Below are 56,602 nucleotides of genomic sequence, written 5' to 3' on the forward strand. Positions count from 1 at the left end.
CTCGGCATCGTCAAGGCCTACGCCACGCGCGTCGGCTCCGGTCCGTTCCCGACCGAACTCGACGACGAGATCGGCCAGGGCATCCGCGAGCGCGGCAAGGAGTTCGGCACCGTCACCGGCCGGCCGCGTCGCTGCGGCTGGTTCGACGCGGTCGCGGCACGTCGCTCGATCTTCAACAACAGCGTGTCCGGCCTGTGCGTGACCAAGCTCGACGTGCTCGACGGCATGGACACGGTGCGCATCTGCACCGGCTACACCGTCAACGGCAAGCCGATCGAAACCCTGCCGATCGGCGCCGAAGGCTTCATCAACGTCGAGCCGGTCTACGAGGACCTGCCAGGCTGGTCGGAGACCACTTACGGCATCACCCGCTACGACGACCTGCCGCTCAACGCGCGGGCGTATCTCAAGCGCATGGAGGAAGTCTCCGGCGCCGAGGTCGCGATCGTGTCCACCGGACCCGATCGCGATCACACCATCGTGCTGCGCAACCCGTTTGGTTGACGCGGTTTCGACACCCCGGTCCTCGGTCACCGGTATGGGGCGCGCGCCGCTGGCGGCGGGCGCGATTACGGTGACCGAGGACCCATGACCACCATCGAGGCAACAACGAAGTGACAAAAGAAAAAGGCCACCGCGAGGATGGCCTTGAGCAACAGCAGCAATCTTTTCCGCGGCAGGCAAAACGATCGATATCGATCGGGCTGCTGCGTCATCGTCGCCAGCCGGGAACCCTGTTCGCCGGCGTGGTGACGCCCACAAAAAAGGCCGCCATTGGCGACCTTTTTCTTGCAACCCTGCGTGTACATCTGGTGCCGAAGAGAGGACTCGAACCTCCACGGTTTTACCCGCTAGTACCTGAAACTAGTGCGTCTACCAATTCCGCCACCTCGGCTCAGGGCGCGCAATGTAATCGGACCTTGGGGGTCTGTCAATGAAGAAATCAAAAAATAATGGCAGCCGTCGCGACCTGCCCGACGACAAGTCGCCCGCGCTGTCGAAGAAGGGCAAGACCGGCGGCTTCGGCTGGGGTCGCAAGTCGGCGCCGGAGCCACTCGACTGGAAGGCGAACGACGCCGAATTCGCCGCCGAGTCGTCCCGCTACGCGAATCCGTTGCCGAGCCGCAACCACATCCTGAAGACGCTGGTCGAGTCGCCCGAGCCGATGACGCTCGACGAACTGATCGCCCATTTCGGCCTGAAGAAGCTCAACGAGCAGGAAGCCTTCACCAAGCGTCTGGTGGCGATGGCCCGTGAAGGCCAGCTCACGGCCGCCGATCGTCGCGGCGCCTATCGCGCAGTGCTGACCGAAGACGGCCAGACCATCGAAGCGAAGCCGCGCTCGGGCATCACCGTCGACGGCAAGGTCATCGCCCATCGCGACGGCTACGGTTTCGTGCAGCCGGACAACGCGGCCGCCGGCGACAAGTCCGGCGACGTGTTCCTGTCGCCGCGCCAGATGAATTCCTTGATGAACGGCGACCGGGTGAGAGTCCGCGTGATCGGCACCGATGCCCGGGGCCGCCGCGAAGGCGCCCTGGTCGACGTGCTCGAACGCGGCACCACCCAGGTGGTCGGCCGCCTGCATGCCTCGAGCATCGGCGGCGGCGGCATCTTCACGGTGATCCCGAGCAACCCGAAGAACCCGGAAACCATCATCCCGGCCAGCGAGCTGGGCGGCGCCAAGCCGGGCCAGATGGTGGTCGCCGAACTGACTGCACCGCCCGGCGAGCGGACCATGCCGGTCGGCCGCATCGTCGAGATCCTCGGCGATCACATGGCGCCGGGCATGGAGATTGCCGCGGCGATCCGCGCCCACAAGCTGCCGTTCGAATGGCCGGAAGGGGTGGAGGCAGAAGCCGAAGCCTTCGGCCCGGTGGTGACCCCGGCGCACTGGGGCGAAGACCGCGAGGACCTGCGCGAACTCGGCCTGATGACCATCGACGGCGCCGACGCCCGCGACTTCGACGACGCCGTCTACGCCGAAGCCGTCAAGGGCTGGCGCGGCGGCGGCTGGAAGCTGTGGGTGGCGATTGCCGATGTCTCGGCCTATGTCACGCCGGGCAGCGCGCTGGATGCCGAAGCCACCGAGCGCGGCACCTCGGTGTACTTCCCGAACAACGTCATCCCGATGCTGCCGGAAGCGCTCTCGAACGGCCTGTGCTCGCTGAACCCGAACGTCGACAGGCTGTGCATGGTCTGCGAGATGCGGGTGTCGCCGGATGGCGAGGTGTCGAAGTCGAAGTTCTACAAGGCGGTGATGCGCTCCAAGGCGCGGCTGATCTACGACGATGTCGCCGCGATGCTGGAGAACCCGGACTGCGAGCAGGCGCAAGCGCGCCCGGAACTGCTCAAGCCGCTGAACACGCTGAAGGCGGTGTTCGAAGCGCTGTTCGCGGCCCGCGAGAAGCGCGGCGCGATCGACTTCGAAGGGACCGAAACCAAGATCGTGTTCGGCGAGGGCCGCAAGATCGAGAAGATCGTGCCGGTGCAGCGCAACGTCGCCCACCGCCTGATCGAGGAATGCATGATCGCGGCCAACGTGCAGGGCGCGCTGCTCGTCGACAAGCACAAGATGCCGGCGCTGTACCGCGTGCACCAGGTGCCGGACGGCGACAAGGTGGCGATCCTGCGCGAGTTCCTGGCCGGCCGCGGCCTGCGGCTCGGCGGCGGCGAGACGCCGGTGGCAATGGACTACGCGAGCCTCTTGGCCAGTGTGAAGGGCCGCGAGGACGCGTCGCTGATCCAGACGGTGATGCTGCGTTCGCTGATGCAGGCGCGCTACCAGCCGGCCAACGACGGTCACTTCGGCCTGGCGCTGACCCACTACGCGCACTTCACCAGCCCGATCCGCCGTTATCCGGATCTGCTGCTGCACCGGGCGATCAAGCACGCGATCGCCAAGCGCAAGCCGGCGACCTTCACCTACACGCTGCCGCAGATGGAAGCGCTGGGCGCGCACTGCTCGATGACCGAGCGAAGAGCCGACGACGCCACCCGCGACGTCAACACCTGGCTCAAGTGCGAGTTCATGCGCCACCGGGTTGGCGAGGACTTCGACGGCATCGTCGCCAGCGTCGCGCCGTTCGGCCTGTTCGTCGAACTGGTCGGCCTGTACATCGAAGGCATGCTGCATGTCTCGCAGCTGAAGGGCGATTTCTACGAGTTCGATGCCAAGCACCAGCGTCTGGTCGGCAGCCGCTCGAAACAGGTCTACGCGCTGGGCCAGAAGATCCGCGTCAAGGTCGTGCGGGTCAGCCTCGACGAACGCAAGATCGACCTGGAGATCGTCGACAAGGGCGGCGCCCGGCAGGACGACGGCGGCCGTGGCGGCCGCGATGGTGGCCGGGATGGCGGCCGCCAGCCGACCGCGATCAAGCCGGGCAGCCGGCGCGGCGCGCGGCGATGACGCCGTGCCGTGCCCGGTGGGCGGCGGCCGTCGCTGCCGGCCTGCTGTTGCTGGCCGGCTGCGCCAGCGATCCGGCGCCGCCGGCTGCGGCGGCCGACGCGCTGTCCGGCGGACCGCTGGCAATCGCCGACGCGATTCCGGAAGCACAGCAGGCGGCCGTGATCGCCGGCTTCGACGCTGCGCTGAAGGCGCGGCTGGCGGCGCTGCCGCTGTCTCCGGCCTATCGCCTGGTCAGCAGCGGCGGCAGCCAGCCGTCGCGGCTGATCCTCGAGCCGGATCGCGCCTTCGAGTTCGGCAGTGCCCAGCTGAAGCCGGCGCTAATGCTGCCGCTGGCCGACACCGTCGAGGCCGCCGGTCTCGGCGGTGCCTGGGTGGTCCATGTGATCGCCATCGCGGCGACCGCTGACGACGCCGATCTCGCCGAACGCCGCAGCGCCTCGGTACTGGCCTATCTCGCCAGCCAGGGTCTGCGCGGTGGCCGGCTGCGCGCGGAAACCCGCAGCGGCGGCGCAGCGAGCCTGGAAGTGCAGTTCGTGCCGATCATCCAGGGTCGCGAGGCCCGCGCCTGGATGCCGCCGGAGTCGGTCGCGGCGCGCCGCTGAGCGTCCGCGCGCCCGTCTGATGCCGCAGCCGCGTCCCGGATGGCCGATCGCCTGGATGCTGCTGTTCGCGGTCCTGGCGGCGGTCGCGTTACAGCAGGTCGAAGCGGCCTGGCTGGGTGCGTTCTGCGGCTACCTGTTCGGGCGATTGCGGCAGGTCGAGCAGAAGCTCCAGCTGCTGAACGCGAGGCTCGATGCTGCCCAGCGGATGGCTGCGGGCACGGATGCCGCGCCATCGGCCGCCGGTGCTGCTGTCGATGGCAGCGCGCCGGCGGTTGGTGCCGAACGCCCACCTGATCCCGAGCCCGAATCCAACCCCGATCCGTTGCCGTCGCCGCGGTCGGCCTCGATGCCGCTGGGCGATCCGGCGCCGGCCGCCGCGACGGCGCGGCGCCCGTCGCTGCTCGATGCCGGCCTCGAACGGCTGCTCGACTGGGCGCGCAGCGGCAATCCGCTGGCGCGGCTCGGCGTGCTGATCACCTTCATCGGCGCCGTCTACCTGATCCGGTATGCAGCCGAGGAAGGCTGGCTGCCGGCGGAGCTGCGGCTGGCCGGGCTGTCGGCGGCGGCGCTGGCGATGGTCGCCACCGGTTGGCGGCTGCGCGACCGGGTCAGCGCCTATGCGCTGACCTTGCAGGGCGGTGGCCTGGCCTTGCTGTACCTGACGGTGCTGGCCGCGCTGCGCCTGTATGCCGTGCTGCCGCCGACGCCGGCCTTCGCGCTGCTGGTGCTGGTGGCGGCGGCTTCGGCCGGGCTCGCGGTGCGCCAGAACGCGCTGCCGCTGGCGATCATCGGCTTCGCCGGCGGCTTTGCCGCGCCGCTGATGATCGGCGGCGACGGCAGCCATCTCCTGCTGTTCGGCTACTACACGGTGCTGAACCTCGGCGTGTTCGCGGTCGCCGCCGCACGCGGCTGGGGGCTGCTGAACCTGCTCGGCTTCACCTTCACGTTCGTGATCACCACGCTGTGGCGTGCCACCGCCTACCGGCTGGAATGGTTCGCCAGCGCGGAGTTCTTCCTGCTGCTGTTCTTCGCGATGTACATCGCCGTGACCGTGCTGTCGGCGCGCGGCGGCGAACGGCGCAGCGTGGTCTCCGGCAGCCTGCTGTTCGGCCTGCCGGCGATCGTGCTGTCGCTGCAGGCCAGTCTGGTCATCGACTACCCGCACGGTCTGGCGATCAGCGCCGCCGGCTTCGGCGTCTTCTACCTGCTGGTCGCGAGCGCACTGCTGCGCAGCGGCCGCGCGCACTGGCAGACCACCGCGCTGGCCTTCATGGCGATCGGCGTGGTGCTGCTGAGCCTGGCCGTGCCGCTGTACTGGGACGAGCAGGCGACCGCCGCCACCTGGGCGCTGGAAGGGGCCGGCGCGGTCTGGCTCGGCCTGCGCCAGCAGCGGCGCTGGACGCTCGGCTTCGGCCTGCTGATCCAGCTGCTGGCCGGCGCTGCGCAGCTGATCGCCATCGGTGACGGCAGCGCTGCGGCGCCCTCGGCGGGCCGCGCGCTGTTCGCCATCGGCGTGCCGGGCGCAGCACTGCTGGCGGTCGCCGGTTTCGCCAGCGGCACGTGGCTGTGGCGCGCCCGCGGCGAGACCCTGCTGCCGCGCGTGGCGGCCGTCTGGGCACTGGCCTGGTGGCTGTACGCCGGCACGGCGCAGCTCGATCAGCTGGCGCCGGCCTGGGCCACCGGCTTCGATCTGGCCTTCGGCGCGATCAGCGTCGCGCTGCTGGCGGTGGCAGGGCTGCGGCTCGGCTGGTTCTGGCTGCTGCAGCTGGGTGAAGTCACGGCCCTGCTGTTCGCGCTGGGTGGGTTGGCGGTCGCGCTCGAACATCGGCCGTCGTACCAGGGCGGGGCGCTCGGCTGGCTGCTGCTGCTCGTCGTCCATTACGCGGTGCTGTGGCGCTGGGAGCGCGGTGCGGCCCCGGGCGCGCCGCCGACCCCGACACCGTCGCCACAGTCCGCTTCGCATGTGTTGCCGGCGCTGCTGAAGGTCTGGCTCGGCGGCCTGGAACTGGCGTGGCATCTGCGCGACCAGCTGGGCGGCGACTGGCCCTGGCTGGCCGCCGGCATCGCGCCGGCCAGCGCGCTGGCCTTCGTCGCCCGCTTTCCGGACAGCGGCCCGATGGCGGGCCACCGGCCGCTGTATGCGCGCTGGCTGGCGGCACCGCTGGCGCTGTGGCTGCTGGGCTGGATCGTGGTCGCGGCGCTGTACGCCAACGGCAACGCCGCGCCGCTGCCGACCTGGCCGCTGCTGAATCCGCTCGATGTCACGGTGCTGGCGGTGGCTGGCGTGCTGGCCTACGCATGGCACCGCCGCGATTCCGCGCTGCAGCCGTGGCAGCTGGCGCCGGGCGGGCCGCCTGCCGCGCGGCATCTGCCCGCCGCGCTGGCGGCGATCGCCGCGTTCGTCTGGCTGAACGGCGCGCTGGTGCGCGGCCTGCATTACAGCTGCGGCACGCCGCTGAAGGGCGCGGCGCTGCTCGATTCCGCCCTGCTGCAGGCCAGTGTCTCGGTGGTCTGGAGCCTGATCGGCTGCGGCGTCATGTGGATCGCCGCGCGCCGGGGCCTGCGCGGCATCTGGCTGATCGGCGGCGGCTTGATGGCCGTGGTGGCGATCAAGCTGTTCGCGGTCGACACCGCCGGCACCGGCACCCTGGCGCGCATTGCGGCGTTCCTGCTGGTCGGCGCGATCCTGCTGGCGGCCGGCTATTTCGCGCCGCTGCCGGGCTCACGCGACGGCCGACAGTCGTAAACTGCGCGCCGCATTCAACCCGGTAGCGCATTCATGGCAGAGACCTACATCGGCGGCTTCCACGCCGTCATCGCGGCGATCGAGGATGGCGGCGTCAAGCCGCGCGAGATCCTGCTGGCCGAAACCCGCCGCGATGCGCGCGCCGAGAAGCTGATCGACCTCGCCGCCAAGCGCAACATCACGGTGCGCAAGGTGGCCCGCGACATCCTCGACATCCGGGCGCCGGGTCTGCGCCATCAGGGCGTGCTGGCAGCGATCGAGGCTTCCGACCTCGGCGGCGAGGAAATCATCGACCTGCCGGCGACACCGGAGCGGCTGATCCTGGCGCTCGACGGCGTCCAGGACCCGCACAACCTCGGCGCCTGCCTGCGCACTTCGGACGCGGTCGGCGTCGATGCGGTGGTGATCCCGAAGGATCGCGCCGTCGGCCTGACGCCGGCCGCCCGTTCGGCTGCCGCCGGCTCCGCCGAGCGGGTGCCGGTGGTGGCGGTGACCAACCTGGTCCGCAAGCTGGAGCAGCTCAAGCAGCTCGGCTACTGGGTCGTCGGCCTGGCGGGCGAGGGCGAGGAATCGCTGTTCGATGTCGACCTGACCGGCCCGCTGGTGCTGGTGATGGGCGGCGAAGCCGAGGGCCTGCGCCGCCTGACCCGCGAATGCTGCGACCGCGTGGTGCGCATTCCGATGAAGGGCGAGCGCATCGAAAGCCTGAACGTGTCGGTGGCGGCTGCGGTGTGTCTCTACGAGGCCTATCGCCAGCGCAGCCACAAGCCGGCCAAGGTCGCGCGCAAGAAGTGAGCTGACGTGAAACCCGGGCTCCGGTGGGCACTGCTGATCGCCGCGCTGCTGGCGCTGGTGATCGGCTGGCAGGCCCTGATGCCCGACGAGCCGGCGAACCCCGTGCCGCTGGCCGTATCCGAGCCGTCGCCGACGGTGCCGGCCCTGCCGTTGCCGGTGATGCCGCCGGCTGTCGGCATGGCGCCGCGCCAGACGGTGCAGAGCGCGGTGGTCGAATCTGGCGTCGCGGTCCGCCTGGTGCGCCGGCCGCGCATCGCGCTGCCAGCCGGCCGCTTTGCCGACGCCTACGCGAAGCTGCTGCCGGAAGCGGAGAGCGGCAACGCGCTGTCGCAGTACCGGCTCGGCAACCTGCTGTTCGAGTGCCGCGAAGTCCCGGCCAGCGCCGATGCGCTGGAAGCGGAGATCGAGGCCATCCACCAGACCCGCCGTCGCGGTCGCTGGGAAGTCGATTCGCCGAAGGCGGAAATCGCCACCCTGCGCCACCAGTTCGTGCAGTGCGACGGCATTCCCGCCGCTGCCCGCCAGGGCTTTCGCGACTGGCTGAAGAAATCCGCCGATGCCGGGGTGATCGAAGCGCAGATCAACCTGCCGATGCGCCTGCCGCCCGACGACTACTGCGAGTCGCTCGCCGAATGCACGCCGGCGCTGCGCGCCCGGCAGGAAGCGCTGCAGGCCGAGGCGATCGACTACACGAGCCGGGCCCGCGAAGCGGGTTCGGTGTCGGCGTTGTGGACGATGGCCGGCTGGTACGCCGGCGGCGAAGTGCTGCCGCAGAACGACATCGAGGCCTACGCCCATTTCCGTGCGCTGGACCAGATCCACGCCGTGGCGCGGCTGACGCCACGTTTCGATCAGCTGCTGACCGGCATGCGCAAGCGCCTGCGCCCGGTGGATGTCGATGCCGGCGAGGCGCGGGCCCGCGAGTTGCTGTCGAACCCGCGCTGCTGCGTGATCACGCCCTGACGCCGGATGCCTTCAGGCGGTGCGTTTGCGCCACTTCCGCCGAACCCGTAAACTCCGCGACCTTTCCGGGCTGGCCGCAGGTCCGCCGTCCCGGAAAACCTTGTCCCACCGCCCGTTGCACGTGAGTCGATTTGCGGGGGACTGCCAGGTCCGGCGACCGCCGGACCGCATCCACAAGGCTGTTTTCAGGAGTTCCGATGCGTCATTACGAAGTCGTGGTCATGGTCCACCCGGACCAGAGCGATCAGGTTCCGGCCATGATCGAGCGTTACAAGAGCATGGTCGAGTCCGATGGTGGTGCCGTGCACCGCATGGAAGACTGGGGCCGCCGCCAGCTGGCCTACCCGGTCGCCAAGCTGCACAAGGCGCACTACGTGCTGATGAACATCGAGTGCTCCGATGCCGTCCTGAAGGAGCTGGAAAGCGCGTTCCGCTTCAACGACGCCGTCATCCGCAAGCTGGTGATCCGCATGGACAAGGCGGAAACCGAGCAGTCGCCGCTGTTCAAGGCGCCGGAAGAAGACAAGAAGCCGGAATACAAGCGCAATGCCGAAGGCGAAGCCGCTGCCGCCGATGCCGCCGCCACCACGACTGAAGAGGGCGCGTAAGCCATGTCCCGTTTTTTCCGCAAGAAGAAGAGCTGCAAGTTCACCGCTGAAGGCACTGTCCGGATCGACTACAAGGATCTGGCCACGCTGAAGCAGTACGTGTCCGAAAACGGCAAGATCGTGCCGAGCCGCATCACCGGCACCAAGGCGCGCTACCAGCGCCAGCTGGGTTCGGCGATCAAGAACGCGCGCTACCTGGCGCTGCTGCCGTACACCGACGCCCACGAATAAGGAGAAGACCCATGGAACTGATCCTGCTCGAGAAGGTGAACAAGCTCGGTGACCTCGGCGATGTCGTCAAGGTCAAGTCCGGTTACGGCCGCAACTACCTGCTGCCGCAGGGCAAGGCGCTGACCGCGACCGCCGGCAACAAGGAAGTCTTCGAAGTTCGCAAGGCCGAACTGATGAAGAAGTACGCGGAATCGCTGAACGCCGCGAAGCTGCGCGCCGAAGCGCTGGCCGGCAAGCACGTCACCATCAAGGCGCTGGCCGCCGATGAAGGCAAGCTGTACGGCTCGGTCGGCCCGGCGGAAATCGCCCGCGCCACCGTCGGCACCAAGTTCGAGCTCGAAAAGAGCGAGATCGAGATGCCGGAAGGCGCGCTGCGCGTGACCGGCACTTATACGGTGGCCGTGCGCCTGCACTCGGAAGTCGAGTCGTCGATCATCGTCGTGATCGAGGAAGCGAAGGGCTGATTCCAGCCGCTTCCGTGTCGCGATCGGCCCGCCTCGTGCGGGCCGATTCGTTTGTGGCAGCCGGTGGTTTTGCACGGTTTGTCCACAGGATAATCAGGGCTTGTTCCGTCGCAGCCGCAATGCCGCGCGCGCAGGCTCCAAGGTCAGCCGAGAGATCATGATGGCCACTCCGTTCCCGAATCCGAACCCTGCCCAGGCGCCGCGGCTGGCCGCCAGCCCGAAGCACCCGCCGCATTCGATCGAGGCCGAGCAGTCGGTGCTCGGCGGCCTGCTGCTGAACAACCGGGCCTGGTACGAACTGGTCGACCAGGTGGCCGAGGAGGACTTCTACACCCAGGACCACCGGACGATCTTCAAGGCGATCGCCGAGCTGCTGAATGCCGGCCGGCCCTGCGATTTCGTCACGCTGTCGGAGCACCTGCGTCATCAGGGCAAGCTCGACGAAGCCGGCGGCATGAGCTACCTCGGCACCCTGGCGGCGGATACGCCGTCGGCGGCCAACATCAAGGCCTATGCCGAGATCGTCCGCGAGCGCTCGGTGCTGCGCAGCCTGATCGCGGTGGGGCAGGACATCGCCGAACTCGGCTACCAGCCGGACGGACGCCCGCCCGGCACCCTGATCGATGTCGCCGAGCAGGGCGTGTTCGCGATCCGCGCGCGCGGTTCCAAGGCCGCCAGCCAGGCCAAGGAAATGCCGGCGCTGATGGACGCCATCGAAGCCCGCCTGGAGATGCTGCGCACCAATCCGAACGGCCTGGCCGGTTGTCCGACCGGCTTCACCGATCTCGATGCGATGACCCAGGGCATGCACCCGGGCGATCTGATCATCGTCGGCGGCCGTCCGGGCATGGGCAAGACCAGCTTCGCGATGAACATCGCCGAGCACGTGGCGATCGAGCAGAAGCTGCCGACCGCCGTGTTCTCGATGGAAATGTCGGCCGAGCAGCTGGCGCTGCGCGTGCTGTCCTCGTTCGGCCGCATCGACCAGCAGGCGCTGCGCTCCGGCGACATGGAAGACGGCGACTGGAGCCGTCTGGTGTCGGCCAGCGGCCTGCTGCGCGAAGCGCCGCTGTTCATCGACGAGACCGGCTCGCTGTCGCCGCAGGAACTGGCCGGCCGCGCCCGCCGCATCGCCGCCAAGCATCCGAAGCTGGCGCTGATCGTGGTCGACTACATCCAGCTGATGCAGGTGCCGTCGAACCGCGAGAACCGCACCAACGAGATCTCGGAAATCTCCCGCTCGCTGAAGGCGCTGGCCAAGGAGCTGAAGGTGCCGATCATCGCGCTGTCGCAGCTGTCGCGTTCGCTGGAAGCGCGCCAGGACAAGCGGCCGATCATGTCCGACCTCAGAGAGTCCGGCTCCATCGAGCAGGATGCCGACATGGTGCTGTTCGTCTACCGCGACGATTACCACAACAAGGAATCGGCGCAGCAGGGCACCGCCGAGATCATCATCGCCAAGCAGCGTTCGGGCCCGACCGGCAAGATCAAGACCGCCTTCCTCGGCAAGTACACGCGCTTCGACAACCTGGCGCCCGAGTACATGTACAACGGCTGATCCGCGTTTTTTCGTCCGCACACTGCAATGGCCATTCCCCGCGTCACCGCGACGGTCGATCTGTCGGCGATCCGTCACAACCTGGGCCGCGTCCGCGCGCTCGCGCCACAGTCGAAGGTCATGGCGGCGATCAAGGCCGATGGCTATGGCCACGGCGCGGTGCCGGTCGCGCGGACGCTGGCCGAGGCCGGCGTCGACGCCTTCGCGGTCGCCTGTCTCGAGGAAGCCGTGACCTTGCGCGACGCCGGCATCGGCACCCGCATCGCGCTGCTGGAAGGCGTGCTGTCGCGCGAGGAAGCGCTGGAAGCCGCAGCGCTGGGACTGGAGATCGTCATCCATGATCGCTGGCAGCTCGAACTGCTGGCGGGGCTCGCCTTTGAAACGCCGCTGGCGGTCTGGTTCAAGCTCGACAGCGGCATGCACCGGCTCGGCTTTCCGCTGGCCGAGGCCGGCGCGCTGCTGAAAGCGGCGCTGGCCCAGCCGCAGTGGCGGCTGCAGGGCTGGATCACCCATCTGGCCTGTGCCGATGACCTCGACAGCCCGATGACCGCAGCCCAGATCGACGCCTTCAAGGCGACCATGGCCTATCTGCCGGGGGCTCGCTCGATCGCCAATTCCGCTGGCCTGATCGCCTGGCCGCAGGCGCGGGTCGACTGGGTGCGGCCGGGCCTGATGCTCTACGGCGCCAGCCCGCTGCCGGGCCGGACGGCGGCTGATCTGGATCTGAAGCCGGCGATGCAGGTGGCCAGCCGGCTGATCGCCGTGCACGAGATCGCCGCTGGCGAAACCGTCGGCTACGGCGCCACCTACCGCTGCCCGGAAACGATGCGGGTCGGCGTGGTCGCGGTCGGCTATGCCGACGGCGTACACCGCATCCTGCCGACCGGCGCGCCGGTGCTGATCCACGGTGTCCGGGTGCCGATGATCGGCCGGGTGTCGATGGACATGATTACCGTCGACCTGCGGGCGCTGCCGCAGGCGGCGGTCGGCGATCCGGTGATCCTCTGGGGCGATGGCCTGCCGGCCGAGGAAGTCGCGACCTGGGCTGGCACGCTGGCCTACGAGCTGTTCTGCGGCCTGACCAACCGGGTGCACTACCGCTACCTGTGATGCGGGCGCCGCACGCCTTCCGGGGCGCGCGGCACACCGGCCTCCTTCAGGCCTTGCGTGGCTTCTTCAGGCCCAGCTCGTAGATCTTCAGGCTGGCGTAGGCTGCCTTCAGCAGCGGCGAGGCCAGGCCCTTGGCCGTGCCACGGGCGATCAGGTCGCCCAGCACATGGTCGGCTTCGACCTTGCCGCCGTGCTCGAGGTCGCGAAGCATCGACGCCTTGGCCAGCGAGCCGGACTCGGTCAGGATCGCGCGGACGCCGTCGGCCACATTCTGGCGCGGCGCATGGCCGTGGGCGCCGGCGATGGCGATGCATTCGTCGAGCGTGTCGAGCATCAGCTGGCGGCCTTCGTCCGCCGCCACGATGTCGCCGACATTGGCACGCAGCAGGCAGGTCATGCCGGCGAGGCTGGCCAGCATCACCCACTTTTCCCACAGCGCCTGCTGGATGCCGTAGCTCGACTTGCCATCGAACTTGCAGCCGGCGAGCAGGGCATCGATCGCCTCGACCCGGGGCGTGCGGCGTTCGTCGGCCTCGCCGAAGCGCAGGGCGTGCAGCCGGCTCAGATGTTCGATCGCGCCATCGCTGCTCAGCTGGACGGCGATCGAGCAGAGGCCGCGCAACACCTTGTCGGCGCCGAAACGGGCGTCGAGCAGCTCGAAATGGCGCAAACCGTTGAGCAGCGGCAGCACGGCGGTGTCGGGGCCGATGGCCGGGGCGATCGCGGTGATCGCCGAATCCAGGTCGTAGGCCTTGCACGACAGGATCACCAGATCGAAGGTTTCGTGGACATGGCCGCTGATCAGCACCCGCGGCTTCAGGCGCAGATCGCCGACCGGGCTGCGGATCACCAGACCGTTGCCACGCAGTTGCGCGGCGCGGTGCTCGCGGACCAGGAACGTCACATCGCGGCCGGCTTCGAGCATGCGCCCGCCGAAATAACCGCCGGTGGCCCCGGCGCCCAGCATCAGCACTTTCATCGTGTGGATCAGTTGACCTGTGGTGGAGAAGGAGATGCCGCCTACCGTGGCATATCCATGATGACGATGTCTCGATGATATTCAGCAAGGCCTGTGCCGAATGGCGGCCGGCCGGCGTCGTGCCGTGAAACACCCATCCGGCCGCGACTGGCCTTGTGCAGGGCACGGGATTTCGCACGTCGAACCGGTCAGGAATCGGTCAGGAATCGGCTAGGAATCGAGAGGGGCAGCAGCCGAACGGCAGATGCAGATTGGTCGGTGAAATTGTATAAATATACATAAATCACTGTTTCGATGACCTCTCATGCTGCCCGTCCTGCCGGTTCCAATTGCTTCTTCATTATGCGAAATCAAAGGCTTGCCCCGTCTTCTGCAGGTTCTGCATGAACTACGGGGGCTGCCATGACCGCCCCGGCACCCACCTTGAGCGAAGTGCTGGCGCGGCCGGATGTCTGGCGTGGCAGCAGCTTCGCCCGGGTCACCGCCGAGCCCAGCGGCCATGCCGAGCTGGACCGCCGGCTCCCCGGCGGCGGCTGGCCGGTCGGCGCGCTGACCGAGCTGTTCCCGGAGGCCCAGGGCATCGGCGAGATGCAGCTGGTGCTGCCGTGGGTTGCCCGGCTGACCCAGGCCGGCGGCCGGGTGGCGATGGTCGATCCGCCGCACCTGCCGTTCGCCCCGGCGCTGGCCCAGGCCGGCGTGGTGCTGAGCCGGTTGCTGCTGGTGCGACCGCAATCCGAGGACGGTGGCCTGTGGGCGACCGAGCAGATCCTGCGCGCCGGCCCCTGCGGTGCGGTGCTGGCCTGGCCGGGGCGGCTCGGTCAGGTGGAGCTGAAGCGTTTCCAGCTGGCCGCCGAAGCCGGCAAGACCACGGCGCTGATGTTCCGCGAGCCAGCGGCGGCGGCCGAGTTTTCGCCAGCGGCGCTGCGCCTGAAGCTCGCGGCCCGGCCCGGTGGCCTGCAGATCGACATCTTCAAGTGCCGTGGCGGCACCCCGGTAGCGGTTGATCTACTGCTGCCGGCGCGGTCTGCGAACGGCTGATCGCGATGCTCTGGCTGTGTCTGCATCTGCCGCAGTTCGCGATCGAGGCGCTCGGCGAGAGCAGCCCGGAGCGCGTGGTCACCGCCCGTCGCGGCGCGCGCCGCTGGGTGATCGCCGGCGCTTCCGGGCGCATCGCGCCGGGTACCGATTGGGGCACCGTGCAAACGCTGCATCCGGACATCCGCGCCGTCGAGCGCAGGCCCAGAGCCGAGCGCGAAGCGATGGCGGCGCTGGCGGCCTGGGCCTATCGATACGGCTCGGAACTGGTCTGGGAGATCACCGAAAGTGACCTGGACTACGGCCTGCCGTGCGCGCTGCTGTGGGTCGACATCGGCGCGAGTCTCAAGCTGTTCGGCGGGCTCGATGCGCTGCTGGCGGACTTCGACGCCGGCTTCGCCGACAGCGGCCACAGCGGCCAGCGCGGCGTGGCCCCGACCTTGGAAGCGGCGGCGCTGCTGGCGCGGTCCGGGCTGAGCGAGCCGGTGCTCGACGCCGCCGCGCTGCCGGCCGCGCTTTCGGACCTGCCGCTGGCGGCGCTGCCGCTGGCACCGAAGGTGCAGGACGCTTTGAAAGCCGTCGGCCTGGACACGATCGGTGAACTGCTGGCCCTGCCGGCCGCGCCGCTGGCCAAGCGCCACGGGCCGGCGTTCACGCTGTATCTGGACCGGCTGCTGGGCCGCCGGCCTGACGTCCGGCCGCGCTACCGGCTGCCGCCGAAATACCAGCGCCGCTTCGACCTGCTCGGCGAGGTCGAGCACGCCGAAGGCCTGCTGTTCCCGCTGCAGCGGATGAGCCGCGAACTGGGCTATTTCCTGAAGGCTCGCGACACCGGCCTGCAGGCGTTCCGGCTGGTGCTGAGCCACGGCCGCGCCAGCGGCGGCAAGGCGCAGCCGGATACCGTGCTCGACCTGCGGCTGGCCAGCCCGGCGCGCGATGCCGAGCGCCTGCTGCGGGTGCTGCGCGAGCGGCTGGGCCGGCTGCCGCTGCCCGCGCCGGTGCACAGCCTGAAGCTGCAGGCCGATCAGTTCATCGAGCCGCCGACCGGCCAGGGCGATCTGTTCGACAGCCATGCCGGCGATGACGAGGCCTGGAGCACGCTTGTCGAAAAGCTGGTCGCCCGGCTCGGTGCCGATGCGGTGAGCGCGCTCGGCCTGGTGGCCGATCACCGTCCGGAACGCAGCTGGCGGCTGCGCGCCTGCGATGCGCCTGCACCGTCGCCGGCCGCGTTGCTCGGCCTGGCGGCGCTGCCGCCGCGACCGGTCTGGCTGATCGATCCACCGAAGCCGCTGGCTGCAGCACCGGCCAGGATAGCTGGCTTCGAACGGCTGGAAGGCGGCTGGTGGGACGGCGACGATGTGCAGCGCGACTACTACCGCAGCGAGGTGCAGGGCAGCAGCCTGTGGGTGTACCGCGATCGCCGCAGCGAAAGCTGGTTCCTGCACGGCGTCTGGGCCTGAAGCGGCGAGCCGTCCGATGCCTGAGGCGCGCAATCCGGTCGACGAAACGCCCCCGGCCGAACGCAGCCGGCAGCTGGCCCGGCTGCTTGCCCCGCTGCCATCGCTGCGGCAGCCGGAGCTGCCGCTGCTGCCGGCCGTCGACTACGCCGAGCTGCACTGCCTGTCGCACTACAGTTTTCTGCGCGGCGCTTCGTCGCCGGCCCAGCTGGTCGAGGCTGCGCAGGCGCAGGGCTACACGGCGCTGGCGATCACTGACGAATGCTCGATGGCCGGTGCCGTGCAGGCGCATGTAGCGGCGAAGGAACGCGGCTTCAAGCTGATCGTGGGCAGCGAGTTCCGGCTGGATGACGGCCTGCGGCTGGTGCTGCTGGCGCCGGATCACGCGGCCTATAGCCAGATCTGCCGGCTGATCACCACCGGCCGCCGCGCCGCCGACAAGGGCGACTACTTCCTGACCCGCGCCGACCTCGTCGATCTCGACCAGACCCTGGCGCTGTGGCTGCCGCCGGATGACGACACGCAGGCCGAAGGCGAGGGCGGTTTCGTCGCCGCAACCTTCGGCAACCGCGCCTGGATCGCCGTGGAACTGCACCGCAGCGGCGACGACCGCGCCCGGCTGCAGCGGCTGCAGAGCCTCGGCCGGCATCTGAACCTGCGCTGCACGGCGGCTGGCGATGTCCACATGCATGTTCGCGAAGCGCGCGCGCTGCAGGACACGATGACCGCGATCCGTCACGGCCTGGCGCTGGAAGACTGCGGCGCGCGGCTGTTTCCGAACGGCGAGCGCCATCTGCGGCCGATCGCCGAACTGCGCAGCCTGTATCCGGACGCGCTGCTGGCCGAAGCGGCGGCGATAGCCGCCCGCTGCACGTTCACGATGGCCGGGCTGAACTACGAGTATCCGCACGAGCTGGTGCCGGACGGCCACGACCGCAGCAGCTGGCTGCGCGTGCTGACCGAGCAGGGCCTCCGCGACCGCTGGCCGGATGGCGAGCCGCCGGCCGTGCGCCGGCAGATCGAGACCGAACTGGAGCTGATCATCGAGCTGCGCTACGAAGCCTTCTTCCTGACCGTGCACGACATCGTGCGCTGGGCGCGGTCGCGGAGCCCGGAAATCCTCTGCCAGGGCCGTGGCTCGGCGGCCAATTCGGCGGTCTGCTACGCGCTCGGCATCACCAGCGTGAACCCGGCCGAGCAGCGCCTGCTGTTCGGCCGCTTCCTGTCCCGCGAGCGCAACGAGCCGCCGGACATCGACGTCGACTTCGAGCATCAGCGGCGCGAGGAGGTGATGCAGTACATCTACGGCAAGTACGGCCGCGACCGGGCCGCGCTGGCTGCCACGGTGATCCGCTATCGGCGGAAATCCGCGATCCGCGATGTCGGCCGCGCGCTCGGCATCGGTGCCGACGAGATCGACCGCCTCGCCAGCTCGCTGGCCTGGTGGGACGAGCCGGACAGCCTGCCGATCCGGCTGCGCGAGCAGGGCTTCGATCCGGACACGCCCGTCGTCGCGCGCTGGCTGGCGCTGGTCAAGGCGCTGATCGGCACGCCGCGGCATCTGTCGCAGCACGTCGGCGGCTTCGTCATTTCCGAGCATCCACTGCACGCGCTGGTGCCGGTGGAGAACGCGGCGATGCCGGATCGCACGATCATCCAGTGGGAGAAGGACGATCTGGAGGCGCTGGGGCTGCTGAAGGTCGATTGCCTGGCGCTAGGCATGCTCAGCGCGATCCGGCGGATGTTCGATTTCATTCGTCTCGAGAAGGGCATCCAGCATTCGATCGCCAGCATTCCTCGCGATGACAAGGAAACCTTCGAGATGATCCAGGCCGGCGACACCGTCGGCGTGTTCCAGATCGAATCGCGGGCGCAGATGAGCATGCTGCCGAGGCTGAAACCCGCGAACTTCTACGACCTGGTCATCCAGATTGCCATCGTCCGCCCCGGGCCGATCCAGGGCGGCATGGTGCATCCGTACCTGAAGCGCCGGAACGCCCCGGAAACAGTCAGCTACCCGAGCGAAGCACTCAAGGAGGTGCTGCAGCGAACCCTCGGTGTGCCGCTGTTCCAGGAACAGGTGATCGAGATCGCCAATGTCGCCGCCGGCTTCACCCAGGGCGAGGCCGACCAGCTGCGTCGTGCAATGGCCGCCTGGGGCAAGGACGGCTCGCTGCTGCCGATGCGCCAGCGCCTGCTTGATGGCATGGAGCGCAACGGCTACCAACGGAGCTTCGCCGAACAGATCTTCGAGATGATCAAGGGCTTCGGCTCCTATGGCTTCCCGGAATCGCACTCGGCCAGCTTCGCGCTGCTCGCCTATGTCTCGTCATGGATCAAGTGCCACCACCCGGCGGCATTCTTCGCAGCACTCGTCAACAGTCAGCCGATGGGCTTCTATGCGCCGGCGCAGCTGATCCGCGAAGCGCGCCGGGCCGGTGTCGAGGTGCGGCCGGTGGATGTCGCCAACAGCGACTGGGAGTGCAGCCTGGTGCGCGGACGCGAGAGGCCGGCGATCCGGCTCGGGCTGCGGCTGATCGCCGGCTTCGATGCCGATGCCGCCAAGCGTCTGCTGGCTGCGCGCCGCGAGGCGCCGTTCGCCAGCATCGAGGATCTGGTGCGGCGCGCCGGGCTCGATGATCGCGCCCGCCGCCTGCTGGCTAGGGCCGATGCGCTGCGTCGGCTGGCGGGACACCGTCATGCCGCCCACTGGGACGTGCAGGGGTTCGACGACCTGCCGCCGCTGCTCGACGGCCACGCGGCAACGGAGCACGACATCGCCTTGCGGCCGCCGGCGGAAGCCGAGGACGTGCTGGCCGATTACCAGAGCACCTCGTTAAGCCTGCGCCGTCATCCGCTGGCACTGCTGCGGCCGAAGCTGGCGAAGCTGGGTGTCCGCACCTCGGCGGACATGGCAGCACTCAAACATGGGCAGGGCGTGCGGGTGGCCGGGCTGGTGCTGAATCGGCAGCGCCCGCAGACCGCCAAGGGCGTGCTGTTCATGACGTTGGAAGACGAAACCGGCTGTCACAACCTGATCGTCTGGAAACGCGCCTTCGACGCCCAGCGGGCCGTCGTGCTCGGCAGCCGGATACTGATCGTGGCCGGTGAGCTGCAGAAGGTGGATGGCGTGACCCACATCGTCGCCCGGCGATTTCGCGATGCCAGCGACTGGCTGACTGGCCTGCCGGTGCCCGCGCGCAACTTCCACTGACCGCCGACCAGAAGAAAGGCGCCAGCGGACGGCGCCGGTATATCGGTCTGGTGCCGACGAACGGCACTTTACAGCGGGAACCGGTGATTTGTATAAATATACATATCACGCACTCACCCGCACTTCGATGACGGATCTTACTGCACGGCAGGCCCAGGTACTCGACTTCATCCGCACGCACATCGCCGAAAACGGCGGTGCGCCGACCCGGGCGGAGATCGCCGCAGCCTTCGGCCTGCGTTCCGCGAACTCGGCGGAGCAGTACCTCCGTACCCTGGCCGAGAAGGGGCATCTGGAAGTGACCGGGCAGGCGCGCGGCATCCGGCTCGCTGCCCAGCACCGCGAACGCCGCGTTGAAATGCTCAAGGTGCCGGTCGTCGGCCGAGTCGCGGCCGGTCTGCCGATCCTCGCAGTCGAAAACCTCGACGATCACCGCGATCTCGCCGCCAACCTGTTCGAGCCGGCGCCGGATTTCCTGCTGCGCGTCAAGGGCCAGTCGATGCGCGATGCCGGCATCCTCGATGGCGACCTGCTGGCCGTGAAGCGCGCCAGCAATGCCATGAACGGCCAGATCGTCGTGGCCCGCATCGGCGATGAAGCCACGGTCAAGCGCTTCAAGCGCGACGGCCACATCGTCAGCCTGATTCCCGAAAACAGCGACCCGGCCTACCAGCCGATCGTCCTCGACCTGCGTCAGCAGGAACTGGTGATCGAAGGACTGGCCCTGGGCGTCATAGGAGTACGTCGATGAACCTGCAACAGCAACGTGAAGAAGCACGCCGCCGCCGGCTGATCAACCGCAGCGTTGTCCAGCATCGTCAGCGTTATTTCGACGAAGTCCGCCGGGGCATCGTCGTGCAGGCCGCCACGCCTGGACGAGAGCTGACAGGGCCGCTCGCGATTTCGTCGCAGTTCATCGCCGGCCCGGCGCTGCCCGACAATCCCGCGGTCACGCGGTTTCTGAAGGCGGGTATTGTCGCGACGATGCTCGGGCTGGTCGTGCAGTTTCGATCGCCGCTGCTCGACGCCGTGCTGTCCGCCATCCCTGGCGTCGCGGGCTGAGGTCATGGGCCGGCGCGCCACTTCGGCATCCGCTTGTGGCGCCGCTGCCCTTGCGCACCGGCCAGCGGCAAGCGTGATCGTGGCAGCGGGCAAGGATTACCGCTCGTGCTGGTCCGCGCTTCCAGGCAGTGTGCGACAACGACTCGAACCCATGCTGCTGGCTACCCCGCCGGTCGGCGAGCCGATGGGCGTACCAAGGGCAACGGCGCACGGATGATGGGCCCGAAAGCATTAGCGATTCGGGCCCGTCCCATCCGAGGGCGTCTACTGCGTCGCGATGGCCGCGCGCTTGCCGCGAAGCACGAACTTCTGAATCTTGCCGGTTGCCGTCTTCGGCAATTCCAGCACCACATGGAACGCGGTCGGCACCTTGAAGTGCGCCAGGTTCTGGCGGCAGAACGCTTTCAGTTCGCCATCAGCGAGGCTGGCGCCGTCGCGCAGCACCACGAAGGCTTCGGGCGATTCGCCCCATTTTTCATGCGGCATGCCGACCACCGCCACTTCGACGATGGCGGGGTGCCGCAGCAACGCCGCTTCCACCTCGATCGAGGAAATGTTCTCTCCCCCGGAAATGATCACGTCCTTGATGCGGTCGCGGATCTCGATGTAGCCGTCCGGATGCACCACAGCAGCATCGCCCGTGCGGAACCAGCCGCCCTTGAGAGCCTTCGCGCTGGCCTCCGGATCGTTGTAGTAGCCGCGCATCACGGTGTTGCCGCGCGCCACGATTTCGCCGAGCGTCGCGCCATCAGCTGGAACCGGCTGATCGTTGTCGTCGAAGACTGCGGTTTCACCCGAGGTGATCAGTTCGACGCCCTGACGAGCCTTGATCCTGGCGCGCTGTTCGGACGTCAGCTCGCTATGCGCAGGCAGTGGCTCGCAGATGGTGATGAAGGGCGACGTCTCGGTCAGTCCGTAGGCCTGGGTGATCGTCCATTTCAGCTCGCCTTCGACGCGTTCGATGGTCGCCGGAGCCGGCGGCGCGCCTGCGGTGATCACCTGCACGCCAGGACGTACGGCACGGCGCTGCGCCTCCGGCCCATTGGCAATGCCGATCAGCACTGTCGGGGCGGCACACAGCAGGGTCACGTGCTCGCGGTTGATGTGCTCATAGATCGCCAGCGGTTCGACCTTGCGCAGGCAGACATGGGTGCCGCCGACTGCCGTCACCGTCCACACGAATGTCCAGCCGTTGGCGTGGAACATCGGCAGCGTCCACAGGTAGCGATCCGATGGTGTCATGTGCAGGTGAACGAGCACGCCGACCGAGTTCATCCAAGCGTTGCGGTGCGTGATCATCACGCCCTTGGGACGCGACGTCGTGCCGCTCGTGTAGTTGACCGACAGCAGGTCGGTCTCTTCCACCGGATGGCGCTCGAAATCCGGGCTGGCATCAGCCAGCAGCTTTTCGTATTCCAGCCAGCCGGCACGTGTGCCTTCGAACGCGATGAAATGCGATACGCCGGGCAACTGGTTGCGAATACTGTCGATGGCTTCGAAGTAATCGGGGTGTGCGCAGACGACCTTCGCACCGCTGTGATTGATCAGGTAAACGAAATCATCGGCCGTCAGTCGATAATTGATCGGCACGATCACGGCACCATACTGCGGAGCCGCGTAGTACATCTCGAGGTTGCTGTGCGTGTTCGGCGAGATCAGAGCGACACGGTCGCCCTTGCCGACGCCAAGCGATTGCAGCGCGGAAGAGCCTCGATCGCAACGGCCAAGAAACTGCGCATAGGTGAACCGGTGCTCGCCGTCGACGACCGCTTCGCGATCGGCGTGCAGCTTCAGCGCGCGACGCGCGAAATCCAGCGGGCTCAATGGCGTTTCCACGGCGACTTCTCCTCGTTAGTGCTTGCCAGGAGGGCCGGCGACATCCGCATGCCGTGCCTGACGGAATCAAGCTTACCGGCCGTGGTGGCAATGGGTATCGGCTCTTCGTCGAATACAGCCCTGGAAGGGGTTCGCCCGCAGAAGGCGGGATCGGTGCAGCAACGCGGGGAAACGTATTCGCAACATGCGTTGTGGACGCAGTGTTGCGAGGCAGACGAACGCAGCTTCGCCACACCGCAACGAATGCAGCGGGCGTTGATTGAGAAATGGAGTCTGTACAACCTGCATCATCGGAAGCGCGTGTTCGATGATGGCGTCCCTACGGGGATTCGAACCCCGGTTCTCACCGTGAAAGGGTGGTGTCCTAGGCCTCTAGACGATAGGGACAACGAGGCGGTGAAACATGTACCACTTGGGAAGTGGTGGAGCCAGCCGGGATCGAACCGGCGACCTCTTGCATGCCATGCAAGCGCTCTCCCAGCTGAGCTATGGCCCCGTGCAGCGGAGGCGCAGTATAGGAGGGTGCTTCGCAGACCTCAAGCGCTTTTTTCAAAAAACTTCGAGGTACTGGAAATCGAAGGCTGCGGAACGTTCGGCGTCCCCGCAGCGCAAGCAGCCAGTGGTGGCGGTATTCGGCAAAACGGCAATCCATTAGACTGGAAGACCGTTTTCACCCCGCCGAACCGTGCGTGCAGCAAGGTCGGCCCATCCGACCACCAGACCCCTCACAGCGGAACTCTCATGGCTACTGTCAGCACCAACGAAATGAAGTCGGGCGTCAAGGTTCTCATTGACGGCGAACCGTACGCGATCCTCGACAACGAATACCGCAAGCCTGGCAAGGGTCAGGCCACGAACACGATCAAGATCCGCGCGCTCAAGACCGGCCGCGTGTTCGAGAAGACCCTGAAGTCCGGTGACACCTGGGAACTGGCGGACGTCGAACAGACGGAAATGCAGTACCTCTACAACGACGGCGAGTTCTGGACCTTCATGGATCCGGTCAGCTTCGAGCAGATCCAGGCCAATGACGCTGCGATGGCCGACGCCAAGCAGTGGCTGAAGGGCGAGGAAACCTGCACGGTGCTGCTCTGGAATGGCGTGCCGCTCAGCGTGGCCGCCCCGAACACCGTGATCCTCAAGATCACCGAAACCGATCCCGGCCTGCGTGGCGACACCTCGGGCGGCGGCGGCAAGCCGGCCAAGCTTGAAACCGGCGCCATGGTGCGCGTGCCGCTGTTCGTCCAGCAGGACGAACTGGTGAAGGTCGATACCCGTACCGGCGAATACCTCGCGCGCGCCGGCAAGTAAGCAGTTCACTAGGCAGACGAAGATCACGATGGCGAAGCCCAACGCAGCACCGACCGGTACCACGACCATGGACGACAATCGGAAAAAGGCACTGGAAGCCGCCCTTAGCCAGATCGAGAAACAGTTCGGCAAGGGCGCAGTGATGCGGATGGGCGCCGACGATCCGGCGCGCGATGTTGAGGTCGTGTCGACCGGTTCGCTGGCGCTGGATGTTGCACTCGGCATCGGCGGCTTGCCGAAGGGCCGCGTCATCGAAATCTATGGTCCCGAGTCGTCCGGTAAAACCACGCTGTGCCTGCAGGTGGTCGCGGAGATCCAGAAGCACGGCGGCACGGCAGCCTACATCGACGCCGAGAACGCTCTTGATCCCCAGTATGCGGAGCGCCTGGGCGTGCAGGTGTCGGACCTGCTGATCTCGCAGCCGGACACCGGTGAACAGGCGCTGGAAATCGCCGACATGCTGGTGCGCTCGAACAGCGTCGATTGCATCGTCGTCGACTCGGTGGCGGCGCTGGTGCCGAAGGCCGAAATCGAAGGCGAGATGGGCGACAGCCACGTCGGCCTGCAGGCACGCCTGATGTCGCAGGCGCTGCGCAAGCTCACGGCCAACATCAAGCGTTCCAACACGCTGGTGATCTTCATCAACCAGATCCGCATGAAGATCGGCGTGATGTACGGATCGCCGGAAACCACCACCGGCGGCAATGCGCTGAAGTTCTACGCCTCGGTGCGCCTCGACATCCGCCGCACCGGCGCGATCAAGAAGGGCGAGGAAGTGGTCGGCAACGAGACGCGCGTCAAGGTCGTCAAGAACAAGATGGCGCCGCCGTTCCGCGAGGCGCACTTCGAGATTCTCTACAACGAAGGCATCTCCAAGCTCGGCGAATTGATCGACCTCGGCGTCGAGCACGGTTTCGTCGAGAAATCCGGCGCCTGGTATGCCTACAAGGGCGACAAGATCGGCCAAGGCAAGGACAACTCGCGCAACTACCTGAAGGAGCACCCCGAAGTTGCCGATGCCATCGAATCATCGCTGCGGGCCAAGCTGATGCCGGCGCGGACGCGGACGCCGGCAGCGGAGTAAGCAGGCGCACGATGGAAAGGCAGCGGCGCGGGCGCAAGCCACCAGCGCCGCTGGCACCCGAAGGCGCGCGCGAGCGGGCATTGCGGGCGCTGGGGCGGCGCGAACACAGTGCTCGGGAGTTGACGCGCAAGTTGACCCACGACGGGCTTGACCCGCACAGCGCCACGGAAGTGGTTGAAGCGCTCAGCGAATCCGGCTGGCAGAGCGATGCCCGCTACGCCGGTCTGCTGGTGCGCTCCCGCATCGGCCAGGGTTACGGGCCGCTGCGGATTCGGGCGGAACTGTCATCCCGCGGTGTCGAGGAGTCGTTGATCCGCGCGGCGCTGGACGAAGCCGAACCGGACTGGCTGGCCATCGTTCGCCAGCTTCATGACCGACGCTATGGCCAGCCCGCAGCGAGCCCGAAAGAACGCGCCAGCCGCTACCGCTATCTGGCTGCGCGCGGATTCACCGGTGCCCAGGTGTCGTCGGCGTTGGGGCGCACAGCGGCAGATGACGACGCCTTCCCCGCAGACGACGACGTCGTCGATCCGGCAGTCGACGGCGACTGACCCGTCGGTTCGGCGATGCCTTCGTGTCAGCGGGGAGGCGCCGAGCGCAGATCGGCCATGTCGAGATCGAGCTGCGTCAGACGGATCGTCCGTACCGTCATGCCCTGACGGCGCAACGCGTCCTCGAATGCCCGGGCATCGCCGACGATGACCGCGCGCAGCGCGTCGGGAAGCAGCTGCTGGGCGTACTGGCGCAGCGTTGCCGAGGTGACGGCCTCGATGCCGGCCAGTTGTGCAGACAGCCCGTTCACCGCAGGCCCCTCGATCAACTGTGTCGCCACCGCTTCGGCCAGGCCGTCGGCGGTTTGCAAGGCGCGCAGGGTGCGGCCGGCCAGCGCCGCCTTGCGGGCCGCCAGTTCCGCTTCGGGCACGATTTCGGTACGCAGCCGCTGCAGCTCCTGCCGCATCACCGCCAGCACCTCGGCGGCGGCGGCGTTCTTCGTCTGCGCGCTTGCGTACAGGGCGCTCACGCCGCGATGCAGGTCGAGTTCGGCGCGGGCGCCGTAGCTCAGGCCGCGACGAATCCGGATTTCCTGGTTCAGCCGGGACGAATAGCCGCCGCCCAGCACGGCGGTCAGCAGCCGCGCGCGGTCGCGTGCCCGTGAATCGCCTGACGGCAGCGCGCTGCCGAGCATGACGGTGGCCTGTCCAGCGTCCGACTGGTCGATGACCAGCACCTCCCCGGCGTCTGCCGACGACGGCGCCAGCTGCGGTTCGGCAGTTGCCGCTGGAATCACCGGGCGGAGCGCCGCAGTCGGAATCGGTGTACCTGGCAACCAGTCGCCGAAGAGCTGTGCGGCCAGCGCGATGCCGGTATCCGGCGCGAGGTCGCCGGTCAGCACCAGCACACTGTTGTCGGGGCGGTAGTGACGTGCGTGCAGCGCCTTGACGCCGGCGACCGTGAAGCGCGACACGCTGGCCGCCGTGCCCGATACCGGGTGCCCGTAGGCGCCTGCGCCGTGCACGCGCCGTGCGGCAACCCAGGCCGCGACGTCCGCCGGATCGGTCATCCGCAGCCGCAGGTTGTCGACGGTCTGCACCCGCAGACGCGCGATGTCATCGGCGGCAAAGGCCGGATAGCGCAGCACCTCGGCCAGCAGCTCGAGCGCGGCAGCAAGTTTCGGCGCCGTCACGGTGATGCCGATCCGGCTGGCATCCCATCCCGCACCGGCGCGCAGCGTGCCGCCCAGCGCTTCGGCGGCGTCGGCCAATTGCGCCGCCGTGCGCGCCCCGCCGGGCGCGCGGCTGCCCAGGGTCAGTGCCGTGGCGGTGAAGTCCGCGAGACCGGCCTGTCCCGGTGGATCGATTTCGCTGCCAGAGGCCAGCAGCCAGTCGATCGCCACCAGCGAACGGCCGGGGTTGGGCACCACGATCACTCGCAGGCCGTTGGCGAACGTGGTTTCGACCGGCGCCGGTGGGGACCACGCCGGAGACGCCGCGATCGGCGGCAGCAGGCCGTCATCGGCGGTCGCCGCTGGCGCCTGCTGGCGCTGGCAGCCAGCGAGCAGCGCCAGTGCTGCGATCAGGCCCAGCATGGCTGGCCGGCGGTTCATCGGCGGTCCTTGTGCGGCACATCGGACCCGGCGGGGCGGTATTCCAGCGTCGTCCGATGCCCTTGCAGCAGCACCTCTCGGACCACCCGCTGCACGTCGGCAGCGGTCACCGCCAGCAGCGCCGGCAGTTCGTCGTTGGCATGGCCGGCGCGGCCGGTCAGCAGCCAGGCGTCGCCGAGCGCGGTGGCCCGGCCATCCACGGTTTCGCGCGACTTCAGCTGCTCGGTCAGCAGCAGGGTTCTGGCCTTGTCGATCTCGGCGGTGGCAATCGGCGCATCGGCCAGCTGGCGCAGCGCGGCCAGCGCCGCGCTTTCGAGCCGGGCCAGCGAACGGCCGCCGGCCACGACGGCGATCAGCGAGCACAGACCGCCATCGGCCAGGGCGTCGTAGCGGAAGCTCACCTCCTGGGCGAGCGGCTGACGCTCGACCAGCGTCTGGTACAGCCGTGACGAGCGCCCGCCCGACAGCAGCATTTCGGCGATGCGCAGCGCGGCCGCATCCGGGCTGGCGGCCGGCGGTGCCAGCCAGGAAATCGCCAGCGCCGGCAGCGGCACCTGCGGCAGCCGTACCGTGCTGCGGCGATCTTCGGTGCGCGGCGGCTCGACGACCGTGACCCTCGGGATCGCGGTCGCGGGACGCGGAATGGCGCCGAAGTGGCGATCGACCCAGCGATCGAGCTGGGCCGGATCGAAGTCGCCGCTGACCACCAGCGCGGCGTTGTCGGGCCGGTAATAGGTGGTGTGGAAGCTGCGCACATCGGCGAGTCCGGCGGCGTCGAGGTCTTCGATGCTGCCGATCGTCGGTCGCCGGTACGGATGCCGTTGCCAGGACAGCTGCTGCAGCAGGTGTTCAAGGCGGCCGTATGGCGGCGTCAGCACGGTCTGGCGGAATTCTTCCTGCACCACGGCGCGCTCGGACCGGAAGCTGTCGGCGTCGACCTCGCGATGCTGCAGCCGTTCGGCTTCGGCCCACAGCAGCCGTTCCAGGTGGCCGGACGGCACCGTGTCGAGGTACTGGGTGCCGTCGTCGCTGGTCCCGGCGTTGTTCTCGCCGCCGACGTCTTCGGTCAGCCGGTCGAACTGTTCGGCCGCGAGGTGCCGTGTGCGCTTGAACATCAGGTGTTCGAACAGGTGGGCGAAGCCGCTGCGGCCGGGCGGGTCGTCCTTGGCGCCGACGCGGTACCAGACCTGCACGGCGACGGTCGGGCTGCGGTGATCTTCGAGGCTCAGCACGGTCAGGCCGTTGGCCAGCACCCGCTCGCGGTAGTCGAGCGGCGGCAGCTGCAGCGGCATCTCGGCGGCGAGCGCAAGCGGCAGCACTGCCAGCAGAGCCAGCGCGATCCGGTGCAGCGTCGGCAGGGCGGGCATCGGCTCGGTGCGGATCAAGGCCGTTCGCGGGTCGACGGCGGGCGGGCTCAGCCGCCGGCCAGTACCTGCTGCACGAATGGCAGGGTCGGCCGGCGCCGTGCGGCCAGCGCGGCGCGATCGATGCGCGCCAGCGCGGTCAGCAGGCTGGCGGTGTCGCGCGGCAGGTGGGTCAGCATCCAGTGAACGGTTTCGAACGGCAGATCCAGACCGAGGCGCTGCGCGCGTGTCTTCAGCATCGCGGCATGGGCATCGTCGTCGAGCGCGCGCAGCGGAAAGCTGGCGGCAGCACAGAGCCGGGTCCGCAGATCCGGAAGCCGGGCGATCGCCAGCCGGTCCGGCGGCAGCGCTGCCGACAGCAGGCAACGGCCGCCGTGGCTCTTCACGGCATCCAGCAGGCGCAGCAGCGCCTGCGCCCAGTCGCGGTCCTGCAGCGGCGCGTCGACATCGTCGACGCAGACCAGATCCATGGTCTCGAAGCCGTGCAGCACGGCCGGGTCCTCGGCCGCGAACGAGGCCAGCGGCAGATAGGCGGCGCGTGCCCGGCGCGCCAGTGCATCGCGCGAGGTGGCCTGCAGCAGATGGGTCTTGCCGCAGCCGCGCGGGCCGTGGATCAGCGTGGTGCCGCCATCGCCTTCGCCCAGCTCGCGCAGCGCCGCCAGCGCCTGGGCATTCGGGCCAGCGTGAAAGTTGTCGAAGCTGGCGGCGTCCGGCAGCTGCACGGACAGCGGCAGTTGCTCGCCGATCACGGGGGCGCTTCGGATTCCGGTGCCGGCGACGTGGTATCGCCGGGGTCGAGGTACAGCGGGCTCCGGGCCCAGCGTTTCAGTGCGTGGCGCACCAGCACCGCCAGCACGGCGGCGACCGGCAGCGCCACCAGCACGCCGACGAAGCCGAACAGCTGGCCGCCGGCCATGATCGCGAAGATCACCGCTACCGGATGCAGGCCGATCCGGTCGCCGACCAGCATCGGCGTCAGTACGCCGCCTTCCAGCATCTGGCCGATGGTGAACACCAGGGTCACCCAGGCGACGCCGGTGATCGACTGCTCCTGCACCAGCATGGCGATGCTGGCGGCCAGCAGGCCACCGACGAAGCCCAGGTACGGCACGAAGCTGACCAGGCCGGACAGGATGCCGATCAGCAGCGCCACCTTCAGGCCGACGATCCACAGGCCAAGCGAATAGATCACCGCCAGCGCCAGCATCACCAGCAACTGGCCGCGGATCAGCGCGCTGAGCACGTCGTTGGCTTCGCTGGCGAAGGCGATGCCCTGCGGCAGCAGTCGGCGCGGAATCAGGTTGCGGACGCGCGCCACCATCAGGTCCCAGTCGCGCAGCAGGTAGAAGCTGACGATCGGGATCAGGAACAGGTTGGCGACAAAGCCGAGCAGCGCCGGCGTCGAGCGACCGACATAGCCGGCGATGATCGACGCGAAATCGGTGGCCCCATCCCAGTGCGAGGCCAGGAACTTGCGCAGGCTGTCGACATCGAGCTGGTAGCCGCGCGGCATCTTCAGGCCCAGCTTGGGCATCGCCACCTGCTGGACCCATTGCGCCCAGTTGGGAATGTTGTCGATCAGCGACAGCACCTGGGTCTGCAGCAGCGGCACGATCAGCAGCAGCGCCAGCACCGTGACCAGCGTGACCAGCACGAACAGGATGCAGACGGCCACGGTGCGCGACAGCCGATGGCGTTCCATGCGATCGACGATCGGATCACCGATGTAGGCGAACACGGCACCGACCGCGAACGGCGACAGGATCGGCGCCAGCAGGTACAGCAGCACCAGCAGCACGCCGATCAGCAGGTACCAGCCCCAGTGTTCGCGCAGCATCGACAGGGCCGTCGACTTCTCTGAAGCAGCCGCTGGAGTCATGGAACACGGGAAGGGAGCGGGAACGGCTAAAATCATACGGCCCCAAAGCCTCCAGCGCCCATGACCTCAGCCGAAAAACGCAGCAAGCCGTCGCCGAAGCCGACGAAACCCGCCGCCACCGCCAGCCGCGCTCCGAAAGCCCGGCCGAAGGCTGCGCCGGCAGCAGCGCCGGTGTCGCTGACCTATGCCGACGCCGGGGTCGATATCGACCGGGGCGATGCGCTGGTCGATGACATCAAGAAGATCGTCAAGTCCACCCACCGTCCGGAAGTGCTTGGCGGCGTCGGCGGCTTCGGCGCGCTGGTCACGCTGCCGAAGAAGTACAAGCAGCCGGTGCTGGTGTCGGGCACCGATGGCGTGGGCACCAAGCTGCGCCTCGGTATCGAATCCGGCCGGGTCGAAGGCCTGGGCCAGGATCTGGTCGCGATGTGCGTCAACGACGTGCTGGTCAACGGCGCCGAGCCGCTGTTCTTCCTCGACTACTACGCCACCGGCAAGCTCGACAACAGCGTCGCCGCTGCCGTCATCAAGGGCATCGCCCGCGGCTGCAAGCTGGCCGGCTGCGCGCTGGTCGGCGGCGAGACCGCCGAGATGCCGGGCATGTACCAGCACGGCGATTTCGATCTCGCCGGCTTCTGCGTCGCCGTGGCCGAGAAGAAGAAGCTGATCGACGGTACGAAGATCGCCAAGGGCGACGTGCTGATCGCGCTGCCGTCGTCCGGCCCGCATTCGAACGGTTACTCGCTGATCCGCAAGATCCTCGAGGTCAGCCGCGCCACGCACGGCGAGCAGTTGGCCAAGGGCACCCTGATCGAAGCGCTGATGCAGCCGACCACGATCTACGTCAAGCCGGTGCTGAAGCTGCTCGAAGCGGGCATTCCGCTGCGCGGCATGGCCCACATCACCGGTGGCGGCATCACCGGCAACCTCACGCGGATGTTCCCGAAGCAGCTGACGGCCGTCGTCGACATGGCCAGCTGGCAGCGGCCGGACGTGTTCACCTGGCTGCAGGCGCAGGGCAATGTCGAGGAAGACGAGATGCGCCGCGTGTTCAACTGCGGCGTCGGCTTCGTGCTGGTGGTGCCGCGCAAGCACGCCGATGAAACGCTGGCGCTGCTGAAGGCCGAGAAGATCCGCGGCTGGATGCTCGGCGAAGTGGTGCCGGGCGACGCGGAACACGTCCAGTACGCTTGAACGGCCAGCCGCTGGCGCGCCTCGCGGTCCTGATCTCCGGGCGCGGGCGCAACCTGCAGGCGCTGCAGGCGGCGGTTGCCGATGGCCGCATCCCGGCGGTGATCGTCGGCGTGATCAGCAACCGCGCCGATGCCGAGGGGCTTGCGTACGCGCGCAACGCCGGCTTGCCGTGCACGGTGCTGCCGCATCGCGACTACCCGGACCGCGCCGCCTTCGATGCCGCGCTGGCGGCCGCGCTTGATGCGCTGCAGCCCGACATCGTCGCGCTGGCCGGTTTCATGCGCATCCTGACCGACGGCTTCGTGCGGGCCTTCGAGGGCCGGCTGCTGAACATCCATCCGTCGCTGCTGCCGCGTCACAAGGGCCTGCATACCCACGATGCCGTGCTGCGTGACGGCGATGGCGAACACGGCGCAACCGTGCATTTCGTGTCCCCGCAGCTCGATGGCGGGCCGCCGGTGATTCAGGGCAAGTTCACGGTGGACGCGCATGATGACGCCGCTCGACTTGCCGAGCGCGTGATGACCGAGGTCGAGCGGAAGATCTATCCGCAGGCCGTGGCCTGGATGGCGCGCGGCGAGTTGCGGTTCGAGCAGGGCGGCGCCGCATTCCGCGGCCGCCCGCTGCGCGAACCGCTGAGCCTGGACGATCTGGAGTCTGGATTCCGATGAAGCTGCTGCCCGCCGCGATCGCGGCCCTGATGCTGGCGACCTCCGTTCGTGCCGCCGATGCCCCGCTGCCGGATCTCGATCTGGTTTACGCCGTGCAGTACGCCGGCATCAATGCCGGCGAGGCCGACATCAGCCTGAAGCCGGACACCCAGCCCGGCTGCTACCGCTACGACACCAACACCCGGCCGGTCGGCTTCGTGAAGGCCCTGTTCGGGGCGCCTAACCAGTACAGCCGCTTCTGCGTGAAGGACGGCGTGGTGCGCTCGCAGCGTTACGAATCGGTGCTCAAGGATGACGATGAGCAGAGCTACCGGCTCGATTTCGACTATGTGAAGCGGCAGGTCACCGACGAGAACGGCCAGGTGCGCGAGATCCCGGCCGAAGCGGTCGACAGCTTTTCGCTGCAGCAGGCGGTGCGGCTGTGGGTGGCCCAGCACGCCAACGACGCCGAGCCGCCGATCGCCCGCTTCACGATGGTCGACCGCAAGAACCTGACCTACTACCAGCTGAAGATCGTCGGCCGGGAAACGGTCAAGACGCCAGCCGGCGTATTCGAGACCATCCGGCTCGATCGCATCGACAACCCGAACAAGGTGGGCCGCTACTGGCTGGCCGCCGAACGCGCCTGGATGCCGGTGAAGATCGAGACCCGCAGCGGCAAGAAACCGAGCCTGATCATGTCTCTGAAGCGCTGATCGCCCGACGCGCCGAGTCACTGATTTCACTGAATTTCGACAAGCTGACGATAGGCTACGTATATATAGCGTATGAATATCTTTACGAGATGATTTCTTAGTCAATGGCTATAGTCCCTCGCGCCACATTCATTCCAACGAGGGCTGATCCATGCTCAAGACATCACGTCATCTCGCGGCGGCATTCGCCGCTACCGTCATTCCCTTCACGCTGGCCGGCGGTGCCGCTGCCGACCAGGGTGCCGGCCGCAGCAGCCAGTTCTGGTGGCCTGAACAGCTGAACCTGGCGCCGCTGCGCCAGCATGGCGCGGAGTCCGATCCGTACGGCAAGGACTTCGACTACGCCAAGGCCTTCGCCAGCATCGACCTGGCGCAGCTCAAGGCCGACATCAAGCAGGTGCTGACCACTTCGCAGCCGTGGTGGCCGGCCGACTACGGCAATTACGGTCCGTTCTTCATCCGCATGGCCTGGCACTCGGCGGGCACCTACCGGGTCGGTGACGGCCGCGGTGGCGCCGGCGGCGGCCAGCAGCGTTTCGAACCGCTGAACTCCTGGCCGGACAACGCCAATCTCGACAAGGCCCGCCGCCTGCTGTGGCCGGTCAAGCAGAAGTACGGCCGCAACCTGTCCTGGGCCGACCTGATGGTGCTGGCCGGCAATGTGGCCATGGAGACGATGGGCTTCAAGACCTTCGGCTACTCCGGTGGCCGCCGTGACGACTGGGAGCCGGAAGTCGTCAACTGGGGCCCGGAAAACAAGATGCTCGACGACCAGCGCTACAGCGGCGACCGCAATCTCCGGGGCGGCCTCGCGGCCGTGCAGATGGGCCTGATCTACGTCAATCCGGAAGGCCCGAACGGCAACCCGGACCCGATGGCGGCGGCGCGCGACATCCGCGAAACCTTTGGCCGCATGGCGATGAACGACGAGGAAACCGTCGCGCTGATCGCCGGCGGCCATACCTTCGGCAAGGCGCACGGCGCCCGCAAGCCGGAAGGCTGCGTCGGCGTAGAGCCGGCGGCGGCAGGCATCGAAGAACAGGGCCTGGGCTGGACCAACAAGTGCGGCAAGGGCAATGGCGCCGACACCATCACCAGCGGTCTCGAAGGGGCCTGGACTTCCGCCCCGGCGCGCTGGACACACCAGTACCTGACCAACCTGTACGCCTTCGACTGGGTACAGACCAAGAGCCCGGCCGGTGCCATCCAGTGGGTGCCGAAGAACGCCGATCAGGTGCAGACGGTTCCGGATGCGCATGTCGCCGGCAAGATGCACGCGCCGATCATGTTCACCACCGATCTCGCGCTGAAAACAGACCCGGCCTACAAGAAGATCACCGAGCGCTGGCTGAAGAACCCGCAGGAGTTCGAGGTCGCATTCGCCAAGGCCTGGTTCAAGCTCACCCACCGCGACATGGGGCCGCGCGCCCGCTACATCGGCGCCGACGTGCCGAAGGAAGAACTGGTCTGGCAGGACCCGATTCCGGCCGTTGATCACCCGCTGGTCGATGCCGGCGACATCGCGGCGCTGAAGGGCAAGATCCTCGCGTCCGGCCTGAGCGTGCCGGAGCTGGTGCGCACCGCCTGGGGTTCGGCGGCGAGCTTCCGCGGTACCGACTACCGGGGCGGCGCCAATGGCGCGCGCATCCGGCTGGCGCCGCAGAAGGACTGGGCGGCCAACAACCCAGCCGAGCTGAAGAAGGTGCTGGCCAAGCTCGAAGGCATCCAGAAGGACTTCAACAAGTCGGCGAAGGGCGGCAAGAAGGTGTCGCTGGCGGATCTCATCGTGCTGGGCGGCGCGGCGGCGATCGAGGAAGCCGCGAAGAAGGCCGGCCATCCGGTGGCGGTACCGTTCACGCCGGGCCGCATGGACGCGACCCAGGACAAGACCGACGTCGTCTCGTTCGCGGCGCTGGAACCGAAGGCTGACGGCTTCCGCAACTACTACGACAAGGCGGCGGCGCTGTCGCCGGCCGAGGCCCTGGTCGACAAGGCCAGCCTGCTGACGCTGACGGTGCCGGAAATGACCGCGCTGGTCGGCGGCCTGCGGGTGCTGGATGCCAACGCCGGCGGCAGCAAGCACGGCGTGTTCACCGACAAGCCGGGCACCCTCAGCAACGACTTCTTCGTCAACCTGCTCGGCATGGACACGAAGTGGGTGAAGTCGACGAAGGCGGAAGGCGTCTACGACGGCGTCGATCGGGTCAGCGGCAAACTGAAGTGGACGGCGACGCCGGTCGATCTGGCGTTCGGCTCCAGTGCCGAGCTGCGGGCCGTCGCCGAGGTCTATGGCGCCGCCGACGGCAAGGAACAGTTCGTTCGCGACTTCGTCGCCGCCTGGAACAAGGTGATGATGCTGGACCGCTTCGAGAAGATCTGAGCGGGTTGGGCGGGCTGGGTCCGGAGCGCCGCTCCGGGCTCCGTCACAGAGGCGGCGCAGCTTCGGCGGCGCCGCCTTTTTTATTGCTGCCGCGCGGACGACAGCGCGAGCTCAGGCCGGCAGCGCGCCTTCGGCCCGCAGCTTGGCCAAGTGGCTGTCGATGTTCATCCGCGCCAGCGGCAGCAGCCGGGGATCGGTGTCCGGGTACATCGTCGCCAGCATCGCGTCGACCGACTGGCCGCCTTCGCTCAGCGCCTTCACCTGCGCCTCGCGCAGCCGCCGGTGCTTGAGCGTCTGCTCCAGGTAGAAGGTGCCGCCGAGTGCGGAGCCATGCGAAGGCCAGATCACCTGGGGCTGCAACGCGATGACCTTCTCGAGCGTTGCGAAATACTTCGCCATGTCGCCTTCGGGGGCGGCGATCACCACGGTGCCGACGCCCTGGATCAGATCGCCGACGATGCACCAGGCGCGGTTGTCCGGCATCAGCGCCAGCTGGCCCTCGTCGTGGCCGGGCACGGCGATCACCCGCACCGGATGACCGAGCCAGGTGGTGACGATGTCGCCATCGACACGGGTGCGGACGGTCAGGCCGTCGAGCCAGCCCGGTTGGCGTTTCAGGATGCGCATCCGGGTATCGGCGCTCATCGCGATCGGCACGCCGAGATGGCGGGCCAGCGCGTTGGCGAACTGGCGGTGATCGGGATGATGGTGGGTGATGAACACCTCGCTGATGCCGCGCCCGACCAGATGCGCGCACAGCTTGTCGAACTCCGCGTGGTTGGCGGGCGAGGGGTCGACGATCAGCCGCGCCGCGCCGGCATCACCGATGATGAAAGCGTTGGTGCGGTCGGCCGGCGGCAGCGTGTTCGACGGGATTGGCAGCTGGAAGACCCCGTGCAGCGGCTCGATTTCCGGTGTGCCGTCGAACTGGTCGTAGTCGCCCAGCTGGCTGACCCGCCGGCTGCCCGGCTGGGCGACCAACGCCGCCAGCACGTCATGCGTCGGCGGCGCCAGCAACAGCGCGCCCTGCCGGTAGCGGTGCATCCAGTCGGCGGCGCTGGCCCACTCGCCGCCGGAAAGCTCGCCGGGATCGAGCGTGAATGCCGGCTTGCGCTGCAGGTCGATGCGAAAGAAGCGGGTGTTGAAGCGCACCGCGATGATCGGCGGCGAGATCGCAGTGCCCAGCAGGCTGACCGCGCTGACTTCGTCGGCGGCGAGAGCGGCATCGAGATCGAAGGCCAGTTCCTCGTGCAGCTCGCGGGCCAGCGCGGCGAGCAGCCGCGCGTCCAGCCCGGCCAGCAGCGGATGGCCGAGCGGATGCGGGCCATCACTGGCGTCGACCTTGCCGCCGGGGAAGGCGCTGAAGCCGGGGAACGCCGTCAGATGCGGCTGGCGGCGGGTCAGGAAGATCTCGCCGTCGCAGACCAGCACGGCGGTGACCGCATCAAGCACACGCATCGCTGCCGAGCCTAGTTGAACGATTTCAGCGCCACCTTGTTGTTGCCGTAGGTGACGGTCAGCGTCTTGTCGCCGGCGGTCCAGGTTTCCTTGCTCAGGCTGAGCACGCCGCCGACATCGGTGGCGCGGCTGTCGTCCGGCTTGCCGAGGATGGCATGCACGTCCTCGCGGCTCATGCCGGGACTGATCTTGTCGTAGTTCTCGGCCGTGACCTTCGACGAGCAGGCCGCAAGGCCGATGACGCAGCACAGCAGCAGACGGCGGACCATGTTCATCGATGCTCGACGGTGGCGGGGACGATCAAGGATGCCACAGGGCTTCCGGCACCGGCGGCGCGCCTTCGATGATCCTTAGTGGCGATGGCGGTAGCCGTCGTCACGCCAGCGGCGGTCGTCACGGCGATCGTCGCGACGGCCATCGCGGTAGCCCTGCCGGTAGCCGCGATCGTAGGGACGAGCGTACGGGCGAGCGTAGTAAGCCCCGGGGTAGTAGCCCGGGCCGTTGTAGTAGTACGGGCGCGGATACTCGCGATAGACCACCGCCGGGCCGCGCCAGACCGGCGCCGGCGCGTAGTAGTACGGGGCGCCGTAGAACGGCACGCCGATCGATACGCCGACATCGACGTGGGCCTGCGAGGTGAACGGGACCAGCATCGAGGCCAGACCGAGGGTGCCGATAGCCAGCAGCTTGCGCATGGATGTCTCCGGGTTCGTACCGATGACCCGGACCTTAAGGTCGGCTCACTGAATCGCCCCTGAACACCCGCTGCGGGTGTCGGTTACTTGCTGACCATGCCCTTGAGCCCACCGCTGATCAGCAGCGCGATGTCGCTGAGCACCAGCAGCGGTGCGACGCCGCCCGGCGACGCCAGATAGCGCGGCTCCCAGACCGGATCGAACTTTTCCTTGAAGTTGCGCAGGCCCTGGAAGTTGTAGAAGTGCTCGCCGTGGGCGAACAGCAGGCCGCCGAAGCGGTGCCAGTTCGAGGCCAGCGTGTGGTCGGCCATGCCGGACAGCGGCGCCATGCCGAGGCTGAAGCGCTGGTAGCCCTCGGCCTGGAAATGGCTCAGCAGCTTGACGAACAGGAAGTCCATCGCGCCCTTCGGCGCATCCGGCAAGTGGCGCATCAGGTCGACGCTGGCTTCCACCTTGCGCCCGGTCGTCATCAGGCTGGCGAAGGCGACGGCACGGCCTTCCTGGCGAATGATCGCCACCGGCTGGCGGCCGAGATAGGCGGGATCGAAGGTGCCCAGCGAAAAGCCTTTCTCGGCGGTGTTGTGGGCGCCCAGCCAGGCATCGGAGATCGCCCGCAGTTCGGTAATCCGGGCCGCCACGTCATCCGCGGCGATCACCTCGAACTGCAGGCCCTCGCGTTCGGCGCGGTTGTAGCCGGTGCGCAGGTTGCCGCGGTTGCGACCCTTCAGCGAGAAATCCGGCAGCGGCACATAGGCTTCCTCACCGAGCTTGAAGACGTTCAGGCCGGCGTCGAGGTAGATCGGCAGGCTCTGCGGCCGCACCTGGTAGAACGACGGCCGGCTGGCCGAGTCGCGTGCCCGTTCGATGAAGGCCCAGACCAGCTCCGGCCATTCATCGCGCGGGCCGACCGGATCGAACAGCGCCACCCACGAGCGGTTGCGGCGGCCGAACATGATGAAGGCGCGGCCGGATTCGGAGAACAGCAACGGCTTGTCGCCGGTCAGCGCCAGGCCGGCATCGGCGTGGTCCTGGTCGGCGATCACCGTCATCGCTTGCGACAAGGCGGTCGCGTCGGGCAGCACCAGCGGCGGCAGCGGCGGCCGCAGCAGCTGTCGCAGCGCGAAGCCGAGCGTGATCAGCGCCATTGCCACCAGCGCCCGCAAGGCCCGGGGCGCATGTCCGTCGATCTCGAATTCCCACCAAAGCTCGTGGCGGTACTCGACGTCGCGATAGGCGAACAGCAGCAGCCCGGTCAGCACCGCCAGGATGCTGGCCACCGCTGCCAGCCAGCCGCCGCTGAAGCGCTGCGCGAACAGCGAGGCGCGGCGCGTGAACTGGCTGCGCGACAGCGCGAGTGCGGCCACCAGCAGGCCGATGATGGTGACTTCCTGGATGCTCAGGCCGCGCGGCAGCGCGAACACCAGGCTGGCGCCGGCCAGCCCCAGGCCGGCCCACCAGGCGGCATCGAGCCGCTGCAGCATGCCGCGGGCGACGAACAGCAGCGCCAGCCCGGCGATCGAGCCCAGGAAGTGCGCCGCTTCGACCAGCGGCAATGGCACTTCCAGCGACAGCAGATCGGTGGCAGTGACGGTGGCCGGGGTGACGCCGGTGGCCAGCAGGAAGACGCCGACGATCAGCGTCTGCGCCGCCAGCAGCACCGGCGACAGGCTGACCACCGCGCGGGTCACCGGTGCTGCCGCGCCGCGCCGCAGCTCGGTGGCGATCAGCAGCGCCAGCGCCAGCAGCAGCGGCAGCACGTGGTAGGTGAGCCGGTACAGCAGCAGCGCGCCGGCCAGGCGGTCGGTCGGCACCGCACCGCCGAGCGCCACCAGCATGATCGCCTCGAACACGCCGAGGCCGCCCGGCACATGGCTGATGATGCCGAGCACGGTGGCGATCGCGAAAAAGCCGACGAACGCCGGAAAGCCGATCGAGCCGCCCGGCAGCAGGCACCACAGCACGGCGGCCGAGGCGACGATGTCGACCGCCGAGACGACCAGTTGCTCCACCGCCAGCGGCCCGGACGGCAGGCGCAGGGTCAGGCCTTCGCGCCAGGTCAGCGTGCGGCCCCGGAAGCACAGCCAGATCAGCAGCGCCGTGGCCAGCACGGTGGCGGCTGCGACCGCTTGCAGCACCCCGACCGGCAGATGGGCGATCGGCGCCACTGCGGCGGCGCCCCACAGCAGCGCCAGCGCGCCGACGGCGGTGATGCCGATGCCGAAGGCGCCGGCATTGAAGGCGATGGCCCGCGAGATCGCGCCGGCCTCGACGCCGGCGGCGCCGTACATGCGCATGCGCACCGCGCCGCCGGTCAGCACGCCGAGGCCGACGGTATTGGCCAGCGCGTAGGCGATGAACGCGGTGCGGGCCACGATCCGGTATGGCACCACGGCGCCGACGAAGCGCAGCGAGGCGTGGTCGTAGCCGGTCAGCGCCGCGTAGCTGATGGCGGTGGCGACCAGCGCCATGGCGATCGCCGAGGTCGGCGTGTCGGCGACCGCACCGACCAGTTCGGCATAGCTCAGCTCGGCCATCAGGCCGTGCAGCGCTTCGTACAGCAGGCTGACGACGAACAGCACGAAGCCGGTCACCAGCCACGGCTGCCAGCGGCGGAAGCCGGCCAGCAGCCAGGCCTTGCGTTCGCGGCTGATCACGACGCCGTTCCTCCGCATGCGCCGGGGCTCATCCTTGGCGATCCGCCGCCGGTGCCAGCGCCTGGCCGAGATCGGCGATCAGATCCTCGGCATGTTCCAGGCCGACCGACACCCGCAGCAGGTTCGGCGGCGTGGTGCTGTACGGTCCTTCGACCGACGCCCGGTGCTCGATCAGGCTTTCGATGCCGCCGAGGCTGGTGGCGCGCGTGAAGATTTTCACCCGGCCGACCGCCGCCAGCGCCGTCGCGCGGTCGCCGCGCACCTGGAACGACAGCATCGCGCCGAAGCCGCCGGGCATCTGCCGGCGCGCCAATGCGTGGCCGGCATGGCCCGGCAGGCCGGGATAGTGCACGCGCTCGACGGCCGGATGGCCGGCCAGGAACTCGGCCACCGCCTGGGCGTTGGCGGTCTGCGCGCGGACCCGCAGCGGCAGGGTGGCGATCGAGCGCTGCAGCAGCCAGCAGTCGAACGGCGACGGCACCGCGCCGCCCTTGGTCTGCAGGTCGCGAATTCGTCCGAACAGCGGGTCGCCGGCGTCCCGGGCGATTAGCGCGCCGCCCAGCACGTCGCTGTGGCCGCCCAGGTACTTGGTGGTCGAATGCATGACCAGGTCGGCGCCCAGGGTCAGCGGCTGCTGGATCACCGGCGTGGCAAAGGTCGAATCGACCACCAGCGTCGCGCCGGCGGTGCGCGCCAGTTCGGCGAGGCCGGCGATGTCGCAAATCTTGAGCAGCGGATTGGACGGCGTTTCCGCCCAGATCAGCCGGGTGGCCGGCGTGATGGCGGCGCGCACGGCGTCGAGATCGGTCAGGTCGACCAGGCTGTGCGCCAGCCCCCAGCGCGCCAGCAGTTCGCGCAGCTGGGTGCGGGTGCCGTGGTAGACGTCGTCCGGGGCGATCACGTGGTCGCCCGGCGACAGCGCCTGGAACACCGCCAGCGAGGCCGCCGAGCCGGAGGCGAAGGCCGCCGCCGTCGCACCGCGCTCCAGCGCCGCCAGCAGCGTTTCCAGCGCCGTGCGGCCGGGATTGCCGGATCGCGAATACAAATGGCCGTGCGGATATTCGCCATCGGCGTCGCGCGCGAAGGTCGTCGACAGGATCGGCGAGGGCGCCACCGCACCGGTCGCGGCGTCGGGGTGGCGACCGGCGTGGATGGCGAGGGTTTCGAGCTTCATCGGCACGGCAGGAAAAAATCGGGATCGGGAGCTTACAGCGTCCCGAAGGCAATTCCGGCGGCCAGGAGCGCGCCGCGTTCGCGGGCAGCCGCTTGCGCGGCCGGGTCCGGCTCGCCGCGCACGATCAGCGGCTCGGCGACCCGCTTCCAGCGGAAGCCGGTGGCGATCCGCTCCAGCGCCCGCACGGCGCCGCTGCCGTCGTTGCCGGCGCTGACCAGCATCAAGTACGGCAGGCCGTCGACCCGACCCTCGGCCGGGTAGTAGGTGCGGTCGAGAAAGTCCTTCACCGCGCCGGACAGATAGCCGAAGTTCTCCGGCGTGGCGACGATCAGGCCATCGGCGGCCAGCAGTGCATCCAGCCCGGCATCGAGTGCGCGCATCGTGACGGTATCAACCTCGTCGGCGAACTCGGCAGCGCCGGCGCAGGCCGCCTCGACCAGCTGCAGCGTACGGCCGGTCTGGCTGCTCCAGACGATCAGCAGCCGCTTCTTCACCGCCGCCATCAGCGCAGGCTGCGCTTGAAGCGGTGGATCAGCCGCCGCTGCAGCTTCGACGGCCGGTCGCCGCCGATCTCGTCGGCTGCGGCACGCGCCTCGGCCTCGCGGGCGCGACGCGCCTGGCTGGCGTCGGTTTCGGCGTACAGCAGTCGTGCGTACGGCGCGCCGAGGCGCTGGTCGCTCAACTCCAGCACCGTCACCTGCATCTCGTCGAAGCCGCGCTTGATGCTGATCTCGGCGTCGATCGCGACGTCCTTGGCCACCTTGGTGCGCTGCCCGGCATAGCGGACATGGCCGGCCTCGATGGCCTCCTTGGCGAGACTCCGGGTCTTGTAGAAGCGCGCCGCCCACAGCCACTTGTCGAGCCGCACCGCATCGACCGGCTTCGGATGGCGGGCCGGCGGATCGCCGCCGTCGTCGGCGTCCAGATCGTCGTCGTCATCCTCGTCGTCGATCACGCTCAGTCTCCGCTCGGACGGCGGCAGACCGGCCCGGCGACCACCGGCAGGCCGATCGCGAAGCGCAGCCGGCGCAGCGCCAGCTGGGTGGCCTCGCGCGGCGCGCCGTAGTCGGCGACGAAGCGCAGCAGCGCGTCGACCTCGATCGGCTCGGCGCGGGCGATCGCGCAGGCGCGGTCGAGCGCGGCGGCGTCACCGTCGTCCAGCCAGGCGGCGAGCTGCTCGTGCAGCGCGGCCAGATCGACCGCCATCAGGGCACCGCCGGCTGCGGCACGGGATCGCGGGTCTGGCGCCAGACCACGATGAGTGCTGCGAAAGTCAGGCTGGCGGCCAGCAGGAACGGCGCGCCCGGCAGGTGCAGTGCGCTGCCACGGCCGATGAAGAACGCGAAGCTGCCGGTGAACAGCGCCGGCGCGACCATGCCGGCGATGCCGACGATGCTGGTGTTGGCACCCTGCAGCCGGCCCTGTTCGGTCGGCGCCACGTGCTGGGTCATCAGGCTTTGCAGGCCCGGGTTGAACAGGCCCATCAGCGCGAAGATCGGCATGCCGGCCCAGAACCACGGTGCAGTCGGCGCCAGCGCCATCCACAGGAAGCCGACGGTGCCGCAGGACAGGCCGCTGTACATCGAGATGCGCTCGCCGAAGCGCTTGACGTAGCGGCGCACCAGCCCACCTTCGACGGCGATGTTCAGCACTCCGGTGAAGGTCAGGGTCAGGCCGGTGGTTTCGGCGTTCCAGCCGTAGCGGTAGCCGGTGTACAGCACGAACACGCTGGGCAGCACGTAGCGGGCCAACTGAAACAGCAGATTGACGAAGGCGAGCCCGGCCAGCCCCGGATAGGCGCGCAGCAGCTGAAGCGCGCCGACCGGGTTGGCGCGCTGCCACGAGAACGCGCTGCGCCGCTCCGGCGGCAGCGATTCCGGCAGCACCAGCAGGCCGTACAGCGCGCTGACCAGCGCCAGCCCGGCCGCCGCCCAGAACGGCAGTCGCGGGTCGATGCCGCCGAGCAGCCCGCCGAGCGCCGGGCCGACCACGAAGCCCAGCCCGAACGCCGCACCCAGCATGCCGAAGCCGGCGGCGCGTCTGTCCGGCGGCGTGATGTCGGCGACATAGGCGGCCGACACCGAGAAGCTCGACGCCGTGATGCCGGACAGGATGCGGCCGACCAGCAGCCAGCCGACCGTCGGCGCCAGCGCCATCACGATGTAGTCGAGGCCAAGGCCGAAGCATGAGATCAGGATCACCGGCCGGCGGCCCCAGCGATCGGACAGCGCGCCGAGCAGCGGCGAGAACAGGAACTGCATCAGCGCCCAGGCGGTCGCGAACAGGCCATAGGTTTCGGCGGCGTAGGCGGTGTCGCCGCCTCGGAACTGCTCGATCAGCTTGGGCAGCACCGGGATGATCAGGCCAAAGGCCAAGACGTCGATCACCACGGTGATGAAGATGAAGATCAGCGCCGCGCGCCGGGGCGCATCAGTCATCGGCCCTCCCGGGCAGGCGGTTCGGCACGGCTTCAGGCCACCGAATAGATCTGGTGGCTGTGGTGGGACTTCGGTTCCCAGAGCTGGATGCCGGCCTCGATCTCGGTGGCGCGGATCAGGTTGTCGCCGCCCTTGAGGGTGGCGGTGTCGACGAAGGCCGACTCCAGCACGCGGACCAGGCCCCGGATGTTGCCGTGCCAGCGGCAGTCGCGGATCACGCCCCAGGCCTCGCTGGACAGGCCGGTCGGCGCCACCCAGTTGGTGCAGCGGCCGACCATCTTGGCCAGGGCCGTCGCGACCACGGCGATCATGTCTTCTTCGCGCTTCGACAGCTCCGGCACCTGCAGGGTCGAGGCGCCGAGGCGGGTGAACTGGTCGAGGTTCACCGAGTTCATCAGGTGGGTCCACGAACGGTTGGTGGCGTACAGCACCGCGCATTCCAGCGGCTGCTTGGCCGAGGCGCCGTAGGGCAGGTACTGGCCGTTGTCGAGCGCTTCCATCAGCACTTCCATGACCGCGCCGTTGATCTCGTGGCTTTCGTCAAGGAAGCAGACGCCATCGCGGGCGTGCTGGAACGCCCCGGTGCGGGCGCCGGCGCCAGGAAACGCGCCGGACACGTGGCCGCACAGCAGCGACTTGATCGCCGCCTTGTCGCCGACGCTCTCGGCGGCCAGGTTCACCGACACGAACTTCCCCTTGGCGCGCTGCAGGTAGTAGTAGTACGCGAGCGTGGTCTTGCCGGAGCCGGGACCGCCCAGCAGGCAGGCGCGCGAGATGCCGTTGGCGGCAAAGCCGCGGATGCGCGCCACCAGCGCATGCAGTTCCGGGCTGAACACGAAGAAGTTCTTGAACGTGGGGTTGTCGACCTCGGTGGTCGCCGGCATGCGGATCACGTTGTCTTCGGTCACCGGCTTCAGGCGGCCGGGCAGCTGCCGGGAGACGCCGTCGAGGTCCGAGGCGATCATCAGCCGCATGCCCTGCAGCCGGCCGGCGGCGGCGCGCTTGTCGAGCCACTGGCCGAGCGCGACCAGCTGGGTTGGATTGATCGCCACCACCAGCACCGTCTCGAAACCGGCGGCGCGGGCGGCGATCACCTTGTCGGCCAACGGATCGAGATCGAGCGGATGGTTGAACAGGCTCAGCACGAACGGGCTGGCCACGCCGCCGGCGATGCCGGGATCGAGCAGCGACACCACCGCGCTGCGCTGACCGACCGGCAGTTGCAGGGCATCGCCGGTCAGCAGCTCGCGGTCGCGGAGCATCGCCTCCGGCGCCACCACCAGCAGTTCCGGTGCCTGGTCGCGAGGCGTGATGCTGAATTCAGCGGGCTTCTTGTCTGCCTTCTTGCCGGTGCCAAACATTCTGTGGAACTCCCTTGGATGCTGTTCTGTGCGACCGGACGGTAGCGACCTGCAGCGTCTCCACCCCGCGCCATCCGATGGAACACCGGTGCCTGCTGACCAGCGGCAACCCCCGTGTGCCCACCGCACCGGCCGTATGATTGCAGCCCCGCATGGCTGCCGACAAACCGATGACCGAGACGCCGACCCCAAGCCTGTTCGAGACCCTGGGCGGTGAGCCGGGCATCCGCAAGCTGGTGGATGATTTCTACGCGCTGATGGACGCGGAACCGTTCGCCGCCGGCATTCGGGCACTGCACCCGGCGGCGCTGGAAGGCTCGCGCGACAAGTTCTTCTGGTTCCTGTGCGGCTGGAGCGGCGGACCGGATCACTACATCGAACGCTTCGGCCATCCCCGGCTGCGGGCCCGGCATCTGCCATATCCGATCGCCACCTCGGAGCGTGACCAGTGGCTGTCCTGCATGCAGCAGGCGCTGAGCCGTCAGCCGTGGCCGGACGCGGTCAAGAACCAGCTGCTGCGCTCGTTCTTCGATACCGCCGACTGGATGCGCAACCGGCCGGACTGAGCCGCCCGGCCGCCCGGCGCGAGCGGTTCAGGCGCCCGCCTGCCGCGCCGGCTTCAGCAGCCAGACCAGCAGCGCCAGCACCAGCACGGCCGGCAGTGCCGCCGGCAGCAGCACCAGGCCGAACACCGGCAGCAGGATCAGCCCGACGACGAGGCCGATCGGCACCAGCAGCATCAGCAACAGCAGGCCACCCACCAGGCTCAGCAGCGCGCACAGCAGCCAGCCGATCAGGCTGAACACGGCGCCGATCACGGCGACCAGCAGCCAGCCGAACAGCAACAGCAGCAGGATCACCAGCAGCGCTTCGATCATCGGTGCCACTCCCGGGGGCGTGCCGCTTGGATGCTGCGTCCCCGGCGCGCGGATGCAGCCGGCCGGCTGGTCCGGCGGCGCGGCTCAGGGCCGTGCCTTGAACTCGACGGCCACTGCCTGCGAATCCGCCGGCAGCGGATCGCGGGAGGTGAGCAGCCGCAGGCCGCCTTCGGCGAGCAGGCCGCCGCGATCGCGCTTGAAACGCTGGATCAGCGACGGGAACGGCGTGGTCGGCGTGAACAGGAACGCAGCCCAGCCGTCGCGGCCGGTTTCCTTGACGTGGTACAGCGCGCGATCGGCGATCTCGACGAGGTCCTGCCAGTCCAGCGACTGAGGCGTGGCGTGCAGCGGGTACTCGGAAAAGCCGACCGAGCAGCTCAGCTGCAGCGGTTCCGGGCCGCCGGCATCGAAGGGGTGGGCCGACACCACGGTGCAGATCCGCGAGGCATAGCTGACCGCGTGCTCGCGCGACAGCGGCCGCGACACGATCAGGAATTCCTCGCCGCCCCAGCGGGTCACGTAATCGCCGGTGCGCACCAGTTCGCCGAGCAGCGCGCTGAACTGCTGCAGCACGCGGTCGCCGCCGCCGTGGCCGTGGCTGTCGTTGATGCGCTTGAAGTGATCGATGTCGACCAGCAGGAACAGCAGGATGTGGTCGGCCTGGTAGTTGCCCTTCGCGTTGCGGCGGTAGAAGGCGAGATCCTGCGGCAGCTGGTTCAGCAGGTAGCGGCGGTTGCGCAGGCCGGTCAGCGGATCGGTGTAGCTCGCGGTTTCCAGCTGCTGGTTGGCCAGCGCTAGCGCATCGGTGCGCTGGGCGACGATGCGCTCCAGCGCCGCCCGGCGATGTTCCAGTGCCCGCAGCTGCCAGCGATGGGCGGCGAAGCCGGCCAGCAGCAGCGCCAGCCCGGCGAGGCCGTAGAACCAGCTAGTCTCGTGCAGCCGGGGCTTGATCCGGAACGGCACGCTGGCCGGTGCCTGGCTCCAGATGCCGGCGTTGTTGGCGCCGCGAACCTCGAACACGTAATCGCCCGGCGGCAGGTTGGTGTAGTCGGCGTGGCGGCTGTGCTGGTCGCGGACCGGCCGCCAGTCGGTGTCGTAGCCGCGCAGACGGTACTGCAGCTGAACGGCGTTCGGGTCCTGGAAGCTCAGGGCCGAGAACTTGAAGCTCAGGTCGCGCACCCGGGCCGGCAGCCGCATGGCGAGGAACGGCTCGATGCCGATCCAGGCGTCGCCGACCTGCACCGATTCGATCCGCACCGTCGGCGGCACCTGGTTGCTGGCCAGCGTCTCGGTCGGCACCACCAGCACGCCGTCGCGGGTCGGCAGCCACAGCGCGCCGCGATCCATGAAGCCCTTGCTGTTGCCGGTGCCGTTGCAGCACTCGGCGCGCGGTCCGGTGCTGCGGACCGCGAACTCGTTGCCGTAGATCTCCGCGCGCACCCGCTGCGGCTGGCCGCTGCCGGTGCGCCGCAGGTCATCGAGCGGCGCGCGGTAAAGGCCGCGCAGGCCGGCCACCCAGAGGTAGCCGCGGGCATCGTCGAACAGCCGGAACGGCGTGTTGGTCGGCAATCCCTGGGCGTGGCCGAAGCCGGTCCAGCGGCCGCCCTCGAATACGTACAGCTGCTCGGTGGCAGTGCCGACCACCAGCCGCCGGTCCGGCAGTTCGTGGATCGCGGTGATGTCCAGGTCGCCCGGCAGGCCGTTGTTGGCGCCGAGCATCGTCACCGCATCGCGCGTCCATTCGCCGAGCCCGTACTGGGTGCCGAGCAGCAGGCGGCCGTCGCGCGTCTGGTACAGCACGCGGACGCTGGGATCGGCGAGCCCCTCGGCCTTGCCGAAGCGCGTCAGCGCGCCGCCGGCGTAGCGGAACAGGCCGTCGGAGGTGGCAAACCACAGCCGCCGGGCGCGGTCGCGCAGGATGCCGTTGATGCGCAGGCCATCCAGCGCCGCCAGCGCCGGCAATGGCTCCGGCTGGCCCCGGCGCAGCAGTACCGCGCCCTTCAGCGTGCCGACCCAGAGATCGTCGCCTTCCACCAGCAGGCTGAGCACGGTCGGGTCGGGCAGCGCCCGCGTCGGCACCGGCTGCGTGAAATGGCCGTCGACCAGCAGGCTCAGGCCGGCATCGGTGCCGACCCAGACGCGCCCGCCGGCATCGCGTTCCAGCGCCCAGACCTGCGACGAACGCAGCCCCTCCTGGGTCGAGTAGCGGGTGGTCAGGCCGCTCCATAGCCGGGTCAGGCCGCGCGTGCGGCTGCCGAGCCAGAGGTTGTTCTCGCGATCCTCGAAGGCGGTGAGGAAGTCCCAGCGGGTGCCCATGCGGTCGTTGTCGATCTGCTCGACCAGCCGCCCCTCGCGCAGCCGCGACAGCCCGCCGTGGGTGCCGACCCACAGGTCGCCATCCTTGTCCGCGTACATCAGGCCGATCGCCGCGCGGCCCAGCGCGGCGGTATCGGCGAAGCGCTGCCAGCCGCCGCCACTGCGCCGGAACAGGCCGCTGCCGGTACCCGCCCACAGCTCGCCGTTGCACAGCGCCAGATGCAGCACCGGATCGCCGGCCGGCAGGCCGGGCAGCGGTTCGAGGCGGGCGCTGCCGTCGCGCAGCTCGATGACGCCACCGTTGCTGCCCAGCCACTGCGCCCCGTCGGCCTCGATGGCCGCGTGCAGCGGGCTGACCACGCGCGGATCGCGGCGCAGCTGGCCATCGACGACTCTCGACAACCCGCCCTGCGTCGCCAGCAGCAGCGCGCCATCGGCGCTGGTCAGGATCGCGGTGATCTCGGTGTTGGCAGTCGGCGTCAGCGGCGCCGCCGGCACGGCGGTGAACACACCGTCGCGATACCAGGCGACGCCGGTGCTGGTGCCGACCCAGAGCCGGCCCTGGTCATCGAGCTGCAGCGCTTCGATGACATCGCCGGGCAGACCCGGCGTGCCGGCCGCCAGGTGGTGGGTGAAGCGCACGCCATCGAAACGGGCAAGGCCGGTCGGCGTGCCGATCCAGATGTAGCCCTCGGCGTCCTGGGCGATGGCCACGGCGGCGATATGCGGCAGCCCTTGTTCGACCGACCAGCTGTCGCGGATGAAGTTGTGGAATGCCTTGCCAGGCGTCAGCGCCAGCACCGGGCCGCACAGCACCAGCAGGCAGGCAAGCGCCGCCCGCATGCACTGCCGCAGGCCGCGCGGCGCGTCAGCGTGGGTGATCGGGCGGGACCGCGTTGGCTTCAAGACATCACTCCGCGCAGGCTGCGGGCGCTGGGGACAGGGGGTGGCTTGGGCCGTCCGGGCCGGCTTGGCCGATCGCGCGGTCCGGCGTGACCGGTGTGTGCGCTGCAACAATTGTACACCGCCGTCAAGTCGGTGAAGTCGATGATCGAGTCGTCAGCCGGGATGGCCCGGTACCGGCTACCCGGCGCTTGCGGCGGCGGATCATGCGCGACGGTCGTGAAAGATTCTGTCAACGCCGCACCGATGCCGGGCCTTGGTCACCGCCGCTTTGCAGGGTCGGGTGTCGCGGTGCAACATGCGTGCCTGCCGCTGCTGGCGCCGCCTGAAATTCCTTTCCGATCCATGACCTGCCTGACGCCCCTGGCGTTTCCTGCCGTTGTCGAAGATGCCAGCGGTATCGCCCGCATCGGCGATGCCTGGCTGCAGGGCCGCAGCGTGTTCGGCGGGCTGCAGGCGGTGCTCGGCGTGCGGGCGATGCGTGCCCGGCTGGCCGAGCCGCTGCCGCTGCGGACCCTGCAGACCACGTTCATCGCCCCGCTGCCGGCCGGCGAGATCCGCGTCGAAGCCCAGCTGCTGCGGGCCGGCAAGAGCACCGTGCACGCCGAGGCGCGGCTCTACGACGGCAGCCAGCTCGCCTGCCTAATGGTGGCGGTGTTCGGATCGGCGCGGCCGTCGACGATCGCCATCGACACGCCGCCGGTGGCCGCAGCCCGGCCCGCGGCGCAATCGGCCGAGCTGCCGTTCGTGGCCGGCATCACGCCGCCGTTCCTGAAGATGTTCCGGATGCGCTGGGCCGACGGCGCGTTCCCGTACTGCGGCGGCGCCCGGCCGAGCTTCCAGGTGTGGGCCGAGCTGCGCGAGGCCACCGTGGTCGATGAAGCGACCGTGATCGCGCTGGCCGATTCGATTCCATCGCCGGCGCTGTCGCTGCTGCGCCGGCCGAGCCCGGCCAGCTCGCTGACCTGGACACTGGAATTCCTGCGTGCCCATGTCGACGCACCGGCCGCGCCGTGGCTGATCGATGCCACCGTGACCTCGGCGGCCGATGGCTACGGCGCCCAGACCGCCACCCTGTTCGATGGCGATGGCCGGGCGGCCGTGCTGAGCCGGCAGAGCGTGGTGATCTTCGGCTGAACCAACGCGTTCATGCGGCTGCCTGCGATCGGCGGCTGACCCCCGGCCCCCGGTGCTGGCAGAATTGCGCGCCGCACAACCGCGGTCGATGCCGGACATCATGAAAAAGACTTCATTCCCCAAGCAGGACATCAAGATCCTGCTGCTCGAAGGCGTGTCCCAGACCGCCGTCGAAACCTTCCGCGCCGCCGGCTACACGAACATCGAGTTCCACGAGAAATCGCTGTCGGAAGCCGCGCTGATCAAGGCGATTTCCGATGCCCGCATGGTCGGCATCCGCTCGCGCACCCAGCTGACCGCCGCCGTGCTCGCCGAAGGCAAGCGCCTGGGCGCCATCGGCTGCTTCTGCATCGGCACCAACCAGGTCGATCTCGACGCCGCCCAGGCGCGCGGCATTCCGGTGTTCAACGCGCCGTACTCGAACACCCGCTCGGTGGCCGAACTGGTGATCGCCGAGGCGATCATGATGATGCGGCGCATCCCCGAGAAGAACGCCGAATGCCATCGCGGCGGCTGGTCGAAGACCGCCGTCGGCAGCTTCGAAGTGCGCGGCAAGACGCTGGGCCTGATCGGCTACGGCCACATCGGCACCCAGGTCGGCGTGCTGGCCGAAAGCCTGGGCCTGCGAGTGATCTTCCACGACATCGAAACCAAGCTGGCGCTTGGCAATGCCGCGCCGGCCGCCAGCCTGAACGACCTGCTGCACCGTTCCGACATCGTCTCGCTGCATGTGCCGGAAACCCCGGCGACCAAGCTGATGTTCGGCAAGCCGGAACTGAGCGCGATGAAGCGGGGAGCCTTGCTGATCAACGCCTCGCGCGGCACCGTGGTCGATATCGACGCGCTGGCCGAAGCGCTGAAGAGCGGGCAGGTCGGCGGCGCGGCGGTCGACGTGTTCCCGGTCGAGCCGAAGGGCAATGACGACAGGTTCGTGTCGCCGCTGATCGGCATGGACAACGTCATCCTGACGCCGCACATCGGCGGCTCGACCCTGGAAGCGCAGGAAAACATCGGCATCGAGGTGGCGGCCAAGCTGGTCCGCTACAGCGACAACGGCTCGACCCTTTCGGCGGTCAACTTCCCGGAAGTGTCGCTGCCCGAGCATCCGAACAGCCACCGCCTGCTGCACATCCACGAGAACCGTCCGGGCATGCTGAGCCGGATCAACGAGCTGTTCTCGGCCGGCGACGTCAACATCGAAGGCCAGTACCTGCAGACCAGCGGCAACATCGGCTACGTGGTGATCGACATCGCCGCCGCCGACCAGCAGGCCGAGAAGCTCAAGGATCAGCTCGCCGCGATCTCCGGCACCTTGCGGACCCGCCTGCTGTACTGACGGCGATGAACACTGAGGCGGCGGCATGCGCGTTGGGGCTTTCCTGCGGCGGCTGCCGCTTCCGCTGTACGCGGTACTGGCGATGAGCAGCGCCGACGCTGCCCCGAAGCTCGCGCCGTATGGCAGCTGGGCCTCGCCGATCAGCTCCGATGCCATCGTCGCCGACAGCCTCAAGCTCGGCCAGATCGCGATCGACGGCCAGGCGATCTACTGGGTCGAGGGCCGGCCTGCGGAAGCCGGCCGCAACGTGCTGATGCGCCGGCGCGCCGACGGCCTCCTCGACGAGATGACGCCGGCCGGCTTCAACGTCCGCACCGGCGCCCATGAATACGGTGGCGGCAGCTTCACGGTCGCTGGCGACATCGCCTATTTCGCCAATTTCAAGGATCAGGCGCTGTACCTGCAGCCGCCGGATGGCCCGCCGCAGGCCTTTGTCGGCGAACCCGGCGCGCGTTTCGCCGATGCCGTGGTCGATGCGCCGCGCGCGCGGCTGATCGCGGTCCGCGAGGCGCATCCGGCGGATGGCGCCGAACCGGTCAACACCCTGGTGGCGATCGGCCTCGAAGGCGAGCACACGATCCGCACGCTGGTTTCCGGCGCCGATTTCCATTCATCACCGAAGCTCAGCCCCGATGGCCGCCAGCTTGCCTGGCTGTCGTGGCGGCATCCGAACATGCCCTGGGACGGCACCGTGCTGTCGGTCGGCCAGTTCGACGACGACGGCTTCGTCACCGGCGTGGTCACGGTGGCCGGTGGCGCCGACGAATCGGTGTTCCAGCCGGCCTGGTCCCCCGATGGCGAGTTGGTGTACGCCTCCGACCGCAGCGGTTGGTGGAACCTCTACGGCTGGCGCGCCGGCAAGAGCCGTTTGATCGTCAAGGCCGAGGCCGAATTCGGCGAGCCGCAGTGGGAATTCGGCATGAGCCGCTACGGCTTCACGCCGGACGGTCTGATCATCGCCGCGCCGATCCGCAACGGCGTGGCCGGGCTGGTCGCGATCGATCTCAAGACCGGCCATCAGCGCGAGATCGCCACGCCGTTCCGCGAGATCAAGGAACTGCGGGTCGGCGACGGCTTCATCGCCTTTCTCGGCGGCTCGCCGGCCGAGGCGCGCTCGCTGGTGAGGCTGGACCTGAAGACCGGCCAGTTCGAGATCCTGCGCCGGGGCAGCAGCCTGAAGGTCGATGACGGATACCTGTCGAGCGCCCAGCCGATCGTCTTTCCGACCACCGACGGTCTGAGCGCCCACGCCTTCTTCTACCCGGCGACCAACCGCGCGTTTGCCGGGCCCAAAGGCGAAAAGCCGCCGCTGATCGTGCTCAGCCACGGCGGCCCGACCAGCCAGGCCACGCCGACATTCAATCCGACGATCCAGTTCTGGACCTCGCGCGGCTTCGCCGTGGTCGACGTCAACTACGGCGGCTCCTCCGGCTACGGCCGCGACTACCGGCGTCGGCTCAACGGCCGCTGGGGCGTGGTCGACATCGACGACTGCGTCAATGCCGCGCAGTACCTGGTCGCGCAGGGGCGGGTCGACGGCGCCCGGCTGGCGATCCGCGGCGGCAGCGCCGGCGGCTACACCACGCTCGGCGCGCTGGCCTTCCGGCCCGGCGTGTTCAAGGCCGGCGCCAGCTATTACGGCGTCGGCGATCTGGAAGTGCTGGCCCGCGACACCCACAAGTTTGAATCGCGCTATCTCGACAGCCTGATCGGCCCCTATCCGGAGGCCAAGGCGCTGTACCAGGCGCGCTCGCCGGTACATGCGGTGGCGCAGATCGACAGCGCCGTGATCCTGTTCCAGGGGCTGGACGACAAGGTGGTGCCGCCGAACCAGTCGCAGCTGATGTTCGACGCGGTGAAGCGGCGCGGCCGGCCCGTGGCCTATGTGCCGTTCGCAGGCGAAGGCCACGGCTTTCGCGCCGCTGCGGCGATCAAGCGCAGTCTCGAAGCCGAGCTGTACTTCTACGGCCGTGTACTCGGCTTCACGCCGGCTGACGCATTGCAGCCGCTGGCGATCGAGAACCTGCCGGCGGATTGAGCGCTTGCCGATCGTCAGTCATCTATTCACCGAGCAGGTAAATTTTCAGAAAATCACTATTCATACAGTGATTTAAAAAATTCAAATCTATTCATAATCTATTCAATCTTCTATGCTGATGGCATGGAAGACCGCCTGTTCCCTTTCCTGATGGCAGGTCCGCGCACGGCAGCGGAAATCGCCGAGCGCCTGGCCGTCAGCCAGCCCACGGTGTCGCGTCTGCTCGCACGCCACACGCCGCCAGTGATCGTGCTGGGGCGGGGCCGGGCTGTGCGCTACGGCCTGCGCCGGGCGATCCGGGCACTGCAAGGCGATCTGCCGGTGTACCGGATCGACACCGACGGGCGCGCCAGCGAGATCGGCCTGCTGGCGGTGCTGCACGGCGGCGTCTGGTACCAGTCGCTCGATGGCGGCACGTCGGCGGTTTACGACGATCTGCCCTGGTTCCTCGACGACATGCGCCCGCAGGGCTTCATCGGCCGGGCGCTGGCGACCGGTGCTGAAGACCTGGGCCTGCCGGCAAGGCTGTCGGACTGGTCGACCGACCAGTCGCTGTACTGGATGGCCCAGCGCGGCGAAGACGCGGTCGGCAATCTGATCGTCGGTGCCGAATCGCTGCGCCGCCTGCAGGCGCAAGCGGCGCCGGCGCAGGTCAGCCGCGCCGATTACCCGGCGCTTGCGGCTGCAGCGCTGGCTGGCGAGGTCGGCGGTTCGTCGCCGGGTGGCGAGCAGCCGAAGTTCACAGCGCTGGCGGCGGATGCCGACAGCGATCCGCGACCGGTGCTGGTCAAGTTTTCCGAGCCGCTCGACACGCCGTCCGGCCTGCGCTGGGCCGATCTGCTGATCGCCGAAAGCCTGGCAGCCGATTGCATTGGCGCGGCCGGCATCACGGCGGCCCGCAGTCAGGCCTTCGAGGCCGGCGGGCGGATGTTTCTCGAAGTCGAGCGCTTCGATCGCATCGGGCTTCACGGCCGTCAGGGGCTGATTTCGCTGGCGGCGGTCGATGACCAGTTCGTCGGTGGCCGGGCCGGCTGGCATCCATCGGCGTTGGCGCTGGTCGGCCAGCGGCTGCTGTCGGCCGAGGACGCCGACCGGATTGCCTGGCTGTCCGCGTTTGGTGCGCTGATCGCCAACAGCGACATGCATTACGGCAACCTGAGCCTGCTGTTCGACGGTCGCTGGCCGCTGCGGCTGGCGCCGAGCTACGACATGCTGCCGATGCTTTACGCCCCGCTGCGCGGCGAGGTGCGTGATCCGCCGTTCGAGCCGCGCTCGCCGCTGACCCGCGCGCTGGATCAGGGCCGCGCCGCGCAGCCGGTGGCCGTGCAGTTCTGGCAGCGGCTGGCCACCGATGCGCGGGTCACGCCGGCGTTTCGGGCGATCGCCGCGGCCAATGCCGAACGGGTCGCCGCACTGCGGCTCTGAGCGCCCGTAGACTGGCTGCCATGCCCAATCCGAAGCGGTTCCTGCAACAGCATCTGACGGCCCCGATCGAGAAGCGCCTGCGCGACTGGGTGGTCAGCGTCTTCCCGCGCGATGAAAAGCTCGCCATCGAGTACGACCAGCCGCTCGGCGATCCCGGGCTGTTCGGCCCGGACTCGGTCACCTGGCGCGTGCACGGCGATTTTCCCGCCATGATGGCCGGCGGCATTGCGGCGCTGATGCTGCAGACCCTGCATCCGACGGCGCTCGCCGGCGTCTGGGATCACTCGAACTTCCGCGCCGATCTGGTCGGCCGGCTGCGCCGCACCACGGCCTTCGTCGCCGGCACCAGCTACGCGCCGGTGTCGGAGGCCGAGCGCCTGATCGCCCGCGTGCGCCGCATCCACGACCAGGTCCATGGCGTCACCGAGGACGGCCGGCCGTACCACGCCAACGATCCGGCGCTGCTGACCTGGGTGCACGTCACCGAGGTGTCGAGCTTCCTGCGCGGCTACCTGCGGTATGCCAATCCGGCGCTGCCCCGGCCGTTGCAGGATCGCTACTACGCCGAGAACGCCCGGGTTGCCGAGGCGCTGGGGGCGACCGACGTGCCGGTATCGGTCGCCGAGGTCGAGCGCTATTTCGCGGACGTGCAGGGCGCGCTGCGCTTCAGTGCCCGCTCCCGCGAAGTGCTGCGGGTGCTGGACGGCATCCGGCTGCCGATTCCGGTATCCGGGGTGTCGAAGCACCTGTTCCTCGGCGCCGGAGCGGCCCTGCTGCCGGACTGGGCGGCCGGCCGCATCGAGCGCGGGCCGGCGCTGCGGCTGCGCGATGCCGCAGCGGCGCGCAGCCTGAACGCGCTGGGGCCGCTGTTCCGGGCGGCGCTGACCGATGGCCTGGCGGCACGGGCCTGCCGGCGGGTCGGGCGCGATCCGGCGGCGCTGCGGCGGTCGCTGCCGGCGTGACCGGAGCGGCCGTCCGCAAGATCGTCCATGTCGACATGGAAAGTCGCATGCCGGGTGTTGCATTACCTGAAACGTCTGGAACTCTGGTCTTTTTCTCAGAGATTCGAGGCGCGACATGCAGTTGGTATGGTCAACAGGCGACTTGCGCCTGGGGGGAATTGCCAGAGAGGGCTTCCCCTTGCTGCTGTTCGATTCAGGCGAGCCCCTAGAACCGGTATTCCAGTTTCTGGTCCATTGCTGTTTGCACCGGGCTCGGGCCCAGTCGCGAAAGACGTGGCAGGCGTACGGCTACTCGTTCAAGGACTTCTTCAGCTTTCTAGAAGCACAGGGGCGAAGCTGGTCGGAACCCCGTATCCAGGGGCAGCCATCGCTGGTAGCGGATTACCGCACCTGGGCGCTTGAGGAGAAGCAGCACGAGGTCGACACGATCAATGCCCGATTGGACCTGATCGTACGCTTCTATGACTTTGCCCACCGTCGCGGATGGATCGCAGAACTGCCTTTCGGGTTCGAAGAACGGAAGATCGGGGGTCGCAACGACTTTCTGTCCCACGCCGTCACGCCGCCGACCACCAAAGCCGTCGCCGACGTGAAGTTCAAAGCGTCGCGCCGCCAACTAAAGGTGCTATCAGTTGGCGAGGTCTCATCGTTCCTGGTCGCGCTGAAGAACAAAAGCCATCGGCTGATGGCGAAGTTGCAACTCGACACGGGCATTCGAACGGAGGAGCTAGTTACCTTCCCCGTCACGTACCTCGCAGATCCGCACACCCTGCCGCACCGCCGACAGTACTTCGCGATCGCGTTACGCCCGAACGAGATGCGAACCAAGGGCAACGTCGAACGAACGATCCACGTCCATCGCGACGTGATGGCCCAGCTTTGGGCCTACCGGAATCTCGAGCGCGCCCAGCGAGCGGCGTTCAGTACGTCTGGCTCGGCGGCGCTGTTCTTGACCGAGGATGGAGGACCGTTCGACCGAAAGACGGTCTGGTCGATCTATCGCGGAACTAGCCGCGCCACCGGCTTGCAAATCCACCCACACATGCTCCGCCATACCTACGCGACGCACATGCTGG

The 56,602-nt window shown here is 68.6% G+C and carries 48 protein-coding genes and 3 tRNA genes (2 of these 51 cut by a window edge); 30 read left to right on the top strand and 21 right to left on the bottom strand.

Annotated features, from left to right (window positions below; genetic code table 11):
- A protein-coding gene (locus tag ACTIGJ_RS13755; protein ID WP_439640896.1) for an adenylosuccinate synthase crosses the window boundary here: on the top strand, nt 1-504 show its 3' end. The gene continues 789 nt to the left of window position 1, outside the view; the window shows 504 of its 1,293 coding nt (coding positions 790-1,293); its start codon lies off the left edge, out of view; it ends in the stop codon at nt 502-504.
- Between the two features lie 306 nt (nt 505-810).
- Here the strand turns inward: ACTIGJ_RS13755 and ACTIGJ_RS13760 are convergent.
- Nucleotides 811-895: transfer RNA gene (locus ACTIGJ_RS13760), tRNA-Leu, on the bottom strand.
- A gap of 39 nt (nt 896-934) precedes the next feature.
- Between ACTIGJ_RS13760 and rnr the strand changes: the two genes are divergently transcribed.
- The 10 genes from rnr (at nt 935) to alr (ending at nt 12,486) form a co-directional block, all read left to right on the top strand.
- Nucleotides 935-3,409 (top strand): ribonuclease R, encoded by a 2,475-nt coding sequence (gene rnr, locus ACTIGJ_RS13765; protein WP_439640897.1) that lies wholly within the window; start codon nt 935-937, stop codon nt 3,407-3,409.
- Nucleotides 3,406-4,011 (top strand): hypothetical protein, encoded by a 606-nt coding sequence (locus tag ACTIGJ_RS13770; RefSeq protein WP_439640898.1) that lies wholly within the window; start codon nt 3,406-3,408, stop codon nt 4,009-4,011. Before rnr ends, ACTIGJ_RS13770 begins: the two co-directional genes overlap by 4 nt.
- A gap of 19 nt (nt 4,012-4,030) precedes the next feature.
- Entirely contained in the window at nt 4,031-6,757 is a 2,727-nt protein-coding gene (locus tag ACTIGJ_RS13775; protein ID WP_439640899.1) for a DUF2339 domain-containing protein, read from the top strand.
- Nucleotides 6,758-6,790: 33 nt separating this feature from the next.
- Nucleotides 6,791-7,552: a 23S rRNA (guanosine(2251)-2'-O)-methyltransferase RlmB gene (rlmB, locus tag ACTIGJ_RS13780; protein ID WP_439640900.1), complete on the top strand. Its 762-nt coding sequence runs from the start codon at nt 6,791-6,793 to the stop codon at nt 7,550-7,552.
- 6 nt (nt 7,553-7,558) lie between these two features.
- Nucleotides 7,559-8,515, top strand: coding sequence for a hypothetical protein (locus ACTIGJ_RS13785; protein ID WP_439640901.1), 957 nt, complete (start codon nt 7,559-7,561; stop codon nt 8,513-8,515).
- A 197-nt stretch (nt 8,516-8,712) separates the two neighbouring features.
- Nucleotides 8,713-9,123 carry a 30S ribosomal protein S6 gene (rpsF, locus tag ACTIGJ_RS13790; RefSeq protein ID WP_439640902.1) on the top strand — a complete coding sequence of 137 codons (411 nt, stop codon included), beginning with the start codon at nt 8,713-8,715 and terminating at the stop codon, nt 9,121-9,123.
- A 3-nt stretch (nt 9,124-9,126) separates the two neighbouring features.
- Nucleotides 9,127-9,354 carry a 30S ribosomal protein S18 gene (gene rpsR, locus ACTIGJ_RS13795; protein ID WP_293000685.1) on the top strand — a complete coding sequence of 76 codons (228 nt, stop codon included), beginning with the start codon at nt 9,127-9,129 and terminating at the stop codon, nt 9,352-9,354.
- An 11-nt stretch (nt 9,355-9,365) separates the two neighbouring features.
- Nucleotides 9,366-9,818: a 50S ribosomal protein L9 gene (gene rplI, locus ACTIGJ_RS13800; protein WP_439640903.1), complete on the top strand. Its 453-nt coding sequence runs from the start codon at nt 9,366-9,368 to the stop codon at nt 9,816-9,818.
- A gap of 205 nt (nt 9,819-10,023) precedes the next feature.
- Entirely contained in the window at nt 10,024-11,376 is a 1,353-nt protein-coding gene (gene dnaB / locus ACTIGJ_RS13805; protein WP_439640955.1) for a replicative DNA helicase, read from the top strand.
- 27 nt (nt 11,377-11,403) lie between these two features.
- Nucleotides 11,404-12,486, top strand: a complete 1,083-nt coding sequence (alr, locus tag ACTIGJ_RS13810) for an alanine racemase (RefSeq protein ID WP_439640904.1) — start codon at nt 11,404-11,406, stop codon at nt 12,484-12,486.
- Between the two features lie 46 nt (nt 12,487-12,532).
- On the opposite strand, the gene panE is transcribed toward alr, so the two are convergent.
- Nucleotides 12,533-13,465, bottom strand: coding sequence for a 2-dehydropantoate 2-reductase (panE, locus tag ACTIGJ_RS13815; protein WP_439640905.1), 933 nt, complete (start codon nt 13,463-13,465; stop codon nt 12,533-12,535).
- Between the two features lie 402 nt (nt 13,466-13,867).
- Here panE and imuA point away from each other — a divergent pair, with 402 nt between their 5' ends.
- The 5 genes from imuA to ACTIGJ_RS13840 all read left to right on the top strand — a co-directional run bounded on the left by imuA (nt 13,868) and on the right by ACTIGJ_RS13840 (nt 20,233).
- Nucleotides 13,868-14,503 carry a translesion DNA synthesis-associated protein ImuA gene (gene imuA, locus ACTIGJ_RS13820; RefSeq protein WP_439640906.1) on the top strand — a complete coding sequence of 212 codons (636 nt, stop codon included), beginning with the start codon at nt 13,868-13,870 and terminating at the stop codon, nt 14,501-14,503.
- Between the two features lie 5 nt (nt 14,504-14,508).
- Nucleotides 14,509-15,960 carry a Y-family DNA polymerase gene (locus ACTIGJ_RS13825; RefSeq protein ID WP_439640907.1) on the top strand — a complete coding sequence of 484 codons (1,452 nt, stop codon included), beginning with the start codon at nt 14,509-14,511 and terminating at the stop codon, nt 15,958-15,960.
- Between the two features lie 16 nt (nt 15,961-15,976).
- A complete protein-coding gene (locus ACTIGJ_RS13830; RefSeq protein ID WP_439640908.1) occupies nt 15,977-19,171 on the top strand; it encodes an error-prone DNA polymerase in 3,195 nt (1,064 codons plus the stop codon).
- Between the two features lie 127 nt (nt 19,172-19,298).
- Nucleotides 19,299-19,922 carry a transcriptional repressor LexA gene (gene lexA, locus ACTIGJ_RS13835; RefSeq protein ID WP_439640909.1) on the top strand — a complete coding sequence of 208 codons (624 nt, stop codon included), beginning with the start codon at nt 19,299-19,301 and terminating at the stop codon, nt 19,920-19,922.
- Entirely contained in the window at nt 19,919-20,233 is a 315-nt protein-coding gene (locus tag ACTIGJ_RS13840; RefSeq protein WP_439640910.1) for a hypothetical protein, read from the top strand. The genes lexA and ACTIGJ_RS13840 overlap by 4 nt, the downstream gene beginning before the upstream one ends.
- 264 nt (nt 20,234-20,497) lie before the next feature.
- Here the strand turns inward: ACTIGJ_RS13840 and ACTIGJ_RS13845 are convergent, their stop codons facing one another.
- The 3 genes from ACTIGJ_RS13845 to ACTIGJ_RS13855 all read right to left on the bottom strand — a co-directional run bounded on the left by ACTIGJ_RS13845 (nt 20,498) and on the right by ACTIGJ_RS13855 (nt 22,565).
- Nucleotides 20,498-22,069: a long-chain-fatty-acid--CoA ligase gene (locus ACTIGJ_RS13845; protein WP_439640911.1), complete on the bottom strand. Its 1,572-nt coding sequence runs from the start codon at nt 22,067-22,069 to the stop codon at nt 20,498-20,500.
- 311 nt (nt 22,070-22,380) lie between these two features.
- A tRNA-Glu gene (locus ACTIGJ_RS13850) sits at nt 22,381-22,456 on the bottom strand.
- Between the two features lie 33 nt (nt 22,457-22,489).
- Nucleotides 22,490-22,565 (bottom strand) — tRNA-Ala (locus tag ACTIGJ_RS13855).
- 245 nt (nt 22,566-22,810) lie between these two features.
- Here ACTIGJ_RS13855 and efp point away from each other — a divergent pair.
- From efp to ACTIGJ_RS13870, 3 genes are all read left to right on the top strand, one after another.
- Nucleotides 22,811-23,380, top strand: a complete 570-nt coding sequence (efp, locus tag ACTIGJ_RS13860) for an elongation factor P (protein ID WP_439640912.1) — start codon at nt 22,811-22,813, stop codon at nt 23,378-23,380.
- A 67-nt stretch (nt 23,381-23,447) separates the two neighbouring features.
- Nucleotides 23,448-24,464 (top strand): recombinase RecA, encoded by a 1,017-nt coding sequence (recA, locus tag ACTIGJ_RS13865; RefSeq protein WP_439640913.1) that lies wholly within the window; start codon nt 23,448-23,450, stop codon nt 24,462-24,464.
- Between the two features lie 11 nt (nt 24,465-24,475).
- Nucleotides 24,476-25,015, top strand: coding sequence for a regulatory protein RecX (locus tag ACTIGJ_RS13870; protein ID WP_439640914.1), 540 nt, complete (start codon nt 24,476-24,478; stop codon nt 25,013-25,015).
- A 26-nt stretch (nt 25,016-25,041) separates the two neighbouring features.
- On the opposite strand, the gene ACTIGJ_RS13875 is transcribed toward ACTIGJ_RS13870, so the two are convergent.
- Genes ACTIGJ_RS13875 through ACTIGJ_RS13890 form a run of 4 tightly spaced genes read right to left on the bottom strand, consistent with a single transcriptional unit; the run spans nt 25,042 to nt 29,811 of the window.
- On the bottom strand, nt 25,042-26,568 hold the full coding sequence (locus tag ACTIGJ_RS13875) for a M16 family metallopeptidase (protein ID WP_439640915.1): 1,527 nt from the start codon (nt 26,566-26,568) through the stop codon (nt 25,042-25,044).
- On the bottom strand, nt 26,565-27,935 hold the full coding sequence (locus ACTIGJ_RS13880; protein ID WP_439640916.1) for a M16 family metallopeptidase: 1,371 nt from the start codon (nt 27,933-27,935) through the stop codon (nt 26,565-26,567). The genes ACTIGJ_RS13875 and ACTIGJ_RS13880 overlap by 4 nt, the downstream gene beginning before the upstream one ends.
- A gap of 47 nt (nt 27,936-27,982) precedes the next feature.
- The gene (gene hda, locus ACTIGJ_RS13885) at nt 27,983-28,681 is read right to left on the bottom strand and encodes a DnaA regulatory inactivator Hda (RefSeq protein ID WP_439640917.1); all 699 of its coding nucleotides are present in this window, start codon (nt 28,679-28,681) and stop codon (nt 27,983-27,985) included.
- Nucleotides 28,678-29,811, bottom strand: coding sequence for an AI-2E family transporter (locus tag ACTIGJ_RS13890; protein WP_439640918.1), 1,134 nt, complete (start codon nt 29,809-29,811; stop codon nt 28,678-28,680). Before ACTIGJ_RS13890 ends, hda begins: the two co-directional genes overlap by 4 nt.
- A 60-nt stretch (nt 29,812-29,871) precedes the next feature.
- On the opposite strand from ACTIGJ_RS13890, the gene purM reads away from it, so the two are divergent.
- From purM to katG, 4 genes are all read left to right on the top strand, one after another.
- Nucleotides 29,872-31,005: a phosphoribosylformylglycinamidine cyclo-ligase gene (gene purM, locus ACTIGJ_RS13895; RefSeq protein ID WP_439640919.1), complete on the top strand. Its 1,134-nt coding sequence runs from the start codon at nt 29,872-29,874 to the stop codon at nt 31,003-31,005.
- Nucleotides 31,002-31,676 carry a phosphoribosylglycinamide formyltransferase gene (gene purN, locus ACTIGJ_RS13900; RefSeq protein WP_439640920.1) on the top strand — a complete coding sequence of 225 codons (675 nt, stop codon included), beginning with the start codon at nt 31,002-31,004 and terminating at the stop codon, nt 31,674-31,676. Before purM ends, purN begins: the two co-directional genes overlap by 4 nt.
- Complete coding sequence (locus ACTIGJ_RS13905; RefSeq protein WP_439640921.1) at nt 31,673-32,371, top strand: DUF3108 domain-containing protein; 699 nt, start codon at nt 31,673-31,675, stop codon at nt 32,369-32,371. Before purN ends, ACTIGJ_RS13905 begins: the two co-directional genes overlap by 4 nt.
- A 151-nt stretch (nt 32,372-32,522) precedes the next feature.
- On the top strand, nt 32,523-34,751 hold the full coding sequence (gene katG, locus ACTIGJ_RS13910) for a catalase/peroxidase HPI (RefSeq protein WP_439640922.1): 2,229 nt from the start codon (nt 32,523-32,525) through the stop codon (nt 34,749-34,751).
- Between the two features lie 111 nt (nt 34,752-34,862).
- On the opposite strand, the gene ACTIGJ_RS13915 is transcribed toward katG, so the two are convergent.
- The 10 genes from ACTIGJ_RS13915 to ACTIGJ_RS13960 form a co-directional block, all read right to left on the bottom strand.
- Complete coding sequence (locus ACTIGJ_RS13915) at nt 34,863-36,209, bottom strand: MBL fold metallo-hydrolase (RefSeq protein WP_439640923.1); 1,347 nt, start codon at nt 36,207-36,209, stop codon at nt 34,863-34,865.
- An 11-nt stretch (nt 36,210-36,220) separates the two neighbouring features.
- The gene (gene bamE / locus ACTIGJ_RS13920) at nt 36,221-36,484 is read right to left on the bottom strand and encodes an outer membrane protein assembly factor BamE domain-containing protein (protein WP_439640924.1); all 264 of its coding nucleotides are present in this window, start codon (nt 36,482-36,484) and stop codon (nt 36,221-36,223) included.
- 75 nt (nt 36,485-36,559) lie between these two features.
- Nucleotides 36,560-36,904 carry a virulence factor gene (locus ACTIGJ_RS13925; RefSeq protein ID WP_439640925.1) on the bottom strand — a complete coding sequence of 115 codons (345 nt, stop codon included), beginning with the start codon at nt 36,902-36,904 and terminating at the stop codon, nt 36,560-36,562.
- Nucleotides 36,905-36,987: 83 nt separating this feature from the next.
- On the bottom strand, nt 36,988-39,558 hold the full coding sequence (mprF, locus tag ACTIGJ_RS13930) for a bifunctional lysylphosphatidylglycerol flippase/synthetase MprF (protein WP_439640926.1): 2,571 nt from the start codon (nt 39,556-39,558) through the stop codon (nt 36,988-36,990).
- Nucleotides 39,559-39,586: 28 nt separating this feature from the next.
- Entirely contained in the window at nt 39,587-40,732 is a 1,146-nt protein-coding gene (locus ACTIGJ_RS13935) for a trans-sulfuration enzyme family protein (RefSeq protein WP_439640927.1), read from the bottom strand.
- Between the two features lie 32 nt (nt 40,733-40,764).
- The gene (locus tag ACTIGJ_RS13940) at nt 40,765-41,235 is read right to left on the bottom strand and encodes a flavodoxin family protein (protein WP_439640928.1); all 471 of its coding nucleotides are present in this window, start codon (nt 41,233-41,235) and stop codon (nt 40,765-40,767) included.
- A complete protein-coding gene (locus tag ACTIGJ_RS13945; RefSeq protein WP_439640929.1) occupies nt 41,235-41,687 on the bottom strand; it encodes an RNA-binding S4 domain-containing protein in 453 nt (150 codons plus the stop codon). Before ACTIGJ_RS13945 ends, ACTIGJ_RS13940 begins: the two co-directional genes overlap by 1 nt.
- Before the next feature lie 2 nt (nt 41,688-41,689).
- Nucleotides 41,690-41,938, bottom strand: coding sequence for a hypothetical protein (locus ACTIGJ_RS13950; RefSeq protein ID WP_439640930.1), 249 nt, complete (start codon nt 41,936-41,938; stop codon nt 41,690-41,692).
- Nucleotides 41,938-43,170, bottom strand: a complete 1,233-nt coding sequence (locus ACTIGJ_RS13955; protein ID WP_439640931.1) for a TCR/Tet family MFS transporter — start codon at nt 43,168-43,170, stop codon at nt 41,938-41,940. The genes ACTIGJ_RS13950 and ACTIGJ_RS13955 overlap by 1 nt, the downstream gene beginning before the upstream one ends.
- A 32-nt stretch (nt 43,171-43,202) precedes the next feature.
- Nucleotides 43,203-44,531, bottom strand: a complete 1,329-nt coding sequence (locus ACTIGJ_RS13960) for a sigma 54-interacting transcriptional regulator (protein WP_439640932.1) — start codon at nt 44,529-44,531, stop codon at nt 43,203-43,205.
- Between the two features lie 152 nt (nt 44,532-44,683).
- On the opposite strand from ACTIGJ_RS13960, the gene ACTIGJ_RS13965 reads away from it, so the two are divergent.
- On the top strand, nt 44,684-45,097 hold the full coding sequence (locus tag ACTIGJ_RS13965) for a group II truncated hemoglobin (protein WP_439640933.1): 414 nt from the start codon (nt 44,684-44,686) through the stop codon (nt 45,095-45,097).
- A gap of 27 nt (nt 45,098-45,124) precedes the next feature.
- Here ACTIGJ_RS13965 and ACTIGJ_RS13970 read toward each other — a convergent pair whose 3' ends face one another.
- Nucleotides 45,125-45,409, bottom strand: a complete 285-nt coding sequence (locus tag ACTIGJ_RS13970; protein ID WP_439640934.1) for a hypothetical protein — start codon at nt 45,407-45,409, stop codon at nt 45,125-45,127.
- Between the two features lie 84 nt (nt 45,410-45,493).
- Nucleotides 45,494-48,631: a ligand-binding sensor domain-containing diguanylate cyclase gene (locus ACTIGJ_RS13975; RefSeq protein ID WP_439640935.1), complete on the bottom strand. Its 3,138-nt coding sequence runs from the start codon at nt 48,629-48,631 to the stop codon at nt 45,494-45,496.
- Between the two features lie 342 nt (nt 48,632-48,973).
- Here ACTIGJ_RS13975 and ACTIGJ_RS13980 point away from each other — a divergent pair, with 342 nt between their 5' ends.
- The 6 genes from ACTIGJ_RS13980 to ACTIGJ_RS14005 all read left to right on the top strand — a co-directional run.
- Nucleotides 48,974-49,765 carry a thioesterase family protein gene (locus ACTIGJ_RS13980; RefSeq protein WP_439640936.1) on the top strand — a complete coding sequence of 264 codons (792 nt, stop codon included), beginning with the start codon at nt 48,974-48,976 and terminating at the stop codon, nt 49,763-49,765.
- A gap of 100 nt (nt 49,766-49,865) precedes the next feature.
- Nucleotides 49,866-51,101, top strand: coding sequence for a phosphoglycerate dehydrogenase (gene serA, locus ACTIGJ_RS13985; RefSeq protein WP_439640937.1), 1,236 nt, complete (start codon nt 49,866-49,868; stop codon nt 51,099-51,101).
- 25 nt (nt 51,102-51,126) lie between these two features.
- Nucleotides 51,127-53,139: a S9 family peptidase gene (locus ACTIGJ_RS13990; protein ID WP_439640938.1), complete on the top strand. Its 2,013-nt coding sequence runs from the start codon at nt 51,127-51,129 to the stop codon at nt 53,137-53,139.
- Between the two features lie 150 nt (nt 53,140-53,289).
- Nucleotides 53,290-54,564 carry a type II toxin-antitoxin system HipA family toxin YjjJ gene (gene yjjJ / locus ACTIGJ_RS13995; RefSeq protein ID WP_439640939.1) on the top strand — a complete coding sequence of 425 codons (1,275 nt, stop codon included), beginning with the start codon at nt 53,290-53,292 and terminating at the stop codon, nt 54,562-54,564.
- A gap of 20 nt (nt 54,565-54,584) precedes the next feature.
- The gene (locus ACTIGJ_RS14000) at nt 54,585-55,526 is read left to right on the top strand and encodes an oxygenase MpaB family protein (protein ID WP_439640940.1); all 942 of its coding nucleotides are present in this window, start codon (nt 54,585-54,587) and stop codon (nt 55,524-55,526) included.
- 178 nt (nt 55,527-55,704) lie between these two features.
- On the top strand, nt 55,705-56,602 hold the 5' portion of the coding sequence (locus ACTIGJ_RS14005) for a tyrosine-type recombinase/integrase (protein ID WP_420465435.1). 185 nt of this gene lie beyond the right edge of the window; 898 of the gene's 1,083 nt are visible here — the first part of the coding sequence; it begins with the start codon at nt 55,705-55,707; the stop codon falls past the right edge of the window.

The organism is Nevskia sp., assembly GCF_051860985.1.
GTDB lineage: Bacteria > Pseudomonadota > Gammaproteobacteria > Nevskiales > Nevskiaceae > Nevskia.

What these genes read in the sequence shown, in the direction of transcription:
- katG (WP_439640922.1), top strand. Translation starts at nt 32,523, where the DNA reads ATGCTCAAGACATCACGTCATCTCGCGGCGGCATTCGCCGCTACCGTC.
- ACTIGJ_RS13770 (WP_439640898.1), top strand. Translation starts at nt 3,406, where the DNA reads ATGACGCCGTGCCGTGCCCGGTGGGCGGCGGCCGTCGCTGCCGGCCTG.
- ACTIGJ_RS13950 (WP_439640930.1), bottom strand. Translation starts at nt 41,938, where the DNA reads ATGGCGGTCGATCTGGCCGCGCTGCACGAGCAGCTCGCCGCCTGGCTG.
- panE (WP_439640905.1), bottom strand. Translation starts at nt 13,465, where the DNA reads ATGAAAGTGCTGATGCTGGGCGCCGGGGCCACCGGCGGTTATTTCGGC.
- rpsR (WP_293000685.1), top strand. Translation starts at nt 9,127, where the DNA reads ATGTCCCGTTTTTTCCGCAAGAAGAAGAGCTGCAAGTTCACCGCTGAA.
- ACTIGJ_RS13870 (WP_439640914.1), top strand. Translation starts at nt 24,476, where the DNA reads ATGGAAAGGCAGCGGCGCGGGCGCAAGCCACCAGCGCCGCTGGCACCC.
- ACTIGJ_RS13890 (WP_439640918.1), bottom strand. Translation starts at nt 29,811, where the DNA reads ATGACTCCAGCGGCTGCTTCAGAGAAGTCGACGGCCCTGTCGATGCTG.
- lexA (WP_439640909.1), top strand. Translation starts at nt 19,299, where the DNA reads ATGACGGATCTTACTGCACGGCAGGCCCAGGTACTCGACTTCATCCGC.
- ACTIGJ_RS13990 (WP_439640938.1), top strand. Translation starts at nt 51,127, where the DNA reads ATGCGCGTTGGGGCTTTCCTGCGGCGGCTGCCGCTTCCGCTGTACGCG.
- ACTIGJ_RS13915 (WP_439640923.1), bottom strand. Translation starts at nt 36,209, where the DNA reads ATGCGTGTGCTTGATGCGGTCACCGCCGTGCTGGTCTGCGACGGCGAG.
- ACTIGJ_RS13880 (WP_439640916.1), bottom strand. Translation starts at nt 27,935, where the DNA reads ATGCCCGCCCTGCCGACGCTGCACCGGATCGCGCTGGCTCTGCTGGCA.
- ACTIGJ_RS13840 (WP_439640910.1), top strand. Translation starts at nt 19,919, where the DNA reads ATGAACCTGCAACAGCAACGTGAAGAAGCACGCCGCCGCCGGCTGATC.
- serA (WP_439640937.1), top strand. Translation starts at nt 49,866, where the DNA reads ATGAAAAAGACTTCATTCCCCAAGCAGGACATCAAGATCCTGCTGCTC.
- efp (WP_439640912.1), top strand. Translation starts at nt 22,811, where the DNA reads ATGGCTACTGTCAGCACCAACGAAATGAAGTCGGGCGTCAAGGTTCTC.
- ACTIGJ_RS13940 (WP_439640928.1), bottom strand. Translation starts at nt 41,235, where the DNA reads ATGGCGGCGGTGAAGAAGCGGCTGCTGATCGTCTGGAGCAGCCAGACC.
- rpsF (WP_439640902.1), top strand. Translation starts at nt 8,713, where the DNA reads ATGCGTCATTACGAAGTCGTGGTCATGGTCCACCCGGACCAGAGCGAT.
- ACTIGJ_RS13825 (WP_439640907.1), top strand. Translation starts at nt 14,509, where the DNA reads ATGCTCTGGCTGTGTCTGCATCTGCCGCAGTTCGCGATCGAGGCGCTC.
- ACTIGJ_RS13965 (WP_439640933.1), top strand. Translation starts at nt 44,684, where the DNA reads ATGGCTGCCGACAAACCGATGACCGAGACGCCGACCCCAAGCCTGTTC.
- imuA (WP_439640906.1), top strand. Translation starts at nt 13,868, where the DNA reads ATGACCGCCCCGGCACCCACCTTGAGCGAAGTGCTGGCGCGGCCGGAT.
- ACTIGJ_RS13980 (WP_439640936.1), top strand. Translation starts at nt 48,974, where the DNA reads ATGACCTGCCTGACGCCCCTGGCGTTTCCTGCCGTTGTCGAAGATGCC.
- ACTIGJ_RS13830 (WP_439640908.1), top strand. Translation starts at nt 15,977, where the DNA reads ATGCCTGAGGCGCGCAATCCGGTCGACGAAACGCCCCCGGCCGAACGC.
- yjjJ (WP_439640939.1), top strand. Translation starts at nt 53,290, where the DNA reads ATGGCAGGTCCGCGCACGGCAGCGGAAATCGCCGAGCGCCTGGCCGTC.
- ACTIGJ_RS13960 (WP_439640932.1), bottom strand. Translation starts at nt 44,531, where the DNA reads ATGTTTGGCACCGGCAAGAAGGCAGACAAGAAGCCCGCTGAATTCAGC.
- alr (WP_439640904.1), top strand. Translation starts at nt 11,404, where the DNA reads ATGGCCATTCCCCGCGTCACCGCGACGGTCGATCTGTCGGCGATCCGT.
- ACTIGJ_RS13955 (WP_439640931.1), bottom strand. Translation starts at nt 43,170, where the DNA reads ATGACTGATGCGCCCCGGCGCGCGGCGCTGATCTTCATCTTCATCACC.
- purM (WP_439640919.1), top strand. Translation starts at nt 29,872, where the DNA reads ATGACCTCAGCCGAAAAACGCAGCAAGCCGTCGCCGAAGCCGACGAAA.
- ACTIGJ_RS13925 (WP_439640925.1), bottom strand. Translation starts at nt 36,904, where the DNA reads ATGCGCAAGCTGCTGGCTATCGGCACCCTCGGTCTGGCCTCGATGCTG.
- ACTIGJ_RS13875 (WP_439640915.1), bottom strand. Translation starts at nt 26,568, where the DNA reads ATGAACCGCCGGCCAGCCATGCTGGGCCTGATCGCAGCACTGGCGCTG.
- bamE (WP_439640924.1), bottom strand. Translation starts at nt 36,484, where the DNA reads ATGAACATGGTCCGCCGTCTGCTGCTGTGCTGCGTCATCGGCCTTGCG.
- ACTIGJ_RS14000 (WP_439640940.1), top strand. Translation starts at nt 54,585, where the DNA reads ATGCCCAATCCGAAGCGGTTCCTGCAACAGCATCTGACGGCCCCGATC.
- ACTIGJ_RS13775 (WP_439640899.1), top strand. Translation starts at nt 4,031, where the DNA reads ATGCCGCAGCCGCGTCCCGGATGGCCGATCGCCTGGATGCTGCTGTTC.
- recA (WP_439640913.1), top strand. Translation starts at nt 23,448, where the DNA reads ATGGACGACAATCGGAAAAAGGCACTGGAAGCCGCCCTTAGCCAGATC.
- ACTIGJ_RS13905 (WP_439640921.1), top strand. Translation starts at nt 31,673, where the DNA reads ATGAAGCTGCTGCCCGCCGCGATCGCGGCCCTGATGCTGGCGACCTCC.
- rlmB (WP_439640900.1), top strand. Translation starts at nt 6,791, where the DNA reads ATGGCAGAGACCTACATCGGCGGCTTCCACGCCGTCATCGCGGCGATC.
- rnr (WP_439640897.1), top strand. Translation starts at nt 935, where the DNA reads ATGAAGAAATCAAAAAATAATGGCAGCCGTCGCGACCTGCCCGACGAC.
- ACTIGJ_RS13935 (WP_439640927.1), bottom strand. Translation starts at nt 40,732, where the DNA reads ATGAAGCTCGAAACCCTCGCCATCCACGCCGGTCGCCACCCCGACGCC.
- rplI (WP_439640903.1), top strand. Translation starts at nt 9,366, where the DNA reads ATGGAACTGATCCTGCTCGAGAAGGTGAACAAGCTCGGTGACCTCGGC.
- ACTIGJ_RS13970 (WP_439640934.1), bottom strand. Translation starts at nt 45,409, where the DNA reads ATGATCGAAGCGCTGCTGGTGATCCTGCTGCTGTTGCTGTTCGGCTGG.